Origin of the sequence: Actinophytocola sp., from assembly GCF_036378875.1 — a bacterium.
Classification (GTDB): Bacteria; Actinomycetota; Actinomycetes; order Mycobacteriales; family Pseudonocardiaceae; genus Actinophytocola.
On sequence record NZ_DASUVO010000036.1, the window covers coordinates 1 to 55,897 of the forward strand.

33 protein-coding genes and 1 pseudogene are annotated in these 55,897 nt (G+C 71.7%); 11 read left to right on the forward strand and 23 right to left on the reverse strand.

From position 1 onward, the window contains the following. The 8 genes from VF106_RS09830 to VF106_RS09865 form a co-directional block, all read right to left on the reverse strand. A partial coding sequence (locus tag VF106_RS09830; RefSeq protein WP_414638910.1) for a beta-ketoacyl synthase N-terminal-like domain-containing protein occupies window positions 1-1,260 on the reverse strand: 1,260 nt, incomplete at its 3' end. After that, on the reverse strand, window positions 1,257-10,373 hold the full coding sequence (locus VF106_RS09835) for an SDR family NAD(P)-dependent oxidoreductase (RefSeq protein WP_414638914.1): 9,117 nt from the start codon (window positions 10,371-10,373) through the stop codon (window positions 1,257-1,259). The genes VF106_RS09830 and VF106_RS09835, both read right to left, overlap by 4 nt. Then, on the reverse strand, window positions 10,370-26,332 hold the full coding sequence (locus VF106_RS09840) for an SDR family NAD(P)-dependent oxidoreductase (protein WP_330839310.1): 15,963 nt from the start codon (window positions 26,330-26,332) through the stop codon (window positions 10,370-10,372). Before VF106_RS09840 ends, VF106_RS09835 begins: the two co-directional genes overlap by 4 nt. Window positions 26,333-27,557: 1,225 nt before the next feature. Then, window positions 27,558-28,766, reverse strand: a complete 1,209-nt coding sequence (locus VF106_RS09845) for a vWA domain-containing protein (RefSeq protein WP_330839311.1) — start codon at window positions 28,764-28,766, stop codon at window positions 27,558-27,560. 11 nt (window positions 28,767-28,777) lie between these two features. Continuing rightward, window positions 28,778-29,998, reverse strand: a complete 1,221-nt coding sequence (locus VF106_RS09850; protein WP_330839312.1) for an AAA family ATPase — start codon at window positions 29,996-29,998, stop codon at window positions 28,778-28,780. A 65-nt stretch (window positions 29,999-30,063) separates the two neighbouring features. Further along, on the reverse strand, window positions 30,064-31,434 hold the full coding sequence (locus VF106_RS09855) for a hypothetical protein (RefSeq protein ID WP_330839313.1): 1,371 nt from the start codon (window positions 31,432-31,434) through the stop codon (window positions 30,064-30,066). 549 nt (window positions 31,435-31,983) lie between these two features. Continuing rightward, window positions 31,984-32,913 (reverse strand): DUF6461 domain-containing protein, encoded by a 930-nt coding sequence (locus VF106_RS09860; protein WP_330839314.1) that lies wholly within the window; start codon window positions 32,911-32,913, stop codon window positions 31,984-31,986. Window positions 32,914-32,923: 10 nt separating this feature from the next. Further along, window positions 32,924-33,097, reverse strand: a complete 174-nt coding sequence (locus tag VF106_RS09865) for a hypothetical protein (protein WP_330839315.1) — start codon at window positions 33,095-33,097, stop codon at window positions 32,924-32,926. 297 nt (window positions 33,098-33,394) lie between these two features. Here VF106_RS09865 and VF106_RS09870 point away from each other — a divergent pair, with 297 nt between their 5' ends. The 3 genes from VF106_RS09870 (at window position 33,395) to VF106_RS09880 (ending at window position 36,156) form a co-directional block, all read left to right on the forward strand. Further along, complete coding sequence (locus VF106_RS09870) at window positions 33,395-33,742, forward strand: PadR family transcriptional regulator (RefSeq protein WP_330839316.1); 348 nt, start codon at window positions 33,395-33,397, stop codon at window positions 33,740-33,742. Then, on the forward strand, window positions 33,709-34,773 hold the full coding sequence (locus VF106_RS09875; protein ID WP_330839317.1) for a hypothetical protein: 1,065 nt from the start codon (window positions 33,709-33,711) through the stop codon (window positions 34,771-34,773). Before VF106_RS09870 ends, VF106_RS09875 begins: the two co-directional genes overlap by 34 nt. A gap of 90 nt (window positions 34,774-34,863) precedes the next feature. Beyond that, window positions 34,864-36,156, forward strand: coding sequence for a serine hydrolase (locus tag VF106_RS09880; protein ID WP_330839318.1), 1,293 nt, complete (start codon window positions 34,864-34,866; stop codon window positions 36,154-36,156). Here the strand turns inward: VF106_RS09880 and VF106_RS09885 are convergent. The 5 genes from VF106_RS09885 to VF106_RS09905 form a co-directional block, all read right to left on the reverse strand. After that, complete coding sequence (locus tag VF106_RS09885; protein ID WP_330839319.1) at window positions 36,068-36,646, reverse strand: MauE/DoxX family redox-associated membrane protein; 579 nt, start codon at window positions 36,644-36,646, stop codon at window positions 36,068-36,070. The two genes, VF106_RS09880 and VF106_RS09885, sit on opposite strands and share 89 nt — an antisense overlap. Beyond that, entirely contained in the window at window positions 36,643-37,065 is a 423-nt protein-coding gene (locus tag VF106_RS09890) for a S26 family signal peptidase (RefSeq protein ID WP_330839339.1), read from the reverse strand. Before VF106_RS09890 ends, VF106_RS09885 begins: the two co-directional genes overlap by 4 nt. Then, entirely contained in the window at window positions 37,065-38,897 is a 1,833-nt protein-coding gene (locus VF106_RS09895) for an ABC transporter ATP-binding protein (RefSeq protein ID WP_330839320.1), read from the reverse strand. The genes VF106_RS09890 and VF106_RS09895 overlap by 1 nt, the downstream gene beginning before the upstream one ends. Beyond that, the gene (locus VF106_RS09900) at window positions 38,894-39,439 is read right to left on the reverse strand and encodes a TlpA family protein disulfide reductase (protein WP_330839321.1); all 546 of its coding nucleotides are present in this window, start codon (window positions 39,437-39,439) and stop codon (window positions 38,894-38,896) included. The genes VF106_RS09895 and VF106_RS09900 overlap by 4 nt, the downstream gene beginning before the upstream one ends. Before the next feature lie 79 nt (window positions 39,440-39,518). Beyond that, window positions 39,519-39,725, reverse strand: coding sequence for a hypothetical protein (locus VF106_RS09905; RefSeq protein WP_330839322.1), 207 nt, complete (start codon window positions 39,723-39,725; stop codon window positions 39,519-39,521). A 214-nt stretch (window positions 39,726-39,939) separates the two neighbouring features. Here VF106_RS09905 and VF106_RS09910 point away from each other — a divergent pair, with 214 nt between their 5' ends. Beyond that, complete coding sequence (locus tag VF106_RS09910; protein WP_330839323.1) at window positions 39,940-41,721, forward strand: AfsR/SARP family transcriptional regulator; 1,782 nt, start codon at window positions 39,940-39,942, stop codon at window positions 41,719-41,721. A gap of 32 nt (window positions 41,722-41,753) precedes the next feature. Here VF106_RS09910 and VF106_RS09915 read toward each other — a convergent pair whose 3' ends face one another. Then, window positions 41,754-41,957, reverse strand: coding sequence for an alpha/beta hydrolase (locus VF106_RS09915; RefSeq protein ID WP_330839340.1), 204 nt, complete (start codon window positions 41,955-41,957; stop codon window positions 41,754-41,756). A gap of 3 nt (window positions 41,958-41,960) precedes the next feature. Then, window positions 41,961-42,119 carry a hypothetical protein gene (locus VF106_RS09920; protein ID WP_330839324.1) on the reverse strand — a complete coding sequence of 53 codons (159 nt, stop codon included), beginning with the start codon at window positions 42,117-42,119 and terminating at the stop codon, window positions 41,961-41,963. Window positions 42,120-42,129: 10 nt separating this feature from the next. Here VF106_RS09920 and VF106_RS09925 point away from each other — a divergent pair, with 10 nt between their 5' ends. After that, window positions 42,130-42,294 carry a hypothetical protein gene (locus VF106_RS09925; RefSeq protein ID WP_330839325.1) on the forward strand — a complete coding sequence of 55 codons (165 nt, stop codon included), beginning with the start codon at window positions 42,130-42,132 and terminating at the stop codon, window positions 42,292-42,294. 553 nt (window positions 42,295-42,847) lie between these two features. Here the strand turns inward: VF106_RS09925 and VF106_RS09930 are convergent. Continuing rightward, window positions 42,848-43,366 (reverse strand): hypothetical protein, encoded by a 519-nt coding sequence (locus VF106_RS09930; RefSeq protein ID WP_330839326.1) that lies wholly within the window; start codon window positions 43,364-43,366, stop codon window positions 42,848-42,850. A gap of 135 nt (window positions 43,367-43,501) precedes the next feature. On the opposite strand from VF106_RS09930, the gene VF106_RS09935 reads away from it, so the two are divergent. Further along, entirely contained in the window at window positions 43,502-44,515 is a 1,014-nt protein-coding gene (locus VF106_RS09935; RefSeq protein ID WP_330839327.1) for an AraC family transcriptional regulator, read from the forward strand. A gap of 745 nt (window positions 44,516-45,260) precedes the next feature. Here VF106_RS09935 and VF106_RS09940 read toward each other — a convergent pair. Genes VF106_RS09940 through VF106_RS09960 form a run of 5 tightly spaced genes read right to left on the reverse strand, consistent with a single transcriptional unit; the run spans window position 45,261 to window position 48,608 of the window. Next, the gene (locus tag VF106_RS09940; RefSeq protein WP_330839328.1) at window positions 45,261-45,980 is read right to left on the reverse strand and encodes a TetR/AcrR family transcriptional regulator; all 720 of its coding nucleotides are present in this window, start codon (window positions 45,978-45,980) and stop codon (window positions 45,261-45,263) included. Then, window positions 45,977-46,441 (reverse strand): SAM-dependent methyltransferase, encoded by a 465-nt coding sequence (locus VF106_RS09945; protein WP_330839329.1) that lies wholly within the window; start codon window positions 46,439-46,441, stop codon window positions 45,977-45,979. The genes VF106_RS09940 and VF106_RS09945 overlap by 4 nt, the downstream gene beginning before the upstream one ends. 2 nt (window positions 46,442-46,443) lie before the next feature. Next, window positions 46,444-47,289 (reverse strand): ABC transporter permease, encoded by an 846-nt coding sequence (locus VF106_RS09950; protein ID WP_330839330.1) that lies wholly within the window; start codon window positions 47,287-47,289, stop codon window positions 46,444-46,446. Next, complete coding sequence (locus VF106_RS09955; protein ID WP_330839331.1) at window positions 47,286-48,272, reverse strand: efflux ABC transporter ATPase subunit, DrrA-related; 987 nt, start codon at window positions 48,270-48,272, stop codon at window positions 47,286-47,288. The genes VF106_RS09950 and VF106_RS09955 overlap by 4 nt, the downstream gene beginning before the upstream one ends. Window positions 48,273-48,317: 45 nt before the next feature. Beyond that, on the reverse strand, window positions 48,318-48,608 hold the full coding sequence (locus tag VF106_RS09960) for an antibiotic biosynthesis monooxygenase (RefSeq protein ID WP_330839332.1): 291 nt from the start codon (window positions 48,606-48,608) through the stop codon (window positions 48,318-48,320). 60 nt (window positions 48,609-48,668) lie between these two features. On the opposite strand from VF106_RS09960, the gene VF106_RS09965 reads away from it, so the two are divergent. Both VF106_RS09965 and VF106_RS09970 read left to right on the forward strand, forming a co-directional pair. Next, window positions 48,669-49,319 carry a TetR/AcrR family transcriptional regulator gene (locus tag VF106_RS09965; RefSeq protein WP_330839333.1) on the forward strand — a complete coding sequence of 217 codons (651 nt, stop codon included), beginning with the start codon at window positions 48,669-48,671 and terminating at the stop codon, window positions 49,317-49,319. A 1,254-nt stretch (window positions 49,320-50,573) separates the two neighbouring features. Next, window positions 50,574-51,410, forward strand: a complete 837-nt coding sequence (locus VF106_RS09970; RefSeq protein ID WP_330839334.1) for a galactose-binding domain-containing protein — start codon at window positions 50,574-50,576, stop codon at window positions 51,408-51,410. Window positions 51,411-51,627: 217 nt separating this feature from the next. Here VF106_RS09970 and VF106_RS09975 read toward each other — a convergent pair whose 3' ends face one another. Beyond that, window positions 51,628-51,933 carry a hypothetical protein gene (locus tag VF106_RS09975; protein WP_330839335.1) on the reverse strand — a complete coding sequence of 102 codons (306 nt, stop codon included), beginning with the start codon at window positions 51,931-51,933 and terminating at the stop codon, window positions 51,628-51,630. A gap of 744 nt (window positions 51,934-52,677) precedes the next feature. Between VF106_RS09975 and VF106_RS09980 the strand changes: the two genes are divergently transcribed. After that, complete coding sequence (locus VF106_RS09980; protein ID WP_330839336.1) at window positions 52,678-53,955, forward strand: serine/threonine-protein kinase; 1,278 nt, start codon at window positions 52,678-52,680, stop codon at window positions 53,953-53,955. On the opposite strand, the gene VF106_RS09985 is transcribed toward VF106_RS09980, so the two are convergent. Further along, window positions 53,952-54,251 (reverse strand): hypothetical protein, encoded by a 300-nt coding sequence (locus VF106_RS09985; RefSeq protein ID WP_330839337.1) that lies wholly within the window; start codon window positions 54,249-54,251, stop codon window positions 53,952-53,954. The genes VF106_RS09980 and VF106_RS09985 overlap by 4 nt on opposite strands. 1,388 nt (window positions 54,252-55,639) lie before the next feature. On the opposite strand from VF106_RS09985, the gene VF106_RS09990 reads away from it, so the two are divergent. Next, a complete protein-coding gene (locus VF106_RS09990; protein WP_330839338.1) occupies window positions 55,640-55,774 on the forward strand; it encodes a hypothetical protein in 135 nt (44 codons plus the stop codon). A gap of 46 nt (window positions 55,775-55,820) precedes the next feature. Beyond that, window positions 55,821-55,897: pseudogene (locus VF106_RS09995) on the forward strand (IS5/IS1182 family transposase); the annotation flags it as partial.

The following is a 55,897-nucleotide window of genomic DNA, read 5'->3' on the forward strand; positions in this document are numbered from 1 at the left end:
GGACCAGTCCACCTTCGGCGTCGGCTCGTCCACGTGCAGCGTCGCGGGCAGCACCCCGTGCCGCATCGCCATGACCATCTTGATCACACCGGCCATCCCGGCAGCCGCCTGCGTGTGCCCGATGTTCGACTTCACCGAACCGAGCCACAGCGGCCGGTCCCGATCCTGCCCGTACGTCGCCAGCAACGCCTGCGCCTCGATCGGGTCACCGAGCCGGGTACCGGTCCCGTGAGCCTCCACCACGTCCACATCGGACGCCGACAACCGGGCGGACGCCAGCGCCGCACGGATCACCCGCTGCTGCGCCGGACCGTTCGGGGCCGTCAGCCCGCTCGACGCGCCGTCGGAGTTGATCGCCGACCCCCGCACCACCGCCAACACCGGATGACCGAGCCGCTCCGCCTCCGACAGCCGCTCCACCAGCAGCACCCCAACGCCCTCGCCCCACCCGGTGCCGTCCGCGGCCCCGGCGAACGACTTGCACCGGCCGTCCGCGGCCATACCGCGCTGCCGCGAGAACTCCACGAACGTGGCCGGGGTCGCCATCACGGTCGCGCCGCCGACCAGCGCCAGCGAGCACTCCCCGCGGCGCAGCGAGTCACTCGCCAGGTGCAACGCCACCAGCGACGACGAGCACGCCGTGTCCACCGTCACCGCCGGACCGACCAGTCCAAGCGCGTACGCCACCCGGCCGGACGCGACACCTCCCGCGCTGCCGGTGCCGAGGTAGCCTTCCATCCCGTCCGGCGCGTTCCCGTTGAGGAACCGCGAGCCGTAGTCGTGGTAGATCACGCCGGTGAACACGCCGGTCGTGCTGCCACGCAACGCGTCCGGGTCGATCCGGGCCCGCTCCACCGCCTCCCACGAGGTCTCCAGGAGCAGCCGCTGCTGCGGGTCGGTCGCGAGTGCCTCACGCGGGCCGATGCCGAAGAACCCCGCGTCGAACTCACCCGCGTCGTGCAGGAACGCGCCGGCTGAGGTGCTGGAGGTCCCCTGCCGGTCGGGGTCCGGGTCGAACAGCGTGTCCAGGTCCCAGCCCCGGTTCTGCGGGAACCCGCCGACCGCGTCGCCGCCGGCGGCCACCAGGTCCCAGAACTGTTCCGGGGTGGCGGCGCCGCCAGGGAAGCGGCAGGCCATCCCGATGATCGCGATGGACTCGCCGAGCCGGTCTACGAGCTCCCGTTCCCGCCTGCGGGCCTCCCGCGCCTCGGCGACCGCGCGCTTGAGGTACTCCCGGAGCCTGTCGTCCTGGGCCATCACGCCGCTCCGAACTCGTTGTCGATCAGGTCGAAAAGCTCGTCGTCGGACGCGTCGTCGAGGTCGCGGTGCTCGACCTGGGCGCTCTGCTCCGTCAGCTCACGCAGCCGGGCGAGGATCCTGGCCCGGTCCCCGTCGGCCGCGGCGTGCAGCGCGGCGTCGAGCGCGGCGAGGGCCGCGTCGGCAGTGGTCTGCCCACCCAGCCGGGACAGGAGATACCCGGCGGCCGCCTCGGCCGTGGGGTGGTCGAACACGAGCGTGATCGGCAGCCGCACCCCGGTCGCGGCGGCGAGCAGGTTGCGGAACTCCACCGCGATCAGCGAGTCGAACCCGAGCTCGAGGAACCCCCGGCCGACCGGGACGTCGGCGGGCGAGTCGAGTCCCAGGACCGTCGCCGCGTGCTCGCGCACGAGGTCGAGCAACGCCTCCCGCGTGACGACGAGCGGTCCGCGACGAATCGCGAGTGGACTGTCCACACGTGACCGGACGAGCCCTCGCAGCACCGCGGGAACGGTCGACGAGCGCAGCGCTGCCTTGTCGAGCCGCAACGGCACGACCACGGGCTCGTCGACGGTCATGGCCGCGTCCAACAACGCGAGCCCCTCCGCCGTGGGCAGGGGGCGCAGACCGATGCGGGCGCCCCTGGCCACGTACACGTCGCTCAGGCCGCCGCTCATCTCGCTGCGTTCCTCCCACAGGCCCCACGCGAGCGACTGGGCGGGCAGGCCCTCGGCGCGCCTGCGGTGCGCAAGGGCGTCGAGAGCGGCGTTGGCCGCCGCGTACCCGGCCTGCCCGGCCGTGCCGAGCGTGCCGGCCGCCGAGGAGAACAGCAGGAACGCGGCCAGGTTCCGGTCCCTGGTCAGCTCGTCCAGCGCGACGGCCGCGTCCACCTTGGGGCGCGACACCGTCTCGTACTGGGCCGGGGTCTGCGCGGTGACCGCGCCGTCGTCGAGCACGCCCGCGGCGTGCACCACCGCGGTCAGGTCCGGGATGGTGGCCAGCACGCGTGCGAGGGCGTCCCGGTCGCCGACGTCGCAGGCGTGCACGGTCACGTCCACGCCCAGCGCGGCCACCAGCTCGCGGGCGCCGGGCGCGTCGGGTCCACGCCGGCTCACCAGCGCGAGCCGCCGCACGCCGTGGTTGGCGACCAGGTGCCGGCCGAGCATGCCGCCGAGCAAGCCGGTGCCCCCGGTGATCAGCACCGTGCCGCCGGTGAGGTCGGGGGCGTCGCCCCTCGGTCCGGTGATCCTGGCCAGCCTCGGCACGTGCGGCTCGCCGCCGCGGATCGCCACCTGGGGCTCCCCGCCGGCCAGCACGGCGTCGAGCAGTGCGTCGGAGTCGGCGTCCACCAGCACGAACCGGCCCGGGTGCTCGGACTGCGCCGAGCGGACAAGGCCCCACACCGCGGCCTGGGCGAGATCGGCGGCCGGCGCGCCGTCGGTCCGGAACACGAGCGTGCTCTCGGCGAGCCGCTCGTCGGCCAGGAAGGCCTGGACGAGAGCCAGCGCCCAGTGGACAGCCGCGCGTACCGTGGTGTGCGGCGGGCAGTGCGCCACGAGGAAGTCATCGACCGGCAGCTCGTCCACATCGGACACCACGGTCCGGCTGACGGCCCCGGACGCGGCCGGGACGCGGACCCAGTCGAGCCGGTACGGGCCGTCCGAGCCGACACGCGCCGGCGGGCGCACCGTGAGGGCGTCGACGGTAGCGACCGGCCTGCCCGTCTCGTCGGCGACACGCAACGCGACGGTGTCCTGGCCGACCGGGGACAGCCGGACCCGCAGCGCGGTGGCGCCCACCGCGTGCCGGTGGAAACCGGTCCACGAGAAGGGCAGGCCACCGTCGACCGACGTGAGCCCGAGCGCGTGCAGTGCGGCGTCGAGCAGCGCGGGATGCAGGCCGAACGACTCGGCGTCGCCGGGCAGCCCCACCTCCGCGCAGACGTCCGCACCCGTGCGCCACGCGGCACGCACCCCCTGGAACGCGGGTCCGTATTCGTAGCCCCGGTCGGCGAGGTCGTCGTAGAAACCGGTCAGGTCCACGGCGACCGCGCCCGGCGGCGGCCACTCGGCCGGCTCGATGGGCGAACGCTCCACAGTGGACAGCTCGCCGGCCGCGTGCCGGGTCCAGTCGTCCTCGTCCTCCGGCCGGGAGTAGACGGTCACGGGCCGGGTGGCGTCCCGCGGGGCGCCGACGACGACCTGCAGCTCCACCGCGCCGGTCTCGGGCAGCACCAACGGTGCCCGCAGGGTGAGCTCCTCGACCACGGGGCAGCCTGCCTGCTCGCCCGCGAAAGCGGCCAGCTCCAGGAACCCGGTGCCGGGGAACATGATCGCGCCGTGCACCGCGTGGTCGGCGAGCCACGGGTGGGTGCGCAGCGAGATCCGGCCCGTGCACCGCACCTCCGGCCCGTCGGCGGCGGCGACGACCGCGGTGACGAACGGGTGCGCCGCGGCGCGGGACTCGGTCCGGGTGAGCCAGTAACGCTTGCGCTGGAAGGGATACGTCGGCAGCGGGACCGTCCTGCCGCCGGTGAACAGCCGTCGCCAGTCGACGTCGCCGCCACGGACGTGGAGCTCGGCGGCGGAGGTGAGGAACCGGGTCAGGCCGCCGTCGTCGCGGCGGAGCGTGCCGACGGCCGTGGCACCGGTCCCGCTCGCCTCGAGGGTCTCGAGTATCGGCGCGGTCAGCACCGGATGCGGGCTGATCTCGACGAACGCCCCGTGCCCGTGCCGGGCCAGCCGGTCGACCACGGGCGCCAGCCGCACGGTGTGCCGCAGGTTCCGGTACCAGTAGCCCGCGTCGAGCCCGGCGGTGTCGACCACGTCGCCGGTGACCGTGGAGTGGAAGACCACGTCGCCGCCGACCGGCCGGACCGGGGCGAGGTCGGCGAGCAGCCGGTCGTGGATCTCCTCGACGTGCGGTGAGTGGGACGCGTAGTCCACCGGGATGACCCGGTGGTGCACGCCCGCGCTGTCGCAGTGGGACACCAGCTCCCGCAGCGCGAGGGGGTCGCCGGCTACCACGACCGACGACGGGCCGTTGACCGCGGCGAGCGCGAGCCGTCCGTCCCACCGCGTGAGCAACGCCGAGGCGCCGGTCTCCCCCATCCCGACCGACACCATGCCGCCGCGGCCCGCCAGCACGCCCAACGCCTTACTGCGCAACGTGACCACGCGGGCTGCGTCGCGCAGGGACAGCGCGCCCGCGACACACGCGGCGGCGATCTCGCCCTGCGAGTGGCCGACGACGGCGTCCGGCCGCACCCCGACCGACGCCCACAGCGCGGCCAGCGACACCATGACCGCGAACAGGGTCGGCTGGAGGACGTCCACCGCGGCGAGGTCCGGCGCCCCGCGCAGCACGTCGACCACCGACCAGCCGGTGAACTCCGCGATGGCCGCGTCGCACTCGGCCATGCGCGCGGCGAAGACCGGCGAGGTGTCCAGCAGCTCGGCGCCCATCCCGGCCCACTGGCCGCCCTGGCCGGGGAACACGAACACCGTCCGCCCCAGCGGTGTGGCGGTGCCGGTGACCACCGACGCCGCCCGGGGACGCTGCCCGGCCTCGAGCAGCAGCACGGCACGGTGGTCGAACCGCGACCGTGCCGCCAGGGTGTACCCGAGGTCGACGCTGTCCTGGTCGTCTACAGTGGACAGTAGCTGTTCGGTGCGGACGTCGAGCGCCTCGGCGGTCCTGGCCGACAGCACGAGTGGCGCGACCGACGGCTCCGGCGGCACCGGGTGCGCCTGCCCGGGTGGCTGCTCGAGGACCAGGTGCACGTTGGTGCCGCTCATGCCGAACGAGGACACCGCGGCACGACGCGGGTGGTCGTCGGCCACCCAGTCGACCGGCGCGGTCAGCACCCGAACCGCGCCCGCCGACCAGTCGACCCGCTGGGTCGGCTCGTCCACGTGCAGGGTCGCGGGCAGCACCCCGTGCCGCATCGCCATGATCATCTTGAGGACGCCGGCCACCCCGGACGCCGCCTGGGTGTGGCCAATGTTGGACTTCACCGAGCCGAGCCACAGCGGCCGGTCGCGATCCTGTCCGTACGTGGCGAGCAGCGCCTGCGCCTCGATCGGGTCGCCGAGAGTGGTGCCGGTGCCGTGCGCCTCGACCACGTCCACGTCCTGTGTGGACAGTCCGGCCCTCGCCAGCGCGGCCCGGATGACCCGCTGCTGCGACGGCCCGTTGGGTGCCGTGAGCCCGTTGCTCGCGCCGTCGGAGTTGATCGCCGAGCCGCGGATGACGGCCAGCACCTCGTGGCCGTTGCGGTGCGCGTCGGACAGCCGCTCCAGCAGGAGCATCCCGGCGCCCTCGGCCCACCCGGTGCCGTCCGCGGCGGAGGCGAACGGCTTGCAGCGGCCGTCGGCGGCGAGCCCGCGTTGCCTGCCGAACTCCACGAACGCGCCGGGGTTGGTCATCACGGTCACCCCGCCGGCCAGCGCGAGCGCGCACTCGCCCCGGCGCAGCGACTCGCCGGCCAGATGCAGTGCCGCGAGGGACGACGAGCAGGACGTGTCGATGGACAGCGCGGGGCCTTCGAGCCCGAACGTGTAGGCCACCCGCCCGGCCACCACGCTCGCCGCGGTCCCGGTCAGCAGGTGGCCTCCCGCGCCGCTCGCGCCGGTGTCGAGCGGCGGCCCGTAGCCCTGGTGGGTCACCCCGGCGAACACGCCGGTCGCGGTGCCGCGCAACGAGTGCGGGTCGATGCCGGCCCGTTCGACGGCCTCCCACGCGACCTCCAGCAGGAGGCGTTGCTGGGGGTCCATCGCGAGTGCCTCGCGCGGGCTGATGCCGAAGAAGCCCGGGTCGAACTCGGCCGCGCCACGCAGGAACCCGCCCCACCGCGTGTAGGTGCGGCCCGGCTTGCCCGGCTCCGGGTCGTAGAGCGACTCGAGTTCCCAGCCGCGGTCGGCCGGGAACTCCGACACCGCGTCCCGACCGTCCCGCACCAGCTGCCAGAACAGTTCGGGTGTGTCGGCGTCGCCGGGGAAACGGCAGCCGATGCCCACGACGGCGATGGGCTCGTCGACGGCCGGGGCGGGCACCGGCTGGTCTTCCTGTCGCGTACCGAGGATGTGCCGGCACAGCGCGGTCACCGTGGGGTGGTCGAAGATCGCGGTCGCCGGCAGGCGCAGGCCGGTCGCGGCGTTCAGCCGGTCGCGGAGGTCGACAGCGGTCAGCGAGTCGACCCCCAGCTCGCGGAAGGGCCGGTCGGTCTCGACGGCGCCCGGGTCGCCGTGGCCGAGCACCTCGGCGACGTGCCTGCGGACCAGGTCGGTCACGTCTTCGGCGGAGACCCTGTGTTGTGGCGCCTCCGGTATCGCTTCGGCGAAGAACGTCCCGCGCCGGCCGGCGGCGGCGAACGTGTCCCAGCGGACGTCGGCGACGACCGCGGTCGTCTCGTCGTGGTCGAGGACGTCCCGCAGTGCGGTGACCGCGTGTCCCGGCGACATCGGGAGGATCCCGCGCCTGCGCAGGTGCTCGGTGACGCCCGCGTTGGTGGACATGCCACCGTCCGCCCACGCACCCCAGGCGACCGAGGTGGCGTGCAGTCCTCGGGCGCGGCGCCCTTCGGCGAGCGCGTCCAGGTGTGCGTTGGCGGCGGCGTAGGCGCCCTGGCCATCAGCGCCCCAGACCCCGGAGATCGAGGAGAACAGCACGAACGTGACGTCCGGGCTGTCGAGCAACGCGTCGAGGTGATCCGCACCGGCTGCCTTGGCCGCCAACACACGGGCCACCTCGGCCGGGTCCGTCTCGGTCACCGGGGTGAACTGGGCGACCCCGGCCGCGTGGAAGACGGCGGTCGGCGGGTGTGCCGCGAGGAGTGCGGCGACCGCGTCCCGGTCGGCCATGTCGCACGCGACGATGGTCACGTCGACGCCGAGCTCCGCCCGGAGTCGCTCGGCACCGGGCGCGTCCGGGCCTTGACGACTCGCCAACACCAGGTGCTCGGCACCCGCACCGGCCAACCACCTCGCGACGTGTGCGCCGATCGCGCCGGTGCCACCGGTCACCAGCACCGTGCCGCGCGGGCGCCATGGATGCTCGGGCGCGGGGCGGGCCGTGCGGGTCAGCCTGGGGACGTGCACGCCGTCCGGCCGGATGGCGAACTGCTCCTCGCCGGCCGGGTCGGCCAGGAGGGCGACGAGCCGGTCGGCGGTGCCCGCGGCCAGGTCGACCAGCCGGACGGGGCGCTGCGGGGACTCCAGTGCGGCCACCCGCCCGAGTCCCCAGATCTGGGCCTGGGCGGGGTCGACCGGCTGTCCCACGCCGACGCCGCCGCGGGTGACGAGCCACAGCGGAGCGGTCACGTCGGCGAGGGCCTGTATCGCCCGCAGCGCCGACGCGAGGTCGGTGACCGGGGCGATGACACCGGCGGGCGTCCCCGCGTCGCCGAGGAGGTGCGGGCCGAGGGCTTGTTGGATCTCCTCGTCGGCGCCGAGCAGCGACCAGGTGCCCTCGACCGGGGTCGCGGGCGCGTCGGGCAGACGGGACCAGGTGACCTGGTAGTGCCACGACCGGGTCGGGTCCGCCGGCCGGGGCGACTCGAGCCAGAGGCGCCGGTGCTGGAAGGCGTAGGTCGGCAGGTCGACCGCACGAGCACCCGCGAAGACCGTCGCCCAGTCCACAGTGGGCAGACGGCCGAGCGCGGCGGTCACGGTGTGTGCCTCCGGGCGGTCGGCGCGGAGGGTGGGGACGAAGTCGACGTCCGGGGCGCAGTCCTCGCCCATCACCGAGAGCACGGCGTCCGGGCCGAGCTCGAGACAGGTGCGCACGCCGCGTTCGGCGAGCGTGGTGATCGCGTCGGCGAACCGCACCGGACGCCGGACGTGGTCCACCCAGTAGTCCGGAGTGGACAGCTCACCAACCGACGTCGCCACCACCGGGATCTTCGGCGACGCGAACGAAAGACCGGCCACGACAGTGCGGAACTCGTCCAGCATCGGCGTCATCGACGGCGAGTGGAAGGCGTGCGACACCGCGAGCCGTCTGGTCCGCTCGAACCGGGCGGCGAGCGCCAGCACGGCATCCTCGGCACCGGACACCACGACCGCCGCCGGACCGTTCACCGCGGCGATGCTCACCTCGTCGGACAGGTACGGGACGACGTCCGCCTCGGCTGCCCGGATCGCGACCATCGCCCCACCCGGCAACGCCCGCATCAACCGGCTCCGCGCGGACACCAGCGCCGCCGCGTCGGACAACGACAACACCCCGGCCACGTGCGCGGCGGCGATCTCCCCCACCGAGTGCCCGACGAGGTAGTCGGGGCGGACTCCCCACGACTCGAACAACCGGAACAACGCGACCTCCAACGCGAAGACCGCCTCCTGTGCGTGCTCGACCGCACCCAGCTCGGCGACCACCGCGTCGAAAGCCCTGGCATAGGCCGGAAACAGCTCGTACAGCCCAGCACCCATGCCCGCCCGCTCCGCACCCTGACCGGTGAACAGGAACGCGAGCCGCCCCTCGGCCACCCGGTGCGGGCGGACGTCGGCCAGCCCGGCGAGCAGTTCGTCACGGTCGCCGGTCACCACCGCGCGGTGCGCGAGCCCAGCCCGGGTGGTGACGAGGGAGAAGCCGATGTCGGCGGCCGACAGCTCGGGATGCCGCGCCGCGAAGGACCGCAACCGGGCAGCCTGGTCCCGCACCGCGTCCGGCGTCGCCCCGGACACCACCCACGGCACGGTGCCGGACGGGCCCGCTCCGGGCACCGGCGACGGGGCCGCTTCCTCCAGGATCACGTGGGCGTTCGTGCCGGAGATGCCGAACGAGGAGACCCCCGCCCGCCGGGGCCCGTCCGAGAGCCACGGCCTCTCCTCGGTCAGCAACGACACCGCGCCCTCGGTCCAGTCCACCTTCGGCGTCGGCTCGTCCACGTGCAGCGTCGCGGGCAGCACCCCGTGCCGCATCGCCATGACCATCTTGATCACACCGGCCATCCCGGCGGCGGCCTGCGTATGGCCGATGTTCGACTTGATCGAGCCGAGCCACAGTGGCCGGTCGCGATCCTGTCCGTAGGTGGCGAGCAACGCCTGCGCCTCGATCGGGTCACCGAGCCGGGTACCGGTGCCGTGGGCCTCCACCACGTCCACATCGGACGCCGAGAGCCCGGCGGACGCCAGCGCGGCACGGATGACCCGCTGCTGCGCGGGACCGTTGGGCGCGGTCAGCCCGCTCGACGTGCCGTCGGAGTTGATCGCCGACCCCCGCACCACCGCCAGCACCGGATGGCCGAGCCGCTGGGCGTCGGACAGCCGCTCCACCAGCAGCACCCCGACGCCCTCGGCCAGCGCCGTGCCGTCGGCCGCCGCGGCGAAGGACCTGCACCGGCCGTCGGCGGCCAGCCCCCGCTGCCGGGCGAAGTCGACGAACATCATGGGCGTCGCCATCACCGTGACACCGCCGACCAGCGCCAGCGAGCACTCCCCGCGGCGCAGCGACTCCCCCGCCATGTGCAGCGCCACCAACGACGACGAACACGCCGTGTCCACCGTCACCGCGGGCCCCACCAGCCCCAGCGCGTACGCCACCCGGCCGGACGCGACGCTGCCGGAGATGCCGGTGGCCAGGTAGCCCTCCATCCCCTCGGGCGCCTTGGTCAGCCACGACCCGTAGTCGTGGTAGACGAGCCCCGCGAACACACCGGTCTGGCTGCCGCGCAACGAGGTCGGGTCGATCCGCGCCGACTCCACCGCCTCCCACGACGCTTCCAGCAGCAACCGCTGCTGCGGGCACATCGCGACCGCCTCACGCGGGCTGATCCCGAAGAAGGCTGGGTCGAACCCGGCGACGTCGTCGAGGAAGCCGCCCGACCGGGTGTAGGTCGTGCCCTGGCGGTCCGGATCGGGGTCGTACAAGGCGGCCAGGTCCCACCCGCGGTCGGCGGGGAAGCCCGCGATGACGTCGGCGCGGTCGGCCACCAGCCGCCACAGGTCCGCGGGCCCGGTCACCCCACCGGGGTACCGGCAGCTCATCCCGACGATCGCGAGCGGCTCCGACCCTCCGGCGGCCGGCTGCTGGTTCTGCCGCCGCAGCCGTTCGTTCTCCTTGAGCGCGGCACGCAGTGCGTCGACGATCCGGTCATGCGACGTGGCCATGGTCAGCTCGCGTTCCGTTGGGGGGAGCCATCTTCGTCCTGGTCGTTCGCCCCGAAGGCCAGGCGGACCAGGCTGTCGACGTCCATCTCGTCGATCTCCTGCCCGGCCTCGGGCTCGGGGACGACCGCGGGTTCGGCGGGAACGAGCAGGGCCAGCAGGTGGGTGGCGATGTCCCCCGCGGTCGGGTGGTCGAACGCCAGCGTGAGTGGTAGCCGCAGACCGGTGGCCTCGGCGAGCAGGCCACGCAGCCGGACCGCGGTGAGCGAGTCGAGGCCGATCTGCAGCAGGCCGCGGTCCTCCCGGACTAGGCCACCGTCGGCGATGCCGAGCACGGCCGCGACCCGCTCACGGACGACGTCCAGCAACGCCGGCCGTCGTTGCTCCGGCGGGAGTCCCGCGACCCGCGCCGCCAGCGACGGCGTTGGTCCCGTGCTCGTGCCGGCGACGCGCCGCGCCACCGGCACCGGGTCCCGGACCACGTGGAGGTCCTGAGCGGACGACGGGCCCCGGGCCGGGCGCAGCACCAGCGACTCCGCCGAGAGCACCGGCTGACCGGCCTCGTCGGCGCACCACACCGACAGCGCGTCCACCCCGACCGGGGACAGCCGCACACGCAACGCCGTGGCGCCGGTCGCGTGCAGAGCCACCCCGGACCACGCGAACGGCATCCGGCCATGGCCGTCGTCGGCGACCAGACCACCCGGTGTCATCGGCTGCAACGCCGCGTCCAGCAGTGCCGGGTGGATGCCGTACCGACCGACCTCAACCCCCTCGGGGACCCGAACCTCGGCCAGCACGTCCGCGCCATGCCGCCAGGCCCGCGCCACCCCGCGGAACACCGGCCCGTACTCGACCCCGGCCGCGGCGAGATCGTCGTAAAGTCCTGTCACCGCAAGGGGTTCCGCGTCGCTGGGCGGCCACTCACCGAGTGTCCCCTCGGCCGTCCCGGCGACCGCCAGCACGCCGCTCGCGTGCCGGGTCCACGCCCCGTCGCTGCCCTCGTGCCGTGAGTACACCCGCAGCGCCCGCCGGCCGTCCGGGTCCGGCTCGTCGACGACGACCCGCAGCTGCGCGCCGCCCCGCTCCGGCAGCACCACCGGTGCCTCCAACGCCAGCTCCTCGACCAGCCCGCACCCGACGTGGTCACCCGCACGGACCGCCAGCTCCACCAGTGCCGTGCCCGCCAGCAACACGGTGCCCCGCAGGGAATGCTGGCCGAGCCAGGGATCGGCCGCCTGCGACAACCTGCCGGTCAGCACCACGGAGTCCGGCAGCGTGACCGCCGCGCCGAGCAGCGGGTGGTCCACAGCGCCGAGTCCCGCCGACGACACGGCCGCCGACCCCGGCGCGGCACGCAGCCAGAACCGCTGCCGCGCGAAGGGATAGCCCGGCAGCACCACCCGCGAAGCGCCGGGGAACAGTGACCGCCAGTCGACGGGCACGCCGCGAACGTGCACCTCGGCGGCCGAGGTCAGGAACCGGGTCAGACCACCGTCGTCCCGGCGCAGCGTGCCAGCCACCGTGGCGTCCTGCACGCTCGACGCCAGCACACCGCTCAGGACCGGGTGTGGGCTGATCTCGACGAACGTGGTGTGCCCCTGCTCGACGAGCGCGGCGGTGGCCCGGTCGAAACGCACCGGCATGCGGAGGTTCCGGTACCAGTACTCGCCGTCGAGGGTCGCCGGGTCGAGCGCGTCGCCGGTGACCGTGGAGTGGAAGGCCACGGTCGCCTGCCTGGGCGAGACCGGCGCGAACGCGGCGCGCAGCTCGTCGCGGAGCGGCTCCACGGCAGGCGAGTGGGAGGCGAACGCGGCGGGGATGAGCCGCGCGCGCACGTCCCGGGCCGCGCAGTGCTCGACCAGCTCACGCAGCGCGTCGAGGTCACCGGCGAGCGCCACCGACGCGGGCCCGTTCACCGCGGCGACCGACAGCCGGCCGGGCCACCGGCCGGTCAGCTCGGTCGCGTCGTCCTCGCCGAGCGCGACCGCCGCCATGCCGCCCCGGCCGACCAGCACCCGGGAGATCCGGCTGCGCATGACGATCACACGGGCGGCGTCGGACAGCGACAGCGCACCCGCCACGCAGGCCGCCGCGACCTCCCCCTGGCTGTGCCCCACCACGGCGTCCGGACGCACGCCCACCGACTCCCACAGCGCGGCCAGCGACACCATCACCGCGAACAACGCCGGCTGCACCACGTCCACCGCGTCCAGCGACGGCGCCCCCGGACCGCCGCGCAGCACAGCGACGACCGACCAGCCGGCGAGCTCCGCGATGGCCGCGTCGCACTCGGCCATCCGCGCCGCGAACACCGGGGACCGGTCGAGCAGCTCGACCCCCATCCCGGCCCACTGCCCACCCTGGCCGGGGAACACGAACACCGTCTTTCCCCGTGGCGCCGCGACACCACGGACCACCGACGGTGACGGTGTGCCCTCGGCCAGCGCCACCAAGCCGTCCCGGTCGAGCACGACGGCCCGGTGTTCGAACCGGTGCAGCCCGGCGAGTGTGTGCCCGAGGTCGTCCCATGGGTGCTCGACGGAAGCGAGCTGGCTCGCCCGTTCCCTCAGGGCGTCCTCGGTCCGCGCGGACAAGACCAACGGGCCGGTCCCGCCGGGGCTCGACGGCCACTCGACGGGGGCCGGTTGCTCGAGGATCACGTGGGCGTTGGTGCCGCTGATGCCGAACGAGGAGACGGCGGCACGGCGTGGGCGACCGGAACCCGGCCACGGGGTGTGCTCGGTGAGCAGGCGGACCGCGCCGGTCGACCAGTCCACCTCGCGGGTCGGCTCGTCGGTGTGCAGTGTCCTCGGCAGGAGGCCGTGGCGCATCGCCTGCACCATCTTGATCACACCGGCGACACCGGCGGCCGACTGGGTGTGGCCGAGGTTCGACTTGATCGAGCCGAGCCACAGCGGCCGGTCCCGGTCCTGCCCGTAGGTGGCGAGCAACGCCTGCGCCTCGACCGGGTCACCGAGCCGGGTGCCGGTGCCGTGGGCCTCCACCACGTCGACGTCCGGTGCGGACAGTCGCGCGTCGGCGAGCGCGGCCCGGATGACGCGTTGCTGTGACGGGCCGTTCGGCGCGGTCAGCCCGTTGCTGGCGCCGTCGGAGTTCACCGCGGACCCGCGCAGGACGGCCAGCACCTCGAGCCCGGCGCGTTCCGCCTCGGACAGGCTCGCCAGCAGGAGCATCCCGACGCCCTCGCCCCACGCGGTGCCGTCGGCGGCGGCCGCGAAGGGCTTGCAGCGCCCGTCCGGCGCGAGCCCGCGCTGACGGCTCAGCTCGACGAACAGGTCGGTGTTGGCCATGATCGCCGCGCCGCCCGCGAGGGCGAGCGAGCACTCGCCGCGCCGGATCGCCTGCGCTGCCAGGTGCAGCGCGACCAGCGACGACGAACAGGCGGTGTCCACGGTGACCGCGGGCCCCTCGAACCCGAACGCGTAGGAGATGCGACCGGACAGCACGCTCGTGGTGCTGCCGGTGAGCCGGTAACCCTCCAGGTCGGCCGGGAACTCCCGCGAGTCGGTGCCGTAACCGAGCGACGCCGCGCCGACGAAGACCCCGAGTTGCTTGCCGCGCACGGAGTCCGGGTCGATGCCCGCGCGTTCGAAGGCCTCCCACGAGGTTTCCAGCAGCAGGCGTTGCTGCGGGTCCATGGTGAGGGCCTCGCGCGGGCTGATGCCGAAGAAGGCGGGGTCGAACTCGCTGGCGTCGTGGAGGAACCCGCCCGCCAGCACGTAGGAGGTGCCGGGGTGGTCCGGATCTGGGTGGTACAGGGACGCGACGTCCCACCCGCGATCGGCGGGCAGGTCGGAGATGGCGTCGACGCCCTGCTCGACCAGCTGCCACAGGTCCTCCGGGGACCGGACACCGCCGGGGAACCGGCAGCTCATCGCCACGATCGCGACCGGCTCGTCGACGCCGGTCGTGGTCGCGACGACTGCTTCGGTGGCCTGGCCCGTGGTCTTCGCGTGGAGGTGGCGGGCCAGCGCGGCCGGGGTCGGGTGGTCGAAGACGATCGTCGCCGGGAGCCGCAGCCCGGTGGCGGCGCCGAGCACGTTGCGCAGCTCGACCGAGGACAGCGAGTCGAAGCCGAGGTCCTTGAACGCCACGTCCGCCGCGACCCGGTCGGCTCCGGAGTGGCCGAGCACGGCGGCCGCGTGCCGCCGTACCAGGTCCAGCAGCCCCGTCCCGTCGGGAACCGGCGCCGGGTTCCGGGTGGTCACCAGGTCGCGGAGCAGGGGCGGCGGTGTGCCGGTCGCTCTCAGCGCGGCGAGGTCGAGGTCGGCGGGCACGACGAACGCGCGGCTGCTCTCGCGGGCCGAGGCGAACAGCTCGACGCCGCGGTCGGCGGTGAGCGGCACGAGACCGACCCGGGCCAGGCGGGCCTGGTCGGTGTCGCCGAGTGCCCCGGCCATGCCGGTGTGTGCCCACGGGCCCCAGGCCATCGACACCGCGGGCAGGCCGGCGCGGCGGCGGCGTTCGGCGAGCGCGTCCAGGTAGGCGTTCGCGGCCGCGTACCCGCCCTGTCCCGCGCCGCCGAAGAACGCGGCACCCGACGAGAACAGCACGAACTCGGCCAGGTCGTGGTCGCGGGTCAGCTCGTGGAGGTGGGTCGCGGCGTCCACCTTGGGCCGCAGTACGCGGTCGAGCTGGTCCGGTGTCAGCGCCGACACCACGCCGTCGTCGAGCACGCCCGCGGCATGCACCACCGCAGTCAGCGGGTGCTCGGCCGGAATGCCACGCAGCAGGGCGGCGAGCGCGTCACGGTCTGCGACATCGCAGGCCACGCCTGTGCCGGGTACCGGCGTCCTGCTGACGAGCAGCAGGTGGCGGTAGCCGGTCTCGGCCAGCCGCCGGGCGACCAGGCCACCGAGCGCGCCGGTGCCGCCGGTGATCAGCACCGTGCCGTTCCGGTCGGGTTCGCGTGGCACGGTGAGCACGACCTTGCCTACGTGCCGCGCCTGGCTGACGTGCCGGAACGCCTCGACCGCGCGCCGTACGTCCCAGGTGGACAGTGGCAGTGGTGTCAGCGCACCGCCGTCGAACAACATCAGCAGCTCGCGCAGCATCTCCCGGATCCGGGCCGGCCCGGGCTCGGTCAGGTCGAACGTCCGGTAGCCGACACCGGCGGGGATCGACGCGGGCTCCCGGACGTCGGTCTTGCCCAGCTCGACGAACCGGCCGCCACGGGACAGCAACCGCAGCGAGGCGTCGACGAACTCCCCCGCCAGCGAGTTCAGCACCACGTCCACCCCGGCGGAGAACCGCTGCTCGAACTCACATGTGCGGGAGGAGGCGATGTTCTCCGCCGGCACACCGAGGTCCCGCAGGACGCCCCACTTGGCGGGGCTCGCGGTCGCGAACACCTCCGCGCCGAGGTGGCGGGCGAGCTGGATCGCGGCCATCCCGACCCCGCCCGCCCCGGCGTGCACGAGCACCTTCTCGCCTGCCCGCAGCCCGGCCACGTCGACGAGCCCGTAGTACGCGGTGAGGAACGCGACCGGGACCGACGCGGCCTCGGCGAACGACCAGCCGGGCGGTACCGGCGCGACGGCGTGCGCATCGGTGACCGCGACCGGTCCGAACGCGCCGTCCATCAGGCCGAACACCCGGTCGCCCGGCTCGAGCCCGGTGGTGCCGGGGCCGGTCTCGGTGACCACGCCCGCGCCCTCGATGCCGATCGCGGGTGCCTCCCCGGGGTAGAGGCCGAGTGCGTTGAGCACGTCGCGGAAGTTCAGCCCCGCCGCGCGGACGGCGAGCCGGACCTGCCCTTCGGCGAGCGGTGCGGTCGCCTCCAGGGCTGGCAGCAACGCGAGCTCGTCGAGGCTTCCTCTGTGGACGGTGTCGAGCCGCCAGGCGTCCGCGTCGGGCACGGCGAGGTCGTCGGCCGGGATCCTCGCCAGCCGGGGGACGAGGACCTCCCCTGCCCGGATCGCGAGCTGGGGTTCGCCGGTGGCCACCGCGGCCGTCACAGCGGCCGTGGAGTCCGGGTGGTCGTCGACGTCCACGAGGACGAACCGGCCCGGGTGCTCGGTCTGCGCCGAGCGCACGAGACCCCACACCGCCGCGTGTGCCGGTTCGGTGGTCGCGTTCCTGGTCAGCAACGCGAGCCTGCGTACCGGCTCGTCCAGCAGCCATGACTGGAGGCGGGCCAGGGCCCACCGCGTCACCGCGTGGGTCGCGGCGGCCGGGTCGCCGGGTTCGGCCGGGCACGGCACGATCTCGGCGTCCGTGCCGCCCGCCGCGGTCGCGACCGGCGTCCACGCCAGCTCCCACAACGAGTCCGGTCTGCGCATCGGGCGCAGGACCAGTGAGTCCACCGTGGCCAGCCGGCGGCCGTCGAGGCCGGTGACCTGTACCGACACCGCGTCGGTACCGACCGGGGACAGGCGCACCCGCACCGCGGACGCGCCGGGTGCGTGGATGGTCACACCGTTCCAGGCGAAAGGCAGCCGGACGCCGTCGAGCAGGTCGGTGGCGGCGAGGGCGTGGAGTGCCGAGTCGAGGAGGGCCGGGTGCAGGGCGAAACGTTCGGCGTCGTGCACGGTGGTCAGCTCGGCTTCGGCGAAGACCTCCTCGCCTCGTCGCCATGCCGCACGCAACCCGCGGAAAGCGGGGCCGTAGCCGTAGCCCGCGTTCGCGAGCCGGTCGTACAACCCGTCGACGTCGACCGGTTCCGCCCCCTCGGGTGGCCACGGAACCTCTGCCGCACTCGGTGTGCCGGTGGCGAGCACGCCTGCCGCGTGCCGGGCCCACTGTCCGAGATGTCCGGGGCGTCCGGAGTGGACGGTCAGCGGGTGGCGACCGTTCCCGTCGGGTGCGGCGACCCGCACCTGCAGCTGGATGTCCTTGTCCGACAACACGAGCGGGTGTTCGAGGGTCAGCTCCTCAACCGTGTCGCAGCCGACCGCGCGGCCCGCCTGGACGGCCAGCTCCAGGAACGCCGTGCCGGGCAGGATCGCCGTGCCGTCGACGACGTGGTCGGCCAACCAGCCGGGCCGGCCGGCCGACACCGTGCCGGTGAGCACCGCACCGTCCCCGTCGGCCAGCGCGATGACCTCGGCGACGAGCGGGTGGTCCGCGGACCCGCCGCGCCTGCCGGGTTCGAGCCACAACCGCGTGCGGCGGAAGGGATAGGCGGGCAGGTCGACCAGCGAGCCTCCGGAGACCAGCGGCGCCGGGTCGATGGCGTGGCCGAGCGCGTACAGCTGCCCGGCGGCACCGACGGCCGTGACGGCCTCAGGCCGGTCGGCACGCAGCACGGACAGGAACTCCAGGCCGGGCTCGATCGCCGGGCCGAGAGCGGACAGCACCGCGTCCGGGCCGAGCTCGAGGCACGCCGTCACACCCCGGCCCGGCAGCTCGTGGACGGCGGCGGCGAAACGCACCGGCTGCCGCACGTGGTCCACCCAGTAGTCCGGTGTGGACGGATCACCGGGCGCGGTGGTGACGAGCGGGATGGCGGGCGCGGCGAAGGTGAGTGCCGCCACGACCTCCTCGAAGGGCGCGAGCACCGGTGCCATCAGGGGCGAGTGGAACGCGTGCGACACGTCGAGTGCCCGGGTCCTGCGACCACGCTCCGCGAACCCGGCCGCCACGGCCGCGACCGCGTCCCGCGGCCCGGACAGGACGAGGGCGTCCGGGCCGTTGACCGCGGCGACACCGACCCCGTCGGGCAGCGGCGGCAGCTCGGTCTCGACCGCCTCGACCGCGATCATCGCGCCACCCGAGGGCAGCGCCCGCATCAGCCGGCTGCGTGCGGACACCAGCGTCGCGGCGTCGGCCAGCGACAGCACCCCGGCCACGTGTGCCGCGGCGATCTCCCCGACCGAATGCCCGACCAGCACGTCGGGCCGCACGCCCCACGACTCGACCAGCCGGAACAGCGCGACCTCCAACGCGAAGACCGCCTCCTGTGCGTGCTCGGCGCCACCCAGCTCGGCCGCCACCGCGTCGAAGGCCGCCGCGTAGACCGGGAAACACGCGTACAGCTCCGCACCCATCCCTGCCCGCTGGGCACCCTGACCGGTGAACAGGAAGGCCAGCCGGCCACCGGTCGCCCGCCGTGGCACCACGTCCGCGAGACCGGCGAGCAGCTCGGCGCGGTCGGCACCGGCCACCGCGGCCCGGTACGCCTGCCCGGCGCGGGTGGCCAGCGAGAACGCGATGTCACGCTGCGAGGTGCCGGGACGGTCGGCCACGAAGGCGCGCAACCGCGCCGCCTGGTCGCGCACCGCCTCCGGGGTCGCCCCGGACAGCAGCCACGGCGCGACGCCGTCCGGCCCTGCGTCGGCGGCATGCTCCGGCGCGGGTTCCTCGACGACCACGTGCGCGTTGGTGCCGGAGATCCCGAACGAGGACACCCCGGCCCGGCGTGGCCTGCCCGCCGGCGGCCACGGCTGCTCCTCGGTCAGCAGCGCGACCGCGCCGCGGGTCCAGTCGACGTGCGAGGTGGGGCGGCCCACGTGCAGTGTCCTCGGCAACACCCCGTGCCGCAGCGACAGGATCATCTTGAGCACGCCGACGATGCCCGACGCCGCCTGGGTGTGCCCGAGGTTCGACTTGACCGTTCCGATCCACAGTGGACGGTCACGGTCCGGTCCGTAGACGTCCTGCAGGGCCAGCGCCTCCACCGGGTCGCCGAGCCGGGTGCCGGTGCCGTGGGCCTCCACCGCGTCCACGTCCTGTGCGGACAGCCCGGCGTTCGCCAGCGCCGCCTGGATCACCCGCCGCTGGGCCATCCCGTTCGGCGCGGTGAGCCCGTTGCTCGCGCCGTCGGAGTTGATCGCCGTGCCCCGCAGCACGGCCAGTACCCGGTGGCCGAGGCGGCGCGCGTCGGACAGCCGCTCGACGACCAGGACACCGACGCCTTCCGCGGGCCCGAACCCGTCGGCCTCCTCGGCGAACGCCTTGCAGCGGCCGTCCACGGCCAGCGCACGCTGGCGGGACAGGCTGCGCAGCACGTCGGGGGTCGTCATCACGGCCGCCCCACCCACGATCGCCAGCGAGCACTCCCCCGCGCGCAGCGCCTGCGCCGCCAGGTGCAGCGCCACCAGCGACGACGAGCACGCGGTGTCGACGTTCACCGCGGGCCCCTCCAGCCCGAAGGTGTAGGCGATCCGGCCCGCGGCCACACTCGGCGCGCCCGCGGTCACCCGGTAGGCCTCCAGGCTTTCCGGGATGCGGTCCGCCGACCAGTAGTCCGGCACCGCCACCCCGGTGAACACCCCGGTGGCGGTGCCGGACAGCGATCCGGGCGCGATGCCCGCGTTTTCGAGCGCCTCCCACGCGCCTTCGAGCAGCAGCCGCTGCTGCGGGTCCATCGCCACGCCCTCACGCGGGGCGATGCCGAACAGGTCGGCGTCGAAGCCCGCGATGTCCCGCAGGTACCCGCCGCCACGCACGTAGCTCGTCCCCGGCCGGTCGGGGTCGGGGTGGTAGAGCCCGTCGAGGTCCCATCCCCGGTCGGCCGGCAGGCCCGCGACCGCGTCGCCGCCGTGCGCCAGCAGGTGCCACAGCTCCTCGGGGCTGTCGATGCCGCCGGGCAGCCGGCAGCTCATGCCGACGACGGCCAGGGGCTCACCGGTCGCGACCGGCGCTCCCACCGCGGCGGGAACGTGGTGGCCGAAGACGATGTCCCGCAGGTGAGCGGCCAGCGCGCCGGCCGTGGGGTGGTCGAACACGATGGTGACCGGCAAGGCCAGCCCGGTCGCCTCGGCGACGCGGTCCCGCAGCTCGACCGCGGTGAGCGAGTCGAACCCGAGGTCCTTGAACGGCCGGTCGGCCGGGACGGCGTCGGTACTCCCCAGCACCACGGCGGCCTGATCCATGACCAGCGACAGGAGTTGGTCGTACCGCTCGGTTTCCGGCAACGCACGCAGCCGCTCGGCCGGCGCGGAGGTCGGTGGCCGCTCACGGCGGGCAGGTGTCAGCTCGGTCAGCAACGGGCTCGGCCGCGCCATCGTGAACAGCTCGGTGAACCGGGGCCAGTGCACGTCGGCGACCACACGCTCGACGTCGCCCCGGCCGGCGGCGCGACCCAGCTCGTCGAGGGCGGCGTCCGGGTCCAGCAACGCGAAACCGCTGCCGAGCAGAGTCTTCTCGAACTCGGGGGTGACCATGCCACCGCCAGGCCACGGCCCCCACGCGACCGAGGTCGCGGCCAGTCCCCTGGCGCGGCGGTCGTGCGCGAGGCCGTCGAGGTGGGCGTTGGCGGCCGCGTAGGCGCCCTGGTCCACGCCACCCCACACGCCGGCGGCGGACGAGAACAGCACGAACGCGTCCAGCGCGCGGTCACCCAGCGCACTGTCCAGTGCCTCGGCGCCCAGCACCTTGGCCCGCCACACCTCGTCCACCTCGGCCGGAGTGGTCTCGGCGAGGCGGGCGAGGCCGCTGACCCCGGCGGCGTGCACCACGGCGGTCAGGTCGCCGATCCCGGCCACCAGCGCGGCCACGGCAGCGGAGTCGGTGACGTCGCAGGCCACCACGGTCGCCCGGCCGTCCACCTCGCCACCGGCCGAGGGTCCCCGCCTGCTCGCGAGCACCACGTGTGCCGCCCCGTTCGCCAGCAGCCAGTGCGCGACCCGGCGGCCGAGCACGCCGGTGCCGCCGGTGACCAGTACGGTGCCGCGCGGGCGCCAGGTCTGCCCGGTACCCGCGGCGGCACGGACCAGCCTGCGGGCGAGCAGGCCGGACGTACGTACCGCGACCTGGTCCTCGTCTCCAGTCAGGACCGCCGCGAGCCGGTCGGCGTCAGCGGCGTCCCGCAGGTCGACCAGACCGCCCCACCGGTCGGGGTGTTCCAGCGCGGCGACCCTGCCGAGCCCCCAGACAACGGCCTGCCGGGCCCGTACCCGCTCCCCCGGCGAGACGGCCACCGCACCGGACGTCACCGTCCACACCGGACAGCGCGCCGTGCGCAGCAACGCGAGCGTGTCTGTCAGACCGGCGGTCACGGCGTCGTGGCCGGCCTGCGTCCGTTCGTCCATGCCGAGCAGCGACACCACGCCGGCCGGTACGGGTTCGGCGGCGAGGGCAGCGAGTTCGCCCGGCGCGACCACCCGTGCGCCGGCGCCGGCGCGCCGCAACGCGTCGGCCACCGCGTCGCTCCACCGGTCAGGCGTGCCGGTGACCACCAGCCAGCTACCGGCCAAGCGCGCGGACCCGTCGGGAGGCACCGGCCACCACGCGATCTCGTACCGGTTCGTCCCGGCGGCCTCGGGCGCCGGCGGCCGCCACCAGAAGCGCTTGCGCTGGAAGGGATAGGTCGGCAGCTCCACCCGCCGCGCACCCAGCCCGGCGAACACCCGCGTCCAGTCCACGTCGACGCCGTGCGCGTGCGCGGCGGCGAGCGAGCGCAGGAACCGGTCCTGGCCGCCGTCGTCCCGCCGCAGGGTGCTGAGTGCCGCGGCGGGGACGGTCTCCCGCAGGCTCGGGGTCAGCACCGGGTGGGCGCTGACCTCGATGAACAACCGGTGCCCTTCGTCGAACAGCCGTTGGACGACCGGTGCGAACATGACGGGCTCACGGAGGTTGCGGTACCAGTGACCCGCGTCCAGTTCGGACTCATCAGGCTCGCCGGCGACCGTGGAGTAGAACGGGATCGAGGGTCGTCGCGGGGTGATGTCCGCGAGCGAGGTGAGCAGACGGTCGCGGACCCGCTCGACATGCGGGGAGTGCGAGGCATAGCCGACGGGAAGCTCACGGGCCGAGCCCGCAGTGGCGGCCACCAGCTCCCGCACCGCGTCCAGGTCGCCGGACACGATGGTCGACCGTGTCCCGTTGTGCGCGGCGATCCCGAGCCGGCCCGCCCACGGCGTCAGCAGCGCACGCACCTCGTCGGCGGGCAGCGGGACCGACACCATGCCGCCCAGCCCGGTGATCTCGCGCAGCGCCTTGGCACGCAGGGCGACCACCCGCGCCGCGTCGGGCAGTGACAGCGCGCCCGCCACACACGCGGCGGCGATCTCCCCCTGCGAGTGCCCGACGACCGCGGCGGGCTCGACCCCGTAGGCACGCCAAAGCGCCGCGAGCGCGACCGAGACCGCGAACAACGCGGGCTGCGCCATCTCGTCCCGGTCCAACGCGTCGTGCCGCAGGACCTCGGTGAGCGACCAGTCCACGTGCTCGGCCAGTGCCCGCTCACACGCGGCGATCCGCTCGGCGAACACCGGTTCGGTGTCGAGCAGTTCGACGGCCATCCCACGCCACTGCGAACCCTGCCCGGGGAAGACGAAAACGGTCCCGCCGCCGGCCACCGACCCGCGTTCCAGGTCGTCGCTCGCGAGTGCCGCGTCCAGCTCCGCCCGGTTCCCGGCGACGACCACCGCCCGGTGGTCGAACCGGGCCCGCGTGGTCGCCAGCGAGAACGCGAGGTCCGCCGCACGCACGTCCGGCTGGTCGGCCAGCCGCGCCCGGAACCGGTCGAGCTGGGCCCGCACCTGCTCGGGAGTGCGTGCCGAGAACACGAACGGAACCGGGCGTTCCCGCTGTGGTTCGACCTGCTCGGCCGTGACCCGCGCCTGTTCGACGATCACGTGCGCGTTGGTGCCGCTGATGCCGAACGAGGACACCCCGGCCCGGCGCGGCCGTCCGTCCGACGGCCATGGCACAGGCTCGGTCAGCAGCTCTACCCGCCCGGCCGACCAGTCGACGTGCGGCGACGGCTCGTCGACGTGGAGCGTCGCGGGCAGTTCGGCGTGCCGCATCGCCAGCACCATCTTGATCACGCCGGCGACCCCGGCGGCGGCTTGCGTGTGGCCGATGTTGGACTTGAGCGAGCCGAGCCACAGTGGACGGTCGCGGTCCTGCCCGTAGGTGGCGAGGATCGCCGTGGCCTCGATCGGGTCGCCGAGGGCCGTGCCGGTGCCGTGGGCCTCGACGACGTCGATGTCCGATGTGGATAGTCGAGCGTCCGCGAGTGCCTGGCGGATCACCTGTTCCTGCGCGACGCCGCTGGGTGCGCTGAGGCCGTTGCTCGCGCCGTCCGAGTTGACCGCGCAGCCGCGGATGACGGCCAGCACGTCGTGCCCGGCGCGACGTGCGTCGGACAGGCGCGCCAGGATCACCATGCCGACGCCCTCGGCCCACCCCGTGCCGTCGGCGGCGGCCGCGAACGCCTTGCAGCGCCCGTCGGCGGCGAGCCCGCCCTGCCGTTCGAACTCGACGAACATGCCCGGGTTGGCCATGACCGTCACGCCGCCCGCGATCGCCAGCGTGGACTCACCGGCCCGGATCGACCGCACGGCCTGGTGGATGGCCACCAGCGACGAGGAGCACGCGGTGTCCACGGTGACCGCGGGCCCCACGAGGCCCAGCGTGTAGGAGACCCGGCCGGACAGCACACCGCCGTTGCTCCCGGTCAGCAGGAAGCCCTCCGCGTCGCCTGCCGGCTCGTGCAGGCGGGCGCCGTAGTCCTGGCCACTGGCGCCGACGAACACGCCGGTTCTGGTGCCACGCAACGTGGTCGGGTCGATGCCCGCGTGTTCGAGAGCCTCCCAGGTCGTTTCCAGCACGAGCCGCTGTTGGGGGTCCATCGCGAGCGCCTCGCGCGGGCTGATGCCGAAGAAGTCGGGGTCGAACAGCGCCGCGTCGGGCAGGAAGCCGCCGCGGCCCGCGCGGTGCCCCCAGCCTCGGTCGGTCGGGAGCTCGGCGATCGCGTCGGTGCCGGTGTGCACGAGCCGCCACAGGTCCTCGGGCGAGCCGACGCCACCGGGGAGACGGCACCCCATCCCGACGATCGCGATGGGCTCGTCCGCCGTTTCCACCGGTGCCGCCGGCAGGGGCGTGGGCGGCCCGGCATCCAGATACTCGGCCAACGCGAGCGGCGTGGGGTGGTTGAAGGTCGTGGTCGGCTGGAGGTCGTCGCGTCCGGTGGTCTCCGCCAGCCGGTCCAGCAACTCGAGCGAGGACAGCGAGTCGAAGCCGAGGTCGTCGAAGGTCCGGCGCGGGTCGACGTCGGCGGTGGAGCGGTATCCGAGCACAGCGGCCACGCCGTGCAGCACCTGCGCGAGCGGATCCTGGCCGGCGGTGACCGGCGCGGGGGCGGGTGGCTGTTCGTCGAGCCAGTACCGCTCGCGCTGGAACGGGTAGGTGGGCAGGCCGAGCCAGGTTGAGGGGGCCGAACCGAGCAGGGCGGCCCAGTCCACCACGGCACCACCCGCGAACGCCGCGCCGACCGCGGTGAGGAGGGTTGCGTGGCCTGCGGCCACCATGGTCCTGTCCTCGGGTTCCCCGCCCGTCAACCGACCACGCGACACCACCAAAGCGGCGGCGTCGGCCAGCTCCGGTCCCCCCGCCTGGATGATCTCCAGCAGTGACCGGCCGAGCAGCGGGTCGACATGCGCGCACACCTCGTCCAGCGCGCGGGCGAACTCCTGGCCCAGGCCGGCGTGCTGACCGGTGAACACGAACGCGGAGGCGCCTGGCTCGCGTGCGTCGCCACGCACGACGTTGCCGGCGGGCACGCCGTCGGCGACGGCGGCCAGCCCGCGCAGCAGCTCGTCCCGGTCCGCGCCGACGACCACCGCCCGGTCGACGAAGGCCGTGCGTCCGGTCGCCAGCGTGCGGGCGACCGCGGCGAGGTCCAGGTCGGGACGGTCCACCACGAAGGCACGCAGCCGCCGCGCCTGAGCCCGCAGCGCCTGCTCCCCCTGGCCGGACAACACCCATGGCAGCACCGACATCGGCTCCGCCCGCGCGTCGTCACCGCCGGTCGGATGGTCGGAGAGCACCAGGTGGCAGTTCGTGCCGCCCATGCCGAACGAGCTGACGCCCGCCACCCTCGGTTCGCTGGTGGCGGGCCACGGGGTGCACTCGGCGGTGACCCGCAGGTTCAGCTCGTCCAGTGGGATCTCGGGGTTGGGGGTGACGTAGTTCAGGCTCGCCGGGAGCTCCCCGTGCCGCAGCGCCAGCACGACCTTGCACAGCCCCGCGATCCCGGCCGCGGCCTCGAGGTGGCCGATGTTCGTCTTGACCGAGCCGACGAGCAGCGGGTCCCCGGCCGGCCGGTGCCGTCCCACGGCCGCACCGAGCGCGGCGGCCTCCACCGGGTCGCCCCGCCGGGTGCCGGTGCCGTGCAGCTCGACGTACCGCACTCTCGCCGGATCGACACCGGCGCGGGTGTACGCCGAGGTCAGCACCGCACACTGCCCATCCGCGTCCGGCACGGCGAGCGCCGCCGTCGAGCCGTCGTTGTTCACCGCGCCGCCGTGGATCACCGCGCGCACCGGATCGCCGTCGGCGAGCGCGTCGGTGAGGCGCTTGAGCACGACCACGCCGCCGCCCTCGCCCCGCACAACCCCGTTGGCGCGGGCGTCGAAGGTGTGGCAGCGGCCGTCCGGGGAGATGCCGCCGAACTCGGCGAACGCCACCGCGCGAGCCGGGTCGAGGTTGAGCTGCACGCCGCCTGCCAGCGCCAGGTCCGTCTCACCGGACAGCAGGCTCTGTGCCGCCAGGTACACGGCGACCAGCGACGACGACTGCCCGGTGTCGACGGTCATGCTCGGTCCCCGTACCCCGAGCAGGTGGGAGACCCGGTTGGCGACGAGCCCGCGCGCCACCCCGGCGAACGTGTCCCGCGTGATCGCCGCGGGCCCGGCGCGGTGGGTCAGCGCCGCGTAGTCGTCCGGCCCGGCGGCCAAGAACACGCCGACATCGCGACCGGACAGCACACCGGGGACGATGGTGGCGTCCTCCAGCGCCTCCCAGGACAGCTCGAGCGCCAGCCGCTGCTGCGGATCCATGGCGGCCGCCACCCGAGGTGCGATGCCGAAGAACGCGGGGTCGAACCGGTCGACATCGTCGAGGAAGGCACCCCACCGAACGCCCTCGGCGACCCACCGAGTGCCCTCGGCGACCGCATCCCGCCCGTCCCGCAACAGCCTCCAGAACGCTGCCGGATCCGCCGCCCCGGGCAACCGGCAGGACAACCCGACGATCGCGATCCTGTTGTCGTCCAATGGATGCGCACTCCGTCCCGAGACAGGCGTTCCTCAGCGAGGGCACCGCTTCGCACCCACCGGCTCGCATGGAAACATCCCATCCTGGCTGCCGCACCCGCATCTCCGGTCGTGCGCGGGACGCGGTTTCCCCGTGCTGTCAACGGGTTCGCGACCGCCTACGACAAGACCACGTGTGCGAGCCGATGCTTAACGGCTCCTCGATCAGAGGCGAGCACCCGACCCGGACCGGCAACCGCGCTGCACGCATGAACTCCGCCTGCTGGCCCGCCCGGACACGATCCTGCGCTGGCACCGCACCCACTCCGCCGACGCCACACCAGGATGTCACGACCGAAACACCCGGGCCGACCGCGCACTATCCGGTCTATCCGAGCCCTGGTTCTGCGCCTGGCCAAGGAGAACCCGAACTGGGGCCACCGCCGGATCCACGGTGAACTCCTCGTCCTTTGACATCAAGGTCGCCGCCACCGTGTGGCAGATCCTCACCGACGCAGCATCGACCCCGCACCCAACCGTACGGTCCAACACCGGTGCACAGTTCCTCCGCTCCCAAGCCAACGCCCTACTGGCCTGCGACTTATTCGAAACTGTCACCCTCACCGGCACACGCATGTACGTCTTAGTCCCACCGTAGAATCTACATCCTCGGCGCCACAACATATCCGAGCGCGGCATGGATGACCCAAGCCGTCCGAAACCAGATCTCGAAGACGCCGACTACCGCGCACGATTACTCAAGACCGTTGACGCACATTGAATCCTCCCAATTTGCTCCCACTCCCACCCACGCTCAGCACCCTGGGATTGCTCACCGACAACAACAATGAGCCGACAGGAACGGCCCGACCGGCTGGTGCTGGGGGTCGGATGCGGTGTCATGTCGCCGAGTGCGCGCGCCGGACCTTCCGAGAGCAGGTGCCGGGTCTGGTCGAGCGGTACCAGCGACGGACCGTCCGACTGGGCGAGCAGGTCCGGGGTGTCGTTTCGTCGAGCCCGACGCGCGCACCGCAGGCGTACCCCGGTTCGACCTGTCCGCCCCGGCTCGCACACGTGGCTCCCGCACCGGCGACACCACCGGTGTCGCCGGCCGCGGCGCACGGACCTTGAAGGGCGCAGGCATGGCTGCCGCAGGATCGCACCCGTGACGTCGCGACAGCGCTTTCGCGGCGTCACGAGCGCGTCACCAGTGCAACGGGCACGGCCGCCCGCGCAAGAGAGAGAATCAGTTGACGGTGACCACCCGCGCCCACGCGGGTGGTGTATCCGGCACATAGTGGGGATTGTTCTCGTTCGACGGACGCTGTCGGGGAAAGAGGCCAACGACCGTCCGGCAGAGCGGTCGGGCATCGGGCCAGGGTGTCTGTCCGTCGGTCAGCGCCACCACGACGTCCGGGCGGGGGCTGGCGCGCAGGGCCTTGGCGAAGCCGGTGCGCAGGTCTGTGCCGCCACCGCCCACCAGCGGGATTCCCTCGGCACGGCACAGCGGTTGTGTGATGTGGGCGGCGGCGTCGCAGGACAGGACCGAGACAAGATCACGTCGACCGCCCACGGCGCGGGCGATCGCGGCGATTTCGACGATCGCGCTGCCCAGTTCGGCGTCGCTCACGGACCCGGAGGTGTCGACGATCACGCAGACACGAGGTGGCCTGCGCCGCAGGCTCGGCAGGACGACGCCGGGCAGACTGACCGACCGGCGCGCGGGTCGACCGTAGGTGTAGTCCTCACCGACACCGGGGCCGGAAATCGCCGTACGGACCGCCGCACCCAACAGGTCCCGCCACGGCTGCGGCGGATGGAACGCCTCCTGCGCCCACCGCTGCCAGCCCTTCGGGACGTTCCCCGGGTGGCCGGTGATGCCCTGTGCCACCCGGAACCGGACGGCGTCTCGTTCCTGCTCGCTGAGCCCGTGCGCGCCGTCGGTTCCCAGGTCCCAGTCCCGCTCCAGCCCGTCGGCGCCGCTGCCGCAGTCCAGCCAGGCAAATCCGTTGGTGTGCGGCCCGAGCCGGAACTGGCGCAGGTAGTCCTCCATCAACTGCCCCTCTGGCAACCTGAGCAGCGCAGGGTGGACGGCGCCCTCAGGTCGCACCAACCCATCGCCGAACACGTCGTCGTTGATCTCGCAGTCCGCGGCGATGTTCATCCGCAACCGCTCACCCGGCCCGGTCAGCCCGTGCTTGTCCGCGAACCGGTCGCCGCGCCCGTGATGGTCGCGCAGCAGGTGGGAGACCTCGTGTACCCAGACCCCGGCCAGCTCCGCCAACGGGGTGCGTGCCACGAACGCGGGCGAGACGTAGCACCGCCAGTGCCGGTCCACCGCCATCGTCGGCACTCGCCGCGATTCCACCGTGTGCAACGCGAACAACGCCGTCGCCAGATACGGCCGGTGCCGGACCGCGTGCAACCGGGCGGCGAACAGCTTTTCCTCGTCCATGGTTCCCGGCGTCATCGGTGGGCGACCGCGGCTCGGTCCGCTCGCTGCGACAGCGACACCGCGCCGGCCAGCCGCTCGATCGCCGCGGGCACCTGCCAGTCGTCGCGGCGCAGCGCGGCGAGCGTGGCCGCCGGTACGACCACGAGGTCCGGGGCGCCGGTATCCAAGGCCAGAACCAGCAGCGACCACGCCGCGTTCCAGCGGGACTGCTCCGGCCGCTTGCGCACCGCCGCCACCACGCCATCGAGCACCGTCTGACGCAGGTCGCCGCGCTCCGGCAGGACGGCCGCCGCCGGATCCGCGAGCAACACCTCGGGGTCCGGCAGATCCATCCGGTCCATGGCGGCCAGCAACTCCAGGCCCGGCCCGTCTCCCACCGTGCCCCGCGCCAGCATCGACAGCACTTCCCGGGAGGTGCCCGCCGCGGTGGCGAAAGCGACCAGGCGCAGTGTCATCTCCCAACTGCGTGGTGAGGGCCATGGACCGCCGCGGCGTGTTTCGTTCTTCGGCAGTTGATGCACGAGTTCGGGACGGGCGGCCAGAAGTTCGCACACTGCCCGGCGGGCGAACGTCACGGCGTCGCGCAGCCTTCCCGGGGCCAGCCGTGGCAGCGCTGCCGTTGGCCACGTCCCGCCCAGCCCGCGCACCACGACCTCGTGGTCGTAGGTCCACTGCAGATGGACGAACCGGTTGGCCAGCGGTGGGCTCAGCTCCCAGCCGTCGGCCGCGGAGGAACGCGGGTTTGCGGCGGCCACGATCCGGACCCCCGGCGGAAGGCGCAGGGCGCCGACCCGGCGTTCGAGCACGACCCGTAGCAGCGCGGCCTGGACGGCCGGCGGCGCGGTGGACAGTTCGTCCAGGAACAAGAGCCCGTGGCCGGCCCGGACCAGGCGCACGGCCCAGTCCGGCGGGGCCATCGGCACACCTTGCTCCGCGGGGTCGTCGCCGACCACTGGCAGACCGGAGAAGTCGGACGGCTCGTGCACGCTGGCGATCACCGTGGTCAGCGGCAGTTCGAGAGCGTCGGCAAGCTGGTTCAGGGCCGCGGTCTTGCCGATCCCCGGCTCACCCCACAGCAGCACCGGTAAATCAGCGGACACGGCCAGCGTCAAGGCTTCCAACTGGGTGTCCGCACGCGGCTCGGTGTTCGTTTCGTGAAGCAGGGCAAGCAGATCGGCGGCGACGTCCAGCGGCCGAACATGAGCCGTCTGGGAAGGAACAGATCCCAACATCCTGGATCACCTTTTGGTCGAGTCGGGGCCGTGCGTCGGCCAGACGAGGAAGCGAGATATGCGGGTCAGCGAACGGTCGCGTGGCGCGGGTGGTCCCGGACGTCGCGGTGGCGGGGGTCCCTGGCGGACGGGGGCGGGCCGAACCCGGCCAGTCCGGCCCGGTACAGCCCGTGGGCCACCTGGCGACGCACCGCCGTCTCCAGCTCGTCGCGCAGTGCGCCGCTGCGCAGGAGGACGTCCGGTCCGAGCAGACCTTCAACGGCAGCAAGGGCACCGGCGGTGTCGCCGTGGTCAAGACGGGCGCGAACGTCCACGAGACATTCCGGGTGCCGGTGTGCCTCGTCGATCGCTTGCAGGCACGGCAGCGCGGTACCGCCCAACGCGACCAGCAGCTCCTCGCGGCGAATCTCGTCGGGGTCGTGGTCAAGCGGGACGAGCACCCCGTTCACCACGCCGATTCGGTGCGTGGCGCCACGACACTCAACGAGGCGGGAATTCCCTGTGTTGTCCGGATTTCTTGCCGCACCGGCCGGTCGATGGCCCGGCAGGAGAGCCGAAGCGACAAGCGGGTGCAGCCGATCAGCGTCGATCAACCCCGCGTGCAGCAGCTCCAGGTCCGGTAGTACCCACGTCGCCGCGTCAGGCAGAACCGGCAGCGCACGGGCGCGGTATCTCGGGGAAGTCGGCGTGATCCTTGGCGTGGCCGCCCCGCCGTCCAGGGTCAGCACCAGCCTGCGCCGGGAACTGAGCCGCACGGTGACGACGCCGTCCGCGCAGCCCTCCGCGCGCAACAGCAGCTCCGCCTCCGCCACCCACCGGTCTGTGGCGCGGCCATTTCGCTCCGCCCCGAGGTCGGCGGCAATCCGATCCACCGCGGGATCGCTGCGCACGGCCCCGGTCCGCTCCCACAGCTCGCAGGCCCTGCGCGCGTCCCACAGGTGGCGGTGCAGATCGAGGCGAAACCGCCGGTCGGGCCAGGGATGAGGATGCACGCCCGCCCCGGCCCTTGGCCGGGACGGCTCCCACAGCGCGAGACTGATCCGCTGACCGGCATTCGCCCAAGCCGGCGGCGTACGCGCCACGAGGTGTATCGCGCCGCCGCTGTCAGCCGTCGGAGGGTACCGGGCCAGGGAGACGGTGAGGCCCGGCCGCAACAGGCCGTCAGGACCGATTCTCGGAAAATGCCAGCGAAGCAGGTCAGGAGCCAGATGACGCAGATCGGCGCGGACCTGTGCCCCGAACCGCCGACCATGGGCGCGACCCACGGCCCGCAGGTTCAGATCCACGTCGACGCGCGCGGCGGCGCATGCCCCGGCCCAGTCGCCCACCGCTCGGCGGACGGTCGCTGACTCGATCATCGACGGCGGCACGGCGAACTCGCGCACGTGCGCCCAGAAAAGGAGGCGGAGATTCTCGTTCGCGGTCAAGGAGCGCATCAGCACTCACCTTTTGCGAACGAAACCCCCGATCTCCCCAGGTAGGTGATCATCGTGGCAATCGTAGCAGGATCGGTCTGTCGGAACACGTGCCCGTGTAGCACGTGCCAGTCGAACCCAGAAAACGGTCTGGCTGCTACCAGCGTGCCGCCGGCAGCCAACCAATTGCAACTCGCCTCGACCTGTTGTGGACGTCCACAACCATGCTGAGCCGAGAAACAACGCAGGCACGGGCAGCTGGCCGTGCCATCAGGCCGTCGGGCGAGGGCCAGGACGATAGCCGGGCGCGGGCGACGCGCCGGAAGACCCGGGGCTACCGTCCTGGCCTGGCGGCCACACCATCAGGGTTATCCGCCCGTGAGGCCGATCGCAGCGCGCACGCGGAGCAGATCCCGCCTGCATAACAGCTCGGCGCGCTCATCCAGCGGGCGGAAACCGCCAAAGCCGTCCAGTTTAACGTCCGATCCCCTGGACGGCGCTCGGCCAGCACAGCTCACTGCGCGTCCACCAGCCCCGTCGACGCACAGAACCACCCGGTGCTGCTGACGGTCACCTCACCTGCTGCAGGGCCGCGCCCAGTGCGCGGGCGAGCCAGCCGTGGTCGAAGGCGCGGCGGCGGCGTTCCTTCTCGGTCATCCGTCCACTGTGGTCGTTGAGTGACTGGCCGGCGCGTCGGGACTCGGCCAGCCAGCCGCGGACGTGCTGGCCGAGCGGGCTTTCCGGGGTGACCGTGACCTTCTCGCCGCGTTCGGCGGCCGCGAGCGCCTCGGCGAGGCCCGGTGTGCCGGTCAGACCGAGCAGACCGGTGAGCCGCCGCACTTCGGTGATGGCGTCGACGGGCCCGTCGTGGCCAGGCCGGCCCGCCGGCTGCCTGGGCGTGTCGGTGAACCAGGGCTCGAAGTGTGCGCTGAGCAGCGGGCCGGTGAGGGCCTCGAAGGTAGGTAGGACACTCGTCAGCCGCTCGGTCAGCAGCAGGCTGCGAGCGGTGTCGTGGTCGAAGTTGTCGTCGTCCTCTCCCATGGTGAAACCGACGTCGTGCATGCTGGTGAGCAGGCGGTCGGGATCGGCGCCGTCCCGATCGGTGGGGAAGGTCGGGTCGAAGTAGGTGACCAGCTCACCGTCCACCGAGTAAGCGAAGCCGGGAGACGCGTAGTCGTGCCGCAGCACCGACACCGCCTCGGTTCCGCGTGACAGCACGGGAGTCATGCTGTTCCCGGAGAACCCGCGCGGTTCGAACACGACGGTCCACGTGCCCAGCGGAAGCGCCGCCGCCACCTCCGGGTAGCCGTTGTCGAAGTTCGTCTCGGCCTCCAACTCAGACGCGGTGCGAGTCGCGACGGTGCCGGGCAGGCCACCCATGCGGTGCAACGCCTCCCGCTCGTCGACGCCGCGGATGAAGGTGAGGCAGAAAATCTCACCAAGACACGGCTCCTGCCCCGGATAGTTGTCCGCCCAGCGAAGATCGTCGATGTCGGTCACGCGCGGCAGACTAGCGACGAATCGGCGACGCCGGTATGACGCGCGTGCTGCGGGAGAAACTGGTCCAGCAAGTGCCGGACAGCAGGGAACTGGCGATCACCCCCGCGGCCAGCAGCACCGTTCCGCTGCGGTGGAAGAACTCGTGTTCGGTCACGCCCTGGAGCTTCTCAGGTTTGCCGGACACCAAGCGTGTTTGTGGTTAGAGCAGGCCGCTTTCGTGCAGGCGGACTGCGGCGGTGATCGCCAGTCCTGTGGTCCCGGTTCCCCACACCACTCGCAAGACCTTGTAGCCCATTCGGCTCTGCGACGTGGGTCGGGGTTGGACAAGGACTCGGTCACGGTCCCGGACTGCGCGTGCGCCTGAACACGATCCTCCGCCCACGGACGCCGGTGACCAGGGGTGCAGGGCATGCTGAGGGCGTTGGCGGACCTGATACCGAAAGTGTTGCCTAATATATCGTTGGCCGATATATTAGGTCGTGTGACCAGTCGAGTGATGAGTGAGCAGGCGTTCTTCGTGCTCACGGCGTTGGTGGATCAGCCGCGCCATGGCTATGGGATCGTGGGCGAGGTGGCTGACCTGTCGGAGGGACGGGTGCGGCTGAAGGTGGGCACGCTGTACGGGGCGCTGGACCGCATGGTCGCCGACGGCCTGGTCGAGCCGGACCGGGAGGAGGTCGCGAACGGCCGGCTGCGCCGTTACTTCCGGCTGACCGAGCGGGGGCGGGACGCGCTCGCCGCCGAGGCGGCGCGGCAGGCGGCGAACGCCCGGGCCGCCGCGAAACGGTTGCGGGCGTGGCAGCCACGGACCGCGGGGGATTCGACGTGATGGAGTTGGAGCGGCGCTACCGGCGGCTGCTGCGAGTGCTGCCGGACTTCTACCGGCGGGCGTGGGAGGAGGACATGGTCGCCACCTTCCTGGCCGGCGCGCTGCCGGAGGATCCCGAGGACGCGGAATTCACCGCCGAGTACGGACGCCCGGACTGGTCCGAGGTGGCCAGCATCGTGGCGTTGGCGGTGCGACTGCGTGTTGGCGGCGCCGGCGCGCCGGCGCGTTCGCTGGCCTGGGGCGAGGCGGTACGTCGGGTGGCGCTGGCGGGCCTGCTCGCCCACGCCGTGAACGCACTGGCCGGTCTGGGGGCACTGCTGTGGTCGCCGTCGCGGTTCGGCGGTCATGGCGTTCCCGACCAGGACGTCGTGGTGTGGTCGCTGTTCGGGCTGGGCTGGGTGGCGGCGTACCTGGCGCTGGTGTTCGGGCGATGGCATCAGGCGCGGCAGTTCGCCGGGCTGTCGCTGCTGGTCGTCGCGATCTCCGCGGGGGTGGACCTGGTTGTCACGGACGGGGCGTACCTGCTCTCCCGCGGCGTCGGGCTGCTGGTGGTTGCCGTGCCGGTGCTCGCGCTGGTCGCGTTCCACGATCAGGCCCTGCCGGTGCGGCCCAGACCCTGGCTGGTCGCGCTGCCGGTCGGCACGGTCCTGGTCACGGTCGTGCTGCTGGCTACCCAGTACCCCGGCGGCGGGAACCTGGTGGACTGGCCCGGTCTGGCCTGCGGCGCGGTGTTCGCCGCCGCCCTCGCCTACCAGGTCGCGCCCACCGCGGGGTGGGGCAGTCCGTCATGGCCGGCCGCCCTCGTGCTCCTCGCCGTCGCCACACTGGTTCTGCGGGCGATAACGCTGCTGGACTACCTCCAACACACCCCGGCCCCGGAACGGAACCCCCTGATCACCGCCGCCCTCGTGGAAGGCATCGCCGTATTGGTCGTTGCCGTCCCATTGGCCCTCCGCGCCATCCGGACGTTCCGAATCCTGCCCACGGCCACCGATCCGTTCGCGCCATCCCCCGCGCGGCCCGACGCCTGACCGGCCGGTGACACCACTGCTTGCCGACCAACGAGTCCACAAGGGAGTGCATCCGCGATAACACGTCGCGTCCTGCTGACCCTGCTCACCATGCTCACGCTCCTGACAACAACTCGTCGCCGAGGGCAGGGCCAGTCTCGACGACACCCTCGAGCACCACCTGCCGGGACTGGTCCCCGGCAGCGACCGGATCACACCTCCACAGCGGATTTCCTACACAAGCGGTTCCGCACCTACACCCCACGCGAACTGGTCGCCCTTGCCACCAGCCAGCCACCCCTGTTCGAGCCGGACACCTCATGGTCCTACTCCAACACCAACTACATCCTGCTCGGCCTGGTGATCGAACACCGCACCGGCCAACCGCTGGAAACCGTTGTGTCCCAACGCATCCTGCGCCCGCTCGGACTACGCGACACCGAACTCCCCGGCACCAGTCCCTTCCTCCACGGCCCACACGCCCACGGCTACCTACCGATCGAACACGACGGCCAGATCCACCCCCTGGACATCACGATCCTCAACCCATCAGCCCCGTGGGCCGCCGGCGCGATCATCTCCACCACCGCCGACCTCAACCGGCTCTACCACGCACTGCTCGGCGGCCACCTGCTGCCCCCAGCCCAACTCCAGCAGATGATCTGCAACCCGACCGGCCGCAACGAGTACGGTCTGGGCATCTCCCGGCTCGTCCTACCGTGCGGCATCACGCTATGGGGTCACACCGGCGTCATCCAGGGCAAGGTGCTGTTCTCGGTGATCAACGTCGTTCTTCGTCGCCGGATGTTGCCCGGCCGCACCACATCACACCCGCACGAGCAGGAGTGTGGTCGTACCTCGCGGCGGGATGTTGCCGCACGACCACCTGCGAGCCGTGTCGCTGTCACCGTCCGAAGGCATGGTGATGCGCCACTACTCGGCGACCCAGCGGCCCCACCCAGCAGGATCGCCGCGGCCACCGGCCTGCAACGCACCAACCTCTCCACCACGCTGCGCGGACTCGAAACCAAGGGGCTCATCGAGCGGCGCACCAGCCCCGACGACCGGCGTGGGGTGACCGTCCACGTGACCGAACACGGCAGGACGAACTACCACCTGGTCCGACATGAATGGGCCACCGGCGTCGCCCACGGCCGCCGGTCACGACACCACCAACCTCGACACGACGCTGACCTTGCTCGGCACCGTGGAAGCCGGCCTCGTCGCGGCACGATCGGGAACTCCACCTACAAAGCCCGCGGTCTGACCGGCCGGTGTCACCGATGGCCGCGTGGTCCCGAGAGGCACCGCGGCATCAGTGATCGGCAACCCTCGACGGCTCACGGCTGGCCGGGCCGCGGGCCGGCGGCCCGACGAACAGTTCGGCGAGATCGTCGAACCTGACGACCAGTACCGCACCGACCGCACCGACCGAGGCCGCGAGCGCCGCCGTCGCCAGGTCCGCAACGTCCATAGCGGACAGACCGAGCACGGCGACCAGCAGCAGCAGCGCATTGCGCACCACGTGCCGGTGGGCGAGCGGGGTGCGCGCCGGTCCGAAACAGCGGCACACGGCACCGGACCGGCGCGCCACCGCCCTCCAGACCGCGACGGTCAGCACACCGAACAGCCCCACCGCGAGCACCAGCCCGGTGCCGGCCAGCCATCGCCCGGCACCGGCACCGGCGAGCACGACACCCGCGAGCAGCAGGCCGGTGATCACGAGCTCGGCGGCGAGGGTGGCCGCGGCGTACCAGCCCGACCAGCTCGCGGGGATCCCGAAGGCGGGCACGGAGGCCACGAAGTCCGCGTAGTCCTTGCGGCTGCGTACTTTGCTCAGGGCGGACACCAGCAATACGAGTCCACACAGTACTGCCGCGCCAACGGTGATCATCGTTCACTCCCCGCCATCGGACGGAGCACGACGCCGATGAGCGCGTCCTCCGGAATGTAGCCCAGGCGCCGGGAGTCTTTGCTACGGCGGGGATTGTCGCCGAGGACGAGCAACTTGCCGGCCGGCACGACAGGATCGGGCACGGGTATCCGCGGGGGCACCGGGTCGCCGGGCACGGCCACGGCCCGCTTCACCATGCGCCCCTCGGTGGGATCCCCCGGCGCGGCGGCGACCCGCACGACAACGATCTGACCGGCCCGGACCCGCGCCAACCGGGATCGCCGCACCAGCAACCGATCCCCTGAGACGTAGGTGGGCTCCATGCTCACGCCTCGCACTGTGACCACGAGCAGCCGACGCCGCAGTGCCACGCCCCACCCGGCGAGGACGACGACCGCCGCGGCGAGCAACCACCACATCACCCGGACACCACCTCGTCATAACCCGACGCCTGCAGGCGGAACAGGCGCGCGTACGAACCGGATGTCGCCATCAGCTCGTCGTGCGTGCCCAGTTCGGTCACCGTGCCATCGGCGAGCACCGCGATCAGGTGAGCCTCGCGGACCGCGCTCAGGCGGTGTGAGATCAGCACGCTCGTCGCCCCTTCGCGATGGTGGCGCAGGCTGCTGTGCACCTCGTGTTCGGCCTCCGCGTCCAGGCCCGCACTCGGTTCGTCGAGGATCATCAGGTCTCTGCGGTCCCGGAGAAACGCCCTCGCCAACGCCAGTCGCTGCCACTGGCCGCCGGACAGCAGCACGCCCGTCTCCGGGTTGTCGCGGTCGGCCTCGTCGAAGAACATCCTCGACAGGAGGGTGTCGTAGCCGCGCGGCAGCGCGGCCACGATGTCGTGGGCGCCCGCCCGGCCCGCGGCCGCCACGATCCGCTCCCGGTCGTCCATAGCGGACACGTCACCCAGTCCGATGTTCTCCGCGGCACTCAGGTCGTAGCACATGTAGTCCTGGAACACCGCGCCGATGCGTGCGCGCAGCTCCTCGGCGCCGAAGTCCCGCAGATCCACACCGTCCCACAGGATCGCGCCGCGGGACGGGTCGTAGAACCGGCACAGTAGTTTGACCACAGTGGACTTCCCGGCGCCGTTCAGGCCGACGAGCGCGAGCGAGCCGCCGTGCGGGATGGTCAGGTTCACCCCGCGCAGGACCCACGGCTGGTCCTCCGCGTAGCGGAACCACACGTCCCGCAGTTCGATGCCGGAACGCAGCGGCGGAACCGGCAGCGCCGTGACGGGAACGGACAGGTCCGGAGATTGGGCCTCGATCTCCTGGTAATGGTGGAACAGCGTCACCGAGTGGTGCGCCGACGCCAGGTTGCCCACCAGGCTCCGCACGCCACCCTGCACTCCGGCCACCGAGACGACGAACATGGCCACGTCACCGATCGACAGGCCGCCACGCGCGGCGAGCCACACCGACCACACCAGACCCCCGGCCGACACCAGCGCGGTCAGCCCCGCCAGCAGCCCGTGGGTCCGCGCGTCCCTGCGGTCCTGGCCGTCGACGACCGCGTGGGCGGCCGTCAGCTCGACCAGCATGCGCCGCCGGAACAGGTCGCCGAGGCCGAGCAACCGCAACTCCTTCGCCGCGTCCAGGCTCGCCAGCAACTCGGCGTAGAACACCTCGCGCCGCTCGGCCGGCGCGATCGACCACAGCACCGCCGCCCTGGCCCGGCTCATCCGCAGATGCGCGAACAGCGCGGGAACCGCCGCGAGCAGCACGATCACCGCCATGCCCGCGTTGATGACGAGCAGCGTGGCGAGGAATCCACCCGTCGTCACGGCCGCCGTCACCGCGCCCAGCCCGTCGTCGACGAGCTGGCCCGGTCCGCTGCGGCCGGTCTGCTGGGCCAGTCGCAGCCGGTCCCGGAAGGCGGGGTCCTCCAGTCGCGTCAGGCCGGTCAGCCGACCCATCGCCCGGTACAGCCGGTCCATGGCCAGCACCGAAACGGCACGGTCGAGCCGCTGCTTCAGGTACCCGGACCCGATCGGCAGCAGTGCGGTGACGAGCCCGGTCACCGCGAGGGCAACCGCCCACGGCAGCAGCGCCGCCCACACCTCGCCGGCAGCGAGTCCGTCCAGCAACACCTTGGTACACCAGGCCGTCACGACCGGGGCCACGCCGCCGAGCAGGCACAGCAGCACATACTGCGGCAGGCCCGCCGGGGCGGCCTGTCTGGTCAGGCGGACCGCCGCGACCAGCAGGGCCCCTACCCGGCGGGCACCGAGGGAGACGTTCACAGAACGGCCGGCACCGGCAGCGCCGACATCTCCCACCCGCTGGCGAGCACGGTCCCCTCGGCGTCGACCAGGCACAGCGCGGGGTAGCCGGAGGCGCCGAACGCCTTGTGCACCGGGCCGCCGTCCGCCTCGACGACGACCTCGGCCACCTCGCCGAGGCGGGCCACCATGTCAGCGGTCTCGCCGAACCCGGCGGCGGCGACCGCGATCACCCGGCCGTCGAACCGGGTGGCGTACTCGATGAACTGCGGCATCCGCTCCTTGCACGGCTCACAGCCCGGCGAGAAGAAACCGACGAGAAGGCGCGAACCGTCGGTGTTCGCGTCGGACAGCGGGGCGCCACTCACGGCGGTCGCGGCGAACTCGCCGACCGTGGCCCCGGCGGGCAGGGCGATGTCCGGTCCGGCGGCGGCCTGTTGCTCGCGCATGGTGCGCAGGGTCTCGTTCTGCTCGCGCAGCCGCCGGATGATGCCGAAGCTGAGCAGCAGGTCCAGAACACAGAGGAGGCCGACGAGCACGACGCCGGCGGTCAGGAAGGGCATGAGGGAACTCCGAGGCAGGACAGGTGGACTGCTGGCGTGAGGTGAGCGGCGGGGGACGCCCGCCGCTCACGGCATCTCGTCAGATGCAGGACTTGAAGACCTGGCACGGGCCGCAGACGGGCTGGCACGTCCGGGAGTCGAGCCAACAGTACTTGCGAAAATCGCTGCGTTCACGGCAGTAGCAGTGCTCGTACCACGAATCCCGCGGACAGGCCGCACCCACGTCCACCTTGGCCACGAACAAGCTCAGCACCCTGTCGCTGAGCGACTCCAATGTCTTGCGCATGTACTGCGCTCCTCACTTCCTCCGCGCCGGTCGGCGTCGGCCGCACACAAGGTAGGAGAGGCAGGTACATGCCGGTGGACAGCGGAGATACACGCCAGCGTGTATCCATTGTGCACAGGAAGTGTGATCAACTTTCTGCCCAGGTCGACGCGACCTCGCGGGGAGGGTCGCTGTCGTCGACAACGTCCTGATCATCAAGGCGCTGGAGAGGTGTGTGTCGTCACTCGACTTCAGGATCCTCGGGAGACTCGAGGTACGCACCGGCGCGGGGACCGTCGCGCTCGGCTCGCTCAAGCAGCGCGTACTCCTGGCGACGTTGCTGCTCAACCCTGGTCGGGCAGTGCCGATACGCAGGCTCGTCCAGGCGCTCTGGGGCCACGAGCCGCCGGTGTCCGCGGTGGCCAACCTGCGTACCTACGTCAACCGGCTCCGGCGGGTGCTGCCGGGCGACCCCCGGCTCGTCGCGCGTGCGGCCAGTTACGAGCTGACGCTCCGGGACGGCGAACTCGACCTGCACATGTTCACCGTGCGCGCCGGCGCGGGCCGGGCGGCGCTGTCCCGCGGTGACCACGCCGCGGCGGCGCGACACCTCGGCGAGGCGCTGTCGGCCTGCCGCGGCGCTGTGCTCGAGGATCTGACCGACAGCGATGGCATCGCCGGCCTGGTCGCGCCGGTCGAGGAGCTGCGGCTGTCGGTGACCGAGGACTACTTCGACGCGCGGCTCGGTCTCGGCGAGCACCGCGAGGTGGTCGCGCCGCTGCGGGAGTTCGTCGCCGAGCACCCGCTGCGGGAGCGCCCGTGGGCGCAGCTGGTGACCGCGCTCTACCGGTCCGGCGACCCGGCGGGCGCGCTGGCCGTCTACGCGGACTGCCGCCGCGTGCTTGCCGACGACCTCGGGCTGGAACCGTCGCCGGACCTGGCCAGACTGCATCGGGCGGTGCTGGACCGGGACCCCGCGCTGGCACCGAACGCGGCAGGTCGCGTGCGGATCCCCGAGACGCCCGCGCCGCGGGAACTGCCTGCGCGACACCGGTCGTTCGCCGGCCGCGCGCGGGACGCGGCACGGCTGCGCACGCTTCTCGTGGCGCCCGAGCGGTTCGGGCCGAGGGTGGCGGTGGTGCACGGCCAGTGCGGCATCGGCAAGAGCGCGCTGGTGCTGGAGGTCGCGCACCGGGTCGCCGCGCGGTTCCCCGGCGGGCAGCTGTACGTCGACCTCTGCGCGGAAGGGCCGGCCGGGCGGTTGCCGCACCGGCTGCTGCGGCACCTCGGTGTGCCCCCGTCCGACATCCCGTGGACGCTCGACGGGGCGGCCGCCGTGCTGCGCTCGCAACTCGCGCACCGCGCGGTACTGCTCGTGCTCGACGGCGCGACCGAGCGGACCGCGCTGCGTGACCTGGTGCCCGCGGGCGGGTCGTGTGCCGTGCTGATCACCAGCCGCTCGCCGCTGATGCTCGACGGTGCCGAACACGTCAGCCTCGTCCCACTGTCCGATGTGGATGGTCAGGAGCTGCTCGTCCGGCTGGCGGGCCCGGCCAGGGTGAACGCCGAGCCTGCCGCGGCGGCCGAGATCGTCCGGTACTGCCACGGGATCCCGCTCGCCCTGCGGATCGCGGGCACGCTCCTGGCCTACCGGCCGGCCAGGTCGCTGTCATGGCTGGCGCGCCGGCTGGCACCGGAGAAGCACCGGCTGGACGCGCTGAGCTTCGGCGGCGAGTCGGTGCGTGCGCACTATTCGTCCGCCTGCCGGCCCCTCACCGGCGAGGACCCGCTCGTGGGTGCCGCGTTCCAGCTGCTCGGGAGGCCCGGGTTCGAGGTGTGTGACGTCGAGGAGGCTGCCGCCGCGCTCGGCGCGTCCACGATGAAGGTCGAGGCCGCACTGGATCGCCTGGTCGATCTCGGCATCGCCGAGTGGGGCGAGCACGACACCTACCGGCTGCCGGTGCTGATGCGCCTGTTCGCGGCGGAGCTGACGATGCCGTCGGCGATGGCCTGGTGAGCGAGGCACCGCTGAGCCGGGCTCGGGATCCGTCAGATCAGGTTCGGCCGCACTGTCGCCGTAGGGGCTTCGGGTGCGGGATCGGGTGCGCAGAACATGTCCCGCGCGGGCAACACGCCGGTCTCCAGGAACCGGCGTACCTCGCGGACCGCGCATGACGGGGTGCTGGGGTCGTAGGCGCCGTGGTTGCCGGTGTCGACCGTCACGGCTGCGCAGGGCCGCCTCTGACGGCGCAGCGCTCACGCCGAAGGCGCGGCGTCGAGTTTGCGGAAGCCGGTCTCGGTGCGCTCGACGGTCTGCCCGAGCACGATCGCCGCCCGCCCCCGGCGGGGGACGTCGACGAGCAGGACATCGCTACCCGAGTCCTCCGGCGCGTGCCCGCCGCACCCGGCCGCCATCACCTCACGGTTGTCCAGCCGCCAGCGTCATCCGGTCCGGCGCACCGGCCTCGACCGCCAGCTGGTGGCGCGCCAGGTCCTCGAGCACCCTGGTGTCGGGCAGGTCTGGGTGCCGGCGTCGGTCGCAGCGGGGAACTGGACAGTCATGTCGGCGACCATGTCGCCGGCGACGTAGATGGCCAACTGCCCCAACTGCTGGGCTGTGCGATCCCGAGGTGGTCCAGCTCGTAGGTGACACCGTCGGTCGAATCTCTTGCCCACAGCGAGACATCAACTTCCTCGGTGCGATCGAGGTGGTCATCGAGGGTGAGTTGGCGCGGCTCGGTCTGACCCAGGTATCAGCCGCTGCGTGTGCGCGACACGCGGCTGATGGTCGCGGCGCATGTGCCCTGCGGGCGCCCACGACTGGCCACGGCGCGGTCGCCCACCTCGACGCCCGGTCTCCCCGGCCCAGCGTCGCCGGGTCAGCGAGACCGCCGGGTCTATTCCAGGTCGTCCCATGCCCACCGCGAGGTGGCGGTCCCACCAGGCTCCCTCCCGAACCAGCGGGACCGCGACGGATCAAAACCGAGGGCGCGCAGCATGACCCGCTGACTGAGCGGAAGCCCCATCATGGTGATGACCTACGAGCCCAAGCGCCGTAACAGCGACTCGTCCAGCCGGCATCCGGGAGCCGCCCGGCCCTGTCGAGGCCAAAGTCTGCTCGCAGACATCGGTCAACCCAGCCTTCACGATCGATTTGTGGCGTAGCGCTTTGAGGTCCTACCGCCGCTTACCGCATCGATCGCCCAGGTGGCAAGGAGGACGGCGAGGCCACACCAGCCCGCGATGAAGAACACCGTCTTCCCGAGCGTGCAGGACGATTGCAGGAAGTTGAGCCAGTCCGGATGCCGGTCACGGAAGGCGATCAGCGCGAGCATGGAGACGTTCTCCAACGCGTCCATCGTGGGCGCCAGGACAAAGGCGACAGTGGTGAGCCTGCCCAGCCGGCGTACCCAGGCTCCGGCGTTCTGACGGCCGGCGGCGAGCAGCGTCAACGCGGTGAACACCAGCAGCGTGCCGACGATGATGGTGACGTCAAGGGCCTGGACGAGGACGAACTGGTCGAGGGTCCCGTCGCGCTCCAGCGTATCCAGGGCGTCGTACTTGCGCTGGAGGTCGAAGCTGAGCGGCACACCACCGAACCCGGCACCCGGGTAGTGGACCCGAGTGAATACCTGTTCAGTGACTATGCCGCCGGGCACCATGATCAGCAGGCCAAGGACGAGGCGGGTGAGGGGCCTTCTCGGTCTCATGTTCCGAAACTAGGAGCCGGCCGGGGTCAGTAGCATGTGCTCCGGTTACAGCATTCTGGCATCTAGTACCAGAACTGGACGGCGACGGTGGCACACCCTGCGACGATCTGCGCGGCGCTGATCAGCAACACGGTCGCATCGCTGTCCGGCGCCGGCGCCGACCCGGCGGCGATCGAGCGCACGCTCGGGTTCGGCCTCGACCGGCTGGCCGACCCGGACGAGCAGCTACCGCTCCGCCACCTGGCCCGGTTGGAGCGGGAGTCACCGAAGCTCACCGGCGACCCCGCGATCGCGCTGCACCTGGCCGCGCAGTGCCGGGGAGACGGCGGCGACGTCGGGATCGTCGGGCACCTGGCCGCACACAGCCCCACCGTCGGCGACGGCATCCACCAGGTTGTCCGGTACGCCAACCTGCTCGGGACAGGGATCAGCCTCGCGCTGCGGCGACGGGATCCCACCGCGGAACTGATCTACGGCAGGACCGACCCCGACCTGGCGACCGTCCAGGGCGCCGAGATGGCGTTGGCTGAGACGGTCATGACGCTCCGGCAGCTGGCCGACGACGTATTCGACCCGGTGATCGCGCGGTTCCGCCACCCACCGCCGGCGTACGTCGCCGAATACCGGGTCGTCTTCGGCGATGCCGTGCGCTTCGGCCAGGCGGCCGACAGCGTGACGTTTCCGTCGACGGTACTGGACCTGCCCTCGCCACAAGCGCAGCCCTACGTCGGCCGTGTCTTGACCGAGCACGCCAATGCGCTGCTGGAGCGGGCCGACGCCGCCGGGCCGTACCGTCGACGGGTCCAGGAGAGCATCCTGCTCCAGCTCCCGCACGGACCCGCCAGCGTCGATCGGACCGCTCGCGTCCTCGGAATGAGCCGCCAAACCCTGTACCGCCGCTTGAAGGACGAAGGCACCTCGTTCCAGGCGTTGCTCGACGACATCCGCCGCCGGTCAGCCGCTCGATACCTGGCCGAGCCCAGCCATGCGCTCAGTGACGTGGCGTTCCTGCTCGGCTTCAGCGACTACAGCGCCTTCCACCGTGCGGTGCGGCGTTGGTTCGGCGTGAGCCCGCACACCTACCGGCAGCAGTCACGCTGACCCCAGTCGTCGGCACACGACCAGGTCCGTACCACCGTCGGCGCTTGGTGAGATGACTCGCCAAACTGGCAAGACTGACACCGCCAGGATGAGACAAGCGTGCTCCGGCGAGCACGAGTCCGCCTGTGATCCGCGCGCCGTCCAGGCACACCCCGCCATTGACGGTGAAGGCGTTGCGCTCCTCGGTATGGCCCCGACGGCAGAACATCCCGTTGTCGACCCGCAAACCCGCGGCATAGAGGGCAGTGTGTCCCTCATGGCCCAGGCGTGCACCGTCGGCTTCCAGATATCCGCTGACATGCGCACCGCGTAACCGGACCTCGCCCTGGACCTGCATGTCGTGGCAGTACATCGCTCCCGCTCGCGTCCAACCGCGGTACGACGCACCCGCGGAACCGGACACTGCGGGCAGACGCCTCGGCCAGCCGGATCTCGGAGTCGAACACGCACTGCTGAAAATCCATCGGATGCGGGATATCCGCGTACGCCAGATCGAGCGCACCGTTCACCTTGGCTCCGGCCAACCGCAACGCGAGAACCGGGGCGGGATCCTTCCAGCAAACGCTGTTCTGGCTCGGTGAGGTCCTCAAGACGGATGTCCACCACGACCGAACAGCATTGAGGAACCTGCCCGCCTCCGCAATGCACCCGCTTTACCCGGTCGCGGCAATGGGACGGCCCGGTTCGGGGACACAGCCACCGGTCACCTTGAGGACGACGTCACTACTCGGGATGCCTGGGCAGGTCAACCGCCGGGGTTCGGCTTTGAGGCGGGGAGGACGGCGGCTAGTCCGTCGAGGACACGGTCGAGTTGCCAGGTGAATTCGGTGTCGGTGTTGGGGTGGGGCTCGCTCTCGTTGACGATCCGGCTGGTATGAGGGTGGTTGATGGGCTGCTGCGGGGAGGTTGACACGGCGGGTGGCACGGACGGTTCGCCGCGTCGGTCGGGCATGCCTCGGCGGCGACGCCGGTGTTCCTCGGTTTGCACGAAGCCGTGCACGAACGACAGCAGGGTGTTGATCGCGTTGACCGTGAGGGGTGTGGGTAGGTCGAGCCGGTCCAAAACAGCGTGGGCGAACGCGGTTGTGGCCATGGCGTGGGGGCTGAGGGTGGGGCGGGTCGCGGCCAGTTGGGGTAGCCAGGGGTGGCGTCGTGCGGCCGTGCGGTGGGCGTGGGCGAGCGCGGTGAGGTCCGCGCGCCAGTCGCCGCTGGGTTGTTCCGGGGGTGGGCTGGTGCCGATCGCCGCGTCGACCATCAGGTCGTGCAGTTCGTCCTTGGTGCGGACGTGGCGGTAGAGCGACATGGTGGCGCAGTCGAGTTCGGCGGCTATCCGGCGCATGACGACCGCCTCGACGCCTTGTCTGTCTGCGATGGCGAGTGCGGCGTCCACGATCCGCTCGACGGTCAGTGGTGTGCGTGTCGGCGTGGCTGGTCGGGGCGAGACCAGCGCATGGTCGGTGTTCATGGGAGGAAGTAGTCGGTCATGAGCCGGTCGGCCCATTCTGGTTGCCGGATGCCGGCGGGTTGGAATTCGATCATGGTGGGTTTGAGGTCGATGACCGGTGTCCCGGTTGTGGCGTCGAGTCCGAGCACGGCGAGTTCCCTGCCGTTGACCGAGGTGATGCGGCAGGTGGTGATGCCGAGGCGGTTGGGGCGGTGGGGTCCTCGGTCGGCGAACACGCCCACCTCCGGCAGGTCCGCGCGACCTCGGGGCCGGCGTGGCCGGTAGTCGGACCGTTCGGTGGTCTGGTCGAAGAGGAACATGATGTCGACGTGGGAGAAGTCGGCCAGGCCGCGTAGGCAGTCCTCGCCGAACCGCTCGTTCACGGTGATAGTGCTGGTGACGGCTCCCCAGTGGTCGGTCATGGCGATGTCGGTGCGGTCGTTGCGCACTGTGCCGATGGGTGTCACGACGAAGTGCGTCATCGTCAGGTCCGGCTGCGGTAGAGCCGCATGGTGACGGGCCCGAAGACCGCGACGAGCAATGTGGCGGCGATGAGTACCCAGCCGATCTGGCCGGTGTCGGGGGTGCCGTGCATCAGGCCCCGTACCGCGTCGACGAGTTGGCTGACCGGGTTGTACTCCACGAACGCCCGGAGCCAACCGGGCATCGTCGCCGGGTCGACGAAGACGTTGCTGGCGAAGGTGAGCGGGAACTGGACGAGGAAGCTGATCGTCGACACGGCGGCCGGTGTGCGTAGCACGATCCCGAGCGTCGCCCAGATCCAGGACAGGCCGAAGGCGAACGCGAGGACGAGCGCGATCGCCAGCAGTACCCCGGTGACGCCGCCGGCCGGCCGGAATCCCATGGCCAGTCCCAGGGCGAGGACCAGACCCGCGGCCAGCAGGTTGCGGCCGGCGTCGCTGATCAGGCCACCCACGATGAGGGCCGGCCGCCACACGGGCATGGAGCGGAAGCGGTCGATGACGCCCCGGCTGATGTCGGTCTTGAGGTTGACGCCGGCGTAGACGGTGATGAGCAGCACGGCGAAGACCATGGTGCCGGGCAGGAGGAACTGGAGGTACTCGCGGGTCGAGCCGGCCATGGCGCCACCGAACAGGTAGGTGAACATGACCGTGAACAGGATCGGGATCATGATGGCGTCGGCGAGCTGCTCCGGGACGTGCTTGATCTTCAGCAGGGCGCGCCCGGCGAAGGTCAGCGATGCCGACAGGCGGCCGGCCCGAGGTGGCCGCGGCCGGGCCGACAGAGTGCTGTCGAGCAGGCTTGGTAGGGGACCCGCGGATGATGTCGGTGCTGGTGTCGTGGTCATGCCGCGTTCTCCTGGTCGGCCCCGGGGTCGTCCCGGTCTTCGGTTCGGTGCCCGGTGAGGGTGAGGAAGACCTCGTCGAGGCTGGGTTGGCCGAGAGCGAAGGTGGTGACGTCGATGCCGGCCTCGGCCAGGCGGGCCAGAGCGTGCGCGGCGCGTCCGGGGTCGTCGACCCGAATCGACAGGCTGCCGTCGGGTCCGGTGTGGACAGCGGCGTCGAGGGTCTCGGTCAGGAGCCGTTCCGCCTCGCAGCGGTGAGTCGGGTCCGGGACGCGGAGCGCGACCGTGCCGGCGCCCACGGACGCCTTCAACTGGGCGGGTGTGCCTTCCGCGATGAGCCGGCCTCGGTCGATCACGGCGATCCGGTCGGTGAGCTGGTCTGCTTCGTCGAGGTACTGCGTGGTGAGCAGGATGGTGGTGCCTTCCTGGGCCAGGGCGCGGACGATGTCCCACACCTGGTTGCGGCTGCGTGGGTCGAGGCCGGTGGTCGGCTCGTCGAGGAACAGCAGGTCCGGGCTGATGATGATGCTCGCGGCGATGTCGAGGCGGCGGCGCATGCCCCCGGAGTAGGTCCTGGTCACGCGGTCGCCCGCTTCGGTCAGGCCGAAGCCGTCCAGCAGTTCGACGGCCCGGGCTTTGGCCGCGGATCGCGTGAAGCCGAGCAGCCGGCCGAGGATGGTGAGGTTTTCCCTGCCGGTGAGTTCCTCGTCGATCGAGGCGAACTGGCCGGTCAGGCTGATCCGTGCCCGTATCCGATCGGCCTCGGTGACGACGTCGTGGCCCAGCACCCGAACGGTGCCGTCGTCGGGTCGCACCAGGGTCGCCAGCACGCGGATCGTCGTGGTCTTGCCAGCCCCGTTCGGCCCGAGGAAGCCGAACACACCGCCTCGGGGCACCACGAGGTCCACCCCATCGACCGCGCGCGTCGCCCCAAAGTGCTTGACCAGGCCCACAGCCTCGACAGCTGGCTCGGGACTCGTTGTCATCGCTGTACTCCATATCGAGTGGTTGGAAAGGAACGCGGCCGCCGTTCAGCGTTCGTCGACGAGTTCGACCTCTTCCCCGGTGACGTCGGCGACCAGAGCGAACGCCGCCGCCGTCTCGGGCCGGTCCGCAACCGCCTGGCGAGCCGTACGCAGGTGTTCGGCGGAGTCCCACTGCCAGATCCCGACCCACGTCCGGTCGTCCAACCGGCCCAGCCGCGCCTCAGCGAGCCCAGACGCCGCCGACCTGATCGCCGACACCAGCGCCGCGTGCCGGGCCCGCACTTCCTCCGCGGCAGCGGGATCTGCCGTGAACCGGGTGATCGCGACCATCGTCATAGCTAAACTCCTTCGCTAGAGTTCACTTCTAGTAATTGACTCTAGAGGTACGCTACAGCCGTGACCGATGTCAAGCGAGTGAACAAGCGAGCCGAGAAGGCCAAGCAGACGCGTCAGCGCATCCTGCAAGCCGCACAGGAGTTGTTCGTCCAGAACGGCTACGGCGCGACGAACCTCCAGGACATCGCCGACCGGGCGGGGGTGGCGGTGCAGACGATCTATTTCGTGTTCAGCAACAAGCGGACCCTGCTCAAAGAACTCGTCGACGTCACCGTCGCCGGCGACACCGAACCGGTCGCCACCATGGACCGCCCCTGGTTCACCGACGCCCTGGCCGCCGGCACCGCCCAGGAGATGCTGGCCGCCTACGTCGCGGGCACTGGCGCGGTCCTGGCCCGGACCGGCCCGGTCATCCGCGTCGTGGAAGCCGCCGTCGCCAGCGATCCGGACGTCGCCGCGCTGTGGCCACGCGACGTCGATCAGCGCCATGTCGTCCACCGCGCGGCAGCCGAGACGCTGACTGGGCTGCCGGGTATGCGCGCGGACCTGACGGTGGACGAGGCGGCCGACCTGCTATACGGGCTGCTCAGCCCAGAGCTGTACGTGCTGTTCACGCACCGGCGCGGCTGGGCACACCAACGCTGGCAGCACTGGGCCACCCAAACCCTGCGGACCCAGCTCTGCTCAGACGAGCCGCGGAACCACGCGTGATTGATCGGACGACCAACGCGCTCCATCAGTCACGCGCCGCGCAAGAACCTGACGGCCCGCCGATGAGCGGCTTTCCAGCTAACGGCCCTACCCGGCCCAACCGTCTCAACCAAGTCACACTCGCGCCGACGGCGGGCAGCGCGCCCTGCGCTCGAAGCAGCGACTTGCTCGGCAAGTGGTGCCGCCCACGGTGCTTGCCAAGGCAGTCACGGTTCGCCGGTTGGTGAGCGCCCAAAACCCTCCGCGTGCGCCTGCACACGGAAGTGCCCGGCTGGCGCCAATGGCCAACAAGTCGAAACCGTGCACAGAGTCGAGCTTGACGTCAAGCCACCATCTCGGCCCGTGTGGCACCACACGGGTCTCCGTGGCCAACGCCAGCCGCTCTGGAATCGACAGCACCGCCACCTGCCCCACCACCTTCCGGAGGTGGCATTTCGACTGGTCATGACTGTGCCATGTGGAGTGTCGGCTTGCCGACCGACCTAATTAGACCAGGTTCGGTCGTCCAAGGCGTGTCCTCCTTCCGAGGACTATGTGGACTGTGCGCGGTCACCATGGCCATGCTTGGCGGGGCCATCCTTGGAGGGATGACGAGTTCGGGTGACGTCCTGCGGCTTGGTGATGTCCAATGTGGCCAGCGAGCACGAGGCAGGGACAAACCCACGGTACGTGTGCGTCGGTGATCGACAGGTGAACGTCCCCTGATGTCAGGGCGGGCCGGATTCCTAACCGGACTTGGTCGACGATCACGGGTTAACTGCGGCTGTAGTAACAGTTATGCCGGCTGATTACGGCGCTGGCGGCATTGATGTCCGCTGGCATGCGAGCGCGTTCGGCCGGGACGTCGCGCACGACTCGTGGCAGAAGAGGATGCCTGAGGCTGTCCTACGCGGTCGGTGCCAGCGGTGGTTCGCCGGGTAGCCGGTGATGATCGAGTTCCGTGGCGGTGGACCAGTCCCAGAGGAGGTCCGCGGGTGGTGAGTAACGGAGCTTCACGTCGAGCACGGTGTTCTCCTGCGCCCCGTTCCTCGACCATGGCCTCGATCCGGCATCCTGGGTCCCACGCCAGGAGGATCCGGTCACCAGGCCGACTGTTCTCGGGAGCGGGCACCCGATCCACTGGCTGCGACGTCGCCACCCGCTTCGCCGTCACCTCCCGGGCGGGGGGCAACTCGACCTGCGCTACCCGGGGCTGAACGGCGCCGTGGTGAAGGACTCCCGAGGGCGGATCGTCCACTACAGCGGTGCAACGAGGTGTTCACTCGGCCCGCGCGCGTCTACGACACGAACGGACGGAACGTCACCGCCCAGAGGTCGAAAGACACCCTGAAGTTCCCCGTGTGCCCGGGCGGGTCGTATCGGATCGTCCCCCAGGTCGTCGTCACGGCGAGTGCCCCGGCCGGGACCGTCCTGCCCGGCGCGTCGGTGCCGGTCACCGTCACCGTTCAAGCCCGCGACGTCACCGACATCCCCGGGACCGAACTGACTGTCAAGGCACCGGAAGGGTGGGAGATATCGCCTGCCACCCAACAAGTCGCGCCTGTCGTCGCCCAGTCGAAGGCCGACGTCACCTTCGACGCCAAGGCTCCCGCCAACGCGAAGAACGGAACCTACGACGTAACCGCTTCGGTCACGGCGAGGGGATGGACTGTGAGCGTTCCTGTCACGATCGCCGTGGAGGTACCGGACTACGCCGCCTCGGGCGAGGCGACACAGTCGAGCACCCTCGGCGACGCCGGAGCGGATCGCGCGATCGACGGGGACACGAACGGCGCGTACTCCGCGGGCTCGGTCAGTCACACCGCCCAGTCGCCGGAAAGCGCCATGAACCAGCCGAGGTGGCAGGTCGACCTGGAAGCGGTGAAGGAAATCGACACGGTCAACGTGTGGAACCGGACAGACAGCCGCTGCGTGCAACGTCTGAGCGACTTCTACGTCCTGGTCTCGGAGCAGCCGTTCGGGAACGACGACCTCGCGACACTTCTCCAGCGCGGTGACGTCACCGCGCAACGGTTCACCGCACCCGGCACGGTCCCCGGCTCACAACGGCGACATTCACCGACGATGCCCGCTACGTCCGGGTCCAACTGACCTCCACCGGCGTTCCCCCACACCTCGCCGAAGTGGAGGTGTACCCGCCGGCGCCCTCGGCTCCCTGAGATCTCGCGAGGCAGAGGTCGGGTCCGGATCGTCGGCCGCGCCAGGCTCGGCACAGCGGTCCGAGGAGCGTCCGAGTACCGACACTCCGCGGACCGATGGCTCCTTACCGTTCGATTCCCGGCGCGGGCCGGTTACGGCTTGTGTTCAATCAGGGTGCGCCGACCCGACCGCAGGTGCCGTCCAACTTGTGTCCGAACAGTGCCGGATTGCTGAGATCGGTGAAGTCGTCAGTGATCACGGTGAGCGCGCGCAGACTGCTCTGATCAGAGTGAGATCCCACGCCTGGTGTCTGGCCGACCGGATCGGCGACGTCGCCGAGCGGGTGGTTGGCGTCGGCGGTGGCGTTCGCGCAGTCGGCGGACTCGACGATCGGGTGAATCGTCGCCGACGCGATCCCGGGGAACGCGCCGAAAGCGAGGACGATCGCCCCGCCTACGAAGACAGTGCGCTTCATGTAGCACACCTCCACATCTGGAACTACGGATATTGGTGGATCTGCTTCGTCGGCCGAGGACGGCGCGGTTTGTCCGAGCAGGTGTGCTGGGGAGCAGGGACGCGCCGCCGATGTGGGATACCTCGCGTTCGCTCCTCGCGATCACCCGGGGTGTTCTATCCGTAGTGAACGGCGGCAGGTCCCTGCCAGCCCCAGGCCGTTCTGCGGGTCGTCCGCGACGGCCAAGGCTTGTTCCTTTTCTGTCAACTGTGGACCAACGAAGTGTTGGCCCTTCATGGGTCGCGGCCGTACTGGGTCCCGTTACCTTTCCCCGGGCGCCGGCTCGCTTGCCGACGCGATCGGCATTGCTTGGCTACCACCCGAATCGGCCGCGATCACCGCGAGCACCGAAGTGACTACAGTGGCCGATCGACGGACGCGAAATCAGCGGAGTCACCGCCGTCGGCGTACCGGTCCGCGACATCGAGGTCACCGCCCTTCGGGGTCGGCCGCGTAGCACCGGGCCCGCGAGGGGAACCTTCGTGCCAGCGGGCGATGGCCCGAACGCGCCCGTCACCACACCGCACCCCGAAGGTGCCCACCGCACGAACTGAACCACCCGGCCATTGCCGTGGTCTGACCACGGCGGTTCCGCTTGTCGCTTGTCCACGCATCAGGTCCACTAGTCAGGCGGATGTTGACAGCCCAACCCGCGTTGGACACTGCCGAGCCTCCAGAGGGTCTGCGGCGGAGAGGAGTTCGTGGGTGAGGTTGGACGACACGCGCGTGACCCTCCTGGGTGGCCGCTACCGGCTGGGCGCGTTGTTGGGACGTGGTGGCGCCGGCAGGGTCCACGAGGCGGTCGACGTCATGCTCGGGCGGCCGGTCGCGGTGAAGATGTACCAGGCCGGCGGCAACGCGGGGGGACGGTACCGGTTCGCCGCGGAGGCACGCCTGCTCGCCGGTCTGACCCATCCAGGACTGGTCACCGTCTACGACGTCGGCCTCGACGCCGATGAACTGTTCCTGGTCATGCGGCTTGTCGACGGGCCCACGCTGCGGGAGCTGCTCGACCGCGGCCCGTTCGAACCGCCCGCCGTGGCCCGCATCGGCACCCAACTGGCCGACGTGCTGGCCTACCTCCACACCCACAACGTCGTGCACCGCGACATCAAACCCTCCAACGTGCTCGTCGACGCCTCCGGCGCCTGCCACCTCACCGACTTCGGCCTCGCCAGAGCACTCGGCGCCGCCCACCTCACCGTCACCGGCGAGTTCGTCGGCACCGCCGCCTACGTCGCCCCCGAACAGATCACCGACGTCGACACCGGTCCACCCGCCGACATCTACGCCCTGGGCCTGCTGCTACTCGAATGCCTCACCGGCCACACCGAGTACACCGGCACCACCATCGAGACCGCACTCGCACGCCTGGCCCGCCCGCCCCGAATCCCCGACACACTCCCCTCCGCATGGCACACGCTGCTGAGCGCGATGACCGCTCAGAACCCCGGCAACCGACCAGACGCCGCGCACTGCGCGGAAACACTCGACGCGATCACCGACGGCCGTTCCGACGCGGTCACCCCGCCGATATCCCAGCCACAGCCAGCCACCGCCGGCCACTCTGACCGGCCACACCCGGTCACGACACGGCTGGGCCGGCTTCGCGGCCGACCGGCCCCGCGCGCGGTCCCCGCCGGCCTGACAGCGTTGGCTCTGGCGGCAGCATGCGCGTTCGCCGCCTCGCCGACCACCGCCATCCCCGGCATGCCCACCGGAATCCCTCACCGTCAGCAGACACCGAACACCTCGGACACGGTCGCGGACGCCGTGCCCCCACCCCTACCCACCAGCACCAGGACACCAACAGCGACGAATCGGCACGACAACCCGACACCCGCCGACTCACCCAACAACACCACATCGTCGACCACACAGACCGCTCCCACCACGACAACAAGCAACTCAAACAAAGGGAACGGCAAGCAAGGCAACGAAGGCGCGGACAAGACGAACGGCAAGAAGAACGGCCAGAGCTAACCCGTCACACCGCCTACGGCGTGGCGCTGCTGGAGCCCGAAACCTCTCAGCCGGGCGGCGGTCGCCGCGATGGTGCGGCAGGCGCTGTGGCCGGCCCGAGCCGGCCGTTCGCGCCCTGCGGCGATCGCGGCCGCCGCGGCATCCACGGCCAGGCCACCGAGTCTGTGGGTGGTACCCCGCCGGATGGTGCCCGCGAGCGAACGACGCGACATCCGCAACCCGTCCGCCAACGCCGACTCCAGTGCCGCCAACGCGACGGCCGGGCCGCCGATGTCGACCATGATGTCGCTACCCACGACAACGCTCCGGTGTCGACAGCCGTCCGTGCTGGAAGCGCTGCGTCGCGATGGATCTGTCGTGGTCGCCGCTTCCCAGCTCGATGATGTTGATGAGTGGCGTCGAACAGTTCGGCAGGCATGCCGTTCGGCTGGGTTACGGGTTCGGACAGGCATCAATGCCTATGGTGCCGTGTGGGCATATCACGGCAGCGCGGCCTACACCGGCGACCGCCTCAACAAGCAAAACCTTGACTCCGATAGAGGTCTTGATGGGTGCTGGGCCAGCATCGCGCGTCCCATGTCGTCACGACCGCTGCCCGGACCGGAGGTGCTCATCGGTTCAGGATGGCGGCCCGGTCCGCGTCGGTGCAGGGAGTACAAGGCGAGCCAAGGCGGCAAGGCGATCCTCAAGGACATCGGGCGCGACCTGCTGCCTGTCGAGATGGTCGACCGTCCCAAGGGCTACTTCCCCATGCCCGCGCTCACTCGGCTCGACAAAAGCGTCCTCGACATTGCGACGAATCGTAGAATCTCCGTAGGGACCCGTGACCGAGGTGGACCATGGACGATGTCGGCGTGCCTGCGTACTTATGCGAAGTTACCAATAACTACGGAACCTGGGGTGGCACGATAGGTACGAGAACCATGTCAGCAGTGACCACGCTCGCCCCGATTCCGGAGGACGGGGAGTACTCGCATGAAGGCTCAGTGGAATGTCACCGGTGTCATCGCATGGTCGTCATCCACAAGTACTCGTTCGACAGCGAGGCCGCCAGGAACGGCGGCAGCGGGAGCGCGTCGCCTTCGCGGTTGGTGCGATCGTGTTTCTGGCGCTCAACGTCTGGGCGGCATGGGCGGTGAACCCAGTGTTTCTGATCCTCTCATGGCTGCCCGCACTGGCAGTGGCAGCTGTTATCGGGTCCTATGTGCTGCGGCCGACCAGGCGGACCCCGCATTCACACAAGCGGCCCGCTCTGGTGTGCGTCGACACTGACGCAGACCAGCCGAGCAACTCGAAATGCGGCCATCACCACGCCAAGTACGGCTGACACGAGTCAGGATCCGGCTTGATCGTCTCTGGGGCGAGAAATGGACCGAGGTCTGAAACCGGACAGCAGGACTGCAGCCGGGGCTGGCGATCTGCGAGTTTGAAGCAACCGCAGTGGTTGGTCACAAACCGCACTGTCCCTGCGTAACTTGCCGAAGGATCGGAAGCTGGCGACCTCCAATGCCACCGACCAGGAGGGTGCGGCGTCTTTCCTCGGTGCCGGCCAGGCCGATGTCGTTGGCGCCGTGCAGTTTCGCGATCTGCCCGGCCGGCCGCGCACCCGGGCGGGCGGTCCCCGATAGTAGATCCACCAGCGTTCTTGGTCGCGCTGCGCATGGCGAACCGGTTGGTGGGGCGGATGAAGCGGCTGCGTGCGCACACGCTGGCGATCGCGGACGAGCGCCTATCGGTCATCGTGCGCCGGTTGCGGGCCGGTGAGCTGGACGCGGCGGTGTCGGAGGTGCCCAGGGTGGACCTAAGGGTTGTCACGTAACCCCGGATGCGCGGCTGGCCGGTCGATAGTTGATCATGTTGTTGTGGTGCAGGTGATCACAGCGTCGAGGTCGGAATGGATTGCCCCGTTCACCGGGTTGGAACCAGGCCAGTTCCGCAAGCT

Bases quoted from the DNA above. Each gene is read 5' to 3' on its own strand.
- VF106_RS09845 (WP_330839311.1), bottom strand. From the start codon at position 28,766: ATGGACGAGGAAAAGCTGTTCGCCGCCCGGTTGCACGCGGTCCGGCAC.
- VF106_RS09850 (WP_330839312.1), bottom strand. From the start codon at position 29,998: ATGTTGGGATCTGTTCCTTCCCAGACGGCTCATGTTCGGCCGCTGGAC.
- VF106_RS09855 (WP_330839313.1), bottom strand. From the start codon at position 31,434: ATGCGCTCCTTGACCGCGAACGAGAATCTCCGCCTCCTTTTCTGGGCG.
- VF106_RS09880 (WP_330839318.1), top strand. From the start codon at position 34,864: ATGCTCACGCTCCTGACAACAACTCGTCGCCGAGGGCAGGGCCAGTCT.
- VF106_RS09885 (WP_330839319.1), bottom strand. From the start codon at position 36,646: ATGATCACCGTTGGCGCGGCAGTACTGTGTGGACTCGTATTGCTGGTG.
- VF106_RS09890 (WP_330839339.1), bottom strand. From the start codon at position 37,065: ATGTGGTGGTTGCTCGCCGCGGCGGTCGTCGTCCTCGCCGGGTGGGGC.
- VF106_RS09900 (WP_330839321.1), bottom strand. From the start codon at position 39,439: ATGCCCTTCCTGACCGCCGGCGTCGTGCTCGTCGGCCTCCTCTGTGTT.
- VF106_RS09905 (WP_330839322.1), bottom strand. From the start codon at position 39,725: ATGCGCAAGACATTGGAGTCGCTCAGCGACAGGGTGCTGAGCTTGTTC.
- VF106_RS09920 (WP_330839324.1), bottom strand. From the start codon at position 42,119: ATGGCGGCCGGGTGCGGCGGGCACGCGCCGGAGGACTCGGGTAGCGAT.
- VF106_RS09930 (WP_330839326.1), bottom strand. From the start codon at position 43,366: ATGGTGCCCGGCGGCATAGTCACTGAACAGGTATTCACTCGGGTCCAC.
- VF106_RS09940 (WP_330839328.1), bottom strand. From the start codon at position 45,980: ATGAACACCGACCATGCGCTGGTCTCGCCCCGACCAGCCACGCCGACA.
- VF106_RS09945 (WP_330839329.1), bottom strand. From the start codon at position 46,441: ATGACGCACTTCGTCGTGACACCCATCGGCACAGTGCGCAACGACCGC.
- VF106_RS09950 (WP_330839330.1), bottom strand. From the start codon at position 47,289: ATGACCACGACACCAGCACCGACATCATCCGCGGGTCCCCTACCAAGC.
- VF106_RS09955 (WP_330839331.1), bottom strand. From the start codon at position 48,272: ATGACAACGAGTCCCGAGCCAGCTGTCGAGGCTGTGGGCCTGGTCAAG.
- VF106_RS09960 (WP_330839332.1), bottom strand. From the start codon at position 48,608: ATGACGATGGTCGCGATCACCCGGTTCACGGCAGATCCCGCTGCCGCG.
- VF106_RS09975 (WP_330839335.1), bottom strand. From the start codon at position 51,933: ATGAAGCGCACTGTCTTCGTAGGCGGGGCGATCGTCCTCGCTTTCGGC.
- VF106_RS09990 (WP_330839338.1), top strand. From the start codon at position 55,640: ATGAAGCGGCTGCGTGCGCACACGCTGGCGATCGCGGACGAGCGCCTA.